53 protein-coding genes (2 of these 53 only partly in view) are annotated in these 57671 nt (G+C 61.8%); 27 read left to right on the plus strand and 26 right to left on the minus strand.

From position 1 onward, the window contains the following. Together F8O05_RS05845 and F8O05_RS05850 are read right to left on the minus strand one after the other, a co-directional pair. Window positions 1-339 carry the start of an amidohydrolase gene (locus F8O05_RS05845; protein ID WP_158051829.1) on the minus strand. The gene continues 1296 nt to the left of window position 1, outside the view, so 339 of the gene's 1635 nt are visible here — the first part of the coding sequence; the start codon lies at window positions 337-339; its stop codon lies off the left edge, out of view. Window positions 340-423: 84 nt separating this feature from the next. Then, a complete protein-coding gene (locus tag F8O05_RS05850) occupies window positions 424-1662 on the minus strand; it encodes an MFS transporter (protein ID WP_158051830.1) in 1239 nt (412 codons plus the stop codon). A gap of 449 nt (window positions 1663-2111) precedes the next feature. Here F8O05_RS05850 and F8O05_RS05855 point away from each other — a divergent pair, with 449 nt between their 5' ends. Both F8O05_RS05855 and F8O05_RS05860 read left to right on the plus strand, forming a co-directional pair. Continuing rightward, complete coding sequence (locus F8O05_RS05855; RefSeq protein ID WP_158051831.1) at window positions 2112-2885, plus strand: PIG-L deacetylase family protein; 774 nt, start codon at window positions 2112-2114, stop codon at window positions 2883-2885. A gap of 59 nt (window positions 2886-2944) precedes the next feature. Further along, window positions 2945-3769: an alpha/beta fold hydrolase gene (locus F8O05_RS05860; RefSeq protein WP_158051832.1), complete on the plus strand. Its 825-nt coding sequence runs from the start codon at window positions 2945-2947 to the stop codon at window positions 3767-3769. A 37-nt stretch (window positions 3770-3806) separates the two neighbouring features. Here the strand turns inward: F8O05_RS05860 and F8O05_RS05865 are convergent, their stop codons facing one another. From F8O05_RS05865 to F8O05_RS05875, 3 genes are read right to left on the minus strand one after another with little or no spacing between them, the layout of a single operon-like run. Further along, window positions 3807-4814, minus strand: coding sequence for a phosphatidate cytidylyltransferase (locus F8O05_RS05865; protein ID WP_158051833.1), 1008 nt, complete (start codon window positions 4812-4814; stop codon window positions 3807-3809). Beyond that, window positions 4814-5482 carry a lysophospholipid acyltransferase family protein gene (locus F8O05_RS05870; protein WP_158051834.1) on the minus strand — a complete coding sequence of 223 codons (669 nt, stop codon included), beginning with the start codon at window positions 5480-5482 and terminating at the stop codon, window positions 4814-4816. The genes F8O05_RS05865 and F8O05_RS05870 overlap by 1 nt, the downstream gene beginning before the upstream one ends. Further along, window positions 5479-6426: a CDP-alcohol phosphatidyltransferase family protein gene (locus tag F8O05_RS05875; RefSeq protein WP_158051835.1), complete on the minus strand. Its 948-nt coding sequence runs from the start codon at window positions 6424-6426 to the stop codon at window positions 5479-5481. The genes F8O05_RS05870 and F8O05_RS05875 overlap by 4 nt, the downstream gene beginning before the upstream one ends. 188 nt (window positions 6427-6614) lie before the next feature. Here F8O05_RS05875 and F8O05_RS05880 point away from each other — a divergent pair, with 188 nt between their 5' ends. Both F8O05_RS05880 and F8O05_RS05885 read left to right on the plus strand, forming a co-directional pair. Then, window positions 6615-7103: a hypothetical protein gene (locus F8O05_RS05880; protein ID WP_158051836.1), complete on the plus strand. Its 489-nt coding sequence runs from the start codon at window positions 6615-6617 to the stop codon at window positions 7101-7103. Window positions 7104-7192: 89 nt separating this feature from the next. Then, the gene (locus F8O05_RS05885; RefSeq protein ID WP_158051837.1) at window positions 7193-8551 is read left to right on the plus strand and encodes a hemolysin family protein; all 1359 of its coding nucleotides are present in this window, start codon (window positions 7193-7195) and stop codon (window positions 8549-8551) included. A 93-nt stretch (window positions 8552-8644) separates the two neighbouring features. Here F8O05_RS05885 and F8O05_RS05890 read toward each other — a convergent pair whose 3' ends face one another. Both F8O05_RS05890 and F8O05_RS05895 read right to left on the minus strand, forming a co-directional pair. After that, window positions 8645-9604 (minus strand): diaminopimelate dehydrogenase, encoded by a 960-nt coding sequence (locus F8O05_RS05890; protein WP_158051838.1) that lies wholly within the window; start codon window positions 9602-9604, stop codon window positions 8645-8647. Between the two features lie 81 nt (window positions 9605-9685). Continuing rightward, window positions 9686-10675: a DUF808 domain-containing protein gene (locus tag F8O05_RS05895; RefSeq protein WP_158051839.1), complete on the minus strand. Its 990-nt coding sequence runs from the start codon at window positions 10673-10675 to the stop codon at window positions 9686-9688. A 142-nt stretch (window positions 10676-10817) separates the two neighbouring features. Here F8O05_RS05895 and tpx point away from each other — a divergent pair, with 142 nt between their 5' ends. Together tpx and F8O05_RS05905 are read left to right on the plus strand one after the other, a co-directional pair. After that, complete coding sequence (gene tpx, locus F8O05_RS05900; RefSeq protein ID WP_158051840.1) at window positions 10818-11318, plus strand: thiol peroxidase; 501 nt, start codon at window positions 10818-10820, stop codon at window positions 11316-11318. Between the two features lie 44 nt (window positions 11319-11362). Next, window positions 11363-11581 carry a dodecin gene (locus tag F8O05_RS05905; RefSeq protein WP_158051841.1) on the plus strand — a complete coding sequence of 73 codons (219 nt, stop codon included), beginning with the start codon at window positions 11363-11365 and terminating at the stop codon, window positions 11579-11581. Window positions 11582-11687: 106 nt separating this feature from the next. On the opposite strand, the gene F8O05_RS05910 is transcribed toward F8O05_RS05905, so the two are convergent. Next, the gene (locus tag F8O05_RS05910; RefSeq protein ID WP_225735769.1) at window positions 11688-12596 is read right to left on the minus strand and encodes a patatin-like phospholipase family protein; all 909 of its coding nucleotides are present in this window, start codon (window positions 12594-12596) and stop codon (window positions 11688-11690) included. A gap of 84 nt (window positions 12597-12680) precedes the next feature. Between F8O05_RS05910 and F8O05_RS05915 the strand changes: the two genes are divergently transcribed. The 5 genes from F8O05_RS05915 (at window position 12681) to malQ (ending at window position 17979) form a co-directional block, all read left to right on the plus strand. Next, window positions 12681-13196 carry a hypothetical protein gene (locus F8O05_RS05915; protein WP_158051843.1) on the plus strand — a complete coding sequence of 172 codons (516 nt, stop codon included), beginning with the start codon at window positions 12681-12683 and terminating at the stop codon, window positions 13194-13196. 59 nt (window positions 13197-13255) lie between these two features. Continuing rightward, window positions 13256-13804, plus strand: coding sequence for a hypothetical protein (locus tag F8O05_RS05920; protein ID WP_158051844.1), 549 nt, complete (start codon window positions 13256-13258; stop codon window positions 13802-13804). Window positions 13805-13953: 149 nt separating this feature from the next. Further along, entirely contained in the window at window positions 13954-15222 is a 1269-nt protein-coding gene (locus F8O05_RS05925; RefSeq protein ID WP_158052085.1) for an MFS transporter, read from the plus strand. A gap of 70 nt (window positions 15223-15292) precedes the next feature. Beyond that, the gene (locus F8O05_RS05930) at window positions 15293-15781 is read left to right on the plus strand and encodes a QcrA and Rieske domain-containing protein (RefSeq protein WP_158051845.1); all 489 of its coding nucleotides are present in this window, start codon (window positions 15293-15295) and stop codon (window positions 15779-15781) included. 32 nt (window positions 15782-15813) lie between these two features. Further along, a complete protein-coding gene (malQ, locus tag F8O05_RS05935; RefSeq protein WP_158051846.1) occupies window positions 15814-17979 on the plus strand; it encodes a 4-alpha-glucanotransferase in 2166 nt (721 codons plus the stop codon). A gap of 58 nt (window positions 17980-18037) precedes the next feature. Here the strand turns inward: malQ and F8O05_RS05940 are convergent, their stop codons facing one another. Then, entirely contained in the window at window positions 18038-18883 is an 846-nt protein-coding gene (locus F8O05_RS05940) for a CPBP family intramembrane glutamic endopeptidase (RefSeq protein WP_225735770.1), read from the minus strand. 67 nt (window positions 18884-18950) lie between these two features. Here F8O05_RS05940 and typA point away from each other — a divergent pair, with 67 nt between their 5' ends. The 4 genes from typA to F8O05_RS05960 all read left to right on the plus strand — a co-directional run bounded on the left by typA (window position 18951) and on the right by F8O05_RS05960 (window position 23269). Further along, entirely contained in the window at window positions 18951-20867 is a 1917-nt protein-coding gene (gene typA, locus F8O05_RS05945) for a translational GTPase TypA (RefSeq protein WP_158051847.1), read from the plus strand. Between the two features lie 33 nt (window positions 20868-20900). Continuing rightward, the gene (locus F8O05_RS05950; RefSeq protein ID WP_158051848.1) at window positions 20901-21362 is read left to right on the plus strand and encodes a DUF1129 domain-containing protein; all 462 of its coding nucleotides are present in this window, start codon (window positions 20901-20903) and stop codon (window positions 21360-21362) included. A gap of 109 nt (window positions 21363-21471) precedes the next feature. Beyond that, a complete protein-coding gene (fdxA, locus tag F8O05_RS05955; protein WP_158051849.1) occupies window positions 21472-21795 on the plus strand; it encodes a ferredoxin in 324 nt (107 codons plus the stop codon). A 136-nt stretch (window positions 21796-21931) separates the two neighbouring features. Further along, a complete protein-coding gene (locus F8O05_RS05960; protein ID WP_225735771.1) occupies window positions 21932-23269 on the plus strand; it encodes a citrate synthase in 1338 nt (445 codons plus the stop codon). A gap of 96 nt (window positions 23270-23365) precedes the next feature. On the opposite strand, the gene narI is transcribed toward F8O05_RS05960, so the two are convergent. Genes narI through F8O05_RS05985 form a run of 5 tightly spaced genes read right to left on the minus strand, consistent with a single transcriptional unit; the run spans window position 23366 to window position 31553 of the window. Continuing rightward, window positions 23366-24091: a respiratory nitrate reductase subunit gamma gene (gene narI, locus F8O05_RS05965; protein ID WP_158051850.1), complete on the minus strand. Its 726-nt coding sequence runs from the start codon at window positions 24089-24091 to the stop codon at window positions 23366-23368. Next, window positions 24088-24927 carry a nitrate reductase molybdenum cofactor assembly chaperone gene (narJ, locus tag F8O05_RS05970; protein ID WP_225735772.1) on the minus strand — a complete coding sequence of 280 codons (840 nt, stop codon included), beginning with the start codon at window positions 24925-24927 and terminating at the stop codon, window positions 24088-24090. Before narJ ends, narI begins: the two co-directional genes overlap by 4 nt. 1 nt (window position 24928) lies before the next feature. Further along, window positions 24929-26557, minus strand: a complete 1629-nt coding sequence (gene narH / locus F8O05_RS05975; RefSeq protein WP_158051851.1) for a nitrate reductase subunit beta — start codon at window positions 26555-26557, stop codon at window positions 24929-24931. 20 nt (window positions 26558-26577) lie between these two features. After that, a complete protein-coding gene (locus tag F8O05_RS05980) occupies window positions 26578-30312 on the minus strand; it encodes a nitrate reductase subunit alpha (RefSeq protein WP_158051852.1) in 3735 nt (1244 codons plus the stop codon). 41 nt (window positions 30313-30353) lie between these two features. Next, window positions 30354-31553, minus strand: coding sequence for an MFS transporter (locus F8O05_RS05985; RefSeq protein WP_225735773.1), 1200 nt, complete (start codon window positions 31551-31553; stop codon window positions 30354-30356). 203 nt (window positions 31554-31756) lie between these two features. Between F8O05_RS05985 and mobA the strand changes: the two genes are divergently transcribed. Next, window positions 31757-32371: a molybdenum cofactor guanylyltransferase gene (gene mobA, locus F8O05_RS05990; RefSeq protein ID WP_158051854.1), complete on the plus strand. Its 615-nt coding sequence runs from the start codon at window positions 31757-31759 to the stop codon at window positions 32369-32371. A gap of 38 nt (window positions 32372-32409) precedes the next feature. On the opposite strand, the gene F8O05_RS05995 is transcribed toward mobA, so the two are convergent. Next, the gene (locus F8O05_RS05995; RefSeq protein WP_158051855.1) at window positions 32410-32928 is read right to left on the minus strand and encodes a MogA/MoaB family molybdenum cofactor biosynthesis protein; all 519 of its coding nucleotides are present in this window, start codon (window positions 32926-32928) and stop codon (window positions 32410-32412) included. Window positions 32929-32985: 57 nt separating this feature from the next. Then, window positions 32986-33930: a DapH/DapD/GlmU-related protein gene (locus F8O05_RS06000; RefSeq protein WP_158051856.1), complete on the minus strand. Its 945-nt coding sequence runs from the start codon at window positions 33928-33930 to the stop codon at window positions 32986-32988. A gap of 68 nt (window positions 33931-33998) precedes the next feature. Between F8O05_RS06000 and F8O05_RS06005 the strand changes: the two genes are divergently transcribed. Further along, a complete protein-coding gene (locus tag F8O05_RS06005; protein ID WP_158051857.1) occupies window positions 33999-35288 on the plus strand; it encodes a glycosyltransferase family protein in 1290 nt (429 codons plus the stop codon). A 49-nt stretch (window positions 35289-35337) separates the two neighbouring features. Beyond that, window positions 35338-37164, plus strand: a complete 1827-nt coding sequence (locus tag F8O05_RS06010) for an AMP-binding protein (RefSeq protein ID WP_158051858.1) — start codon at window positions 35338-35340, stop codon at window positions 37162-37164. An 84-nt stretch (window positions 37165-37248) separates the two neighbouring features. Here F8O05_RS06010 and F8O05_RS06015 read toward each other — a convergent pair whose 3' ends face one another. Further along, window positions 37249-37845: a superoxide dismutase gene (locus tag F8O05_RS06015; protein ID WP_158051859.1), complete on the minus strand. Its 597-nt coding sequence runs from the start codon at window positions 37843-37845 to the stop codon at window positions 37249-37251. Window positions 37846-38031: 186 nt separating this feature from the next. On the opposite strand from F8O05_RS06015, the gene F8O05_RS06020 reads away from it, so the two are divergent. Beyond that, window positions 38032-38202, plus strand: coding sequence for a DUF3117 domain-containing protein (locus tag F8O05_RS06020; RefSeq protein ID WP_084147346.1), 171 nt, complete (start codon window positions 38032-38034; stop codon window positions 38200-38202). Between the two features lie 70 nt (window positions 38203-38272). Here F8O05_RS06020 and F8O05_RS06025 read toward each other — a convergent pair whose 3' ends face one another. Further along, window positions 38273-38905: an O-methyltransferase gene (locus F8O05_RS06025; protein ID WP_158051860.1), complete on the minus strand. Its 633-nt coding sequence runs from the start codon at window positions 38903-38905 to the stop codon at window positions 38273-38275. 22 nt (window positions 38906-38927) lie between these two features. Here F8O05_RS06025 and F8O05_RS06030 point away from each other — a divergent pair, with 22 nt between their 5' ends. Beyond that, entirely contained in the window at window positions 38928-39383 is a 456-nt protein-coding gene (locus F8O05_RS06030) for a twin-arginine translocase TatA/TatE family subunit (RefSeq protein WP_225735774.1), read from the plus strand. Window positions 39384-39408: 25 nt separating this feature from the next. Here F8O05_RS06030 and F8O05_RS06035 read toward each other — a convergent pair whose 3' ends face one another. Genes F8O05_RS06035 through F8O05_RS06045 form a run of 3 tightly spaced genes read right to left on the minus strand, consistent with a single transcriptional unit; the run spans window position 39409 to window position 42458 of the window. Next, window positions 39409-40545, minus strand: coding sequence for a P-loop NTPase (locus F8O05_RS06035; RefSeq protein WP_158051862.1), 1137 nt, complete (start codon window positions 40543-40545; stop codon window positions 39409-39411). Then, the gene (locus tag F8O05_RS06040) at window positions 40517-41149 is read right to left on the minus strand and encodes a DUF1003 domain-containing protein (RefSeq protein WP_404811360.1); all 633 of its coding nucleotides are present in this window, start codon (window positions 41147-41149) and stop codon (window positions 40517-40519) included. The genes F8O05_RS06035 and F8O05_RS06040 overlap by 29 nt, the downstream gene beginning before the upstream one ends. Before the next feature lies 1 nt (window position 41150). Beyond that, the gene (locus F8O05_RS06045; protein ID WP_158051864.1) at window positions 41151-42458 is read right to left on the minus strand and encodes a magnesium transporter MgtE N-terminal domain-containing protein; all 1308 of its coding nucleotides are present in this window, start codon (window positions 42456-42458) and stop codon (window positions 41151-41153) included. Window positions 42459-42515: 57 nt separating this feature from the next. On the opposite strand from F8O05_RS06045, the gene F8O05_RS06050 reads away from it, so the two are divergent. The 3 genes from F8O05_RS06050 to F8O05_RS06060 all read left to right on the plus strand — a co-directional run bounded on the left by F8O05_RS06050 (window position 42516) and on the right by F8O05_RS06060 (window position 44696). Then, complete coding sequence (locus F8O05_RS06050) at window positions 42516-43241, plus strand: general stress protein (RefSeq protein ID WP_158051865.1); 726 nt, start codon at window positions 42516-42518, stop codon at window positions 43239-43241. A 91-nt stretch (window positions 43242-43332) separates the two neighbouring features. Next, window positions 43333-43659 carry a PadR family transcriptional regulator gene (locus F8O05_RS06055; RefSeq protein WP_158051866.1) on the plus strand — a complete coding sequence of 109 codons (327 nt, stop codon included), beginning with the start codon at window positions 43333-43335 and terminating at the stop codon, window positions 43657-43659. A 32-nt stretch (window positions 43660-43691) separates the two neighbouring features. Beyond that, a complete protein-coding gene (locus F8O05_RS06060; RefSeq protein ID WP_158051867.1) occupies window positions 43692-44696 on the plus strand; it encodes a permease prefix domain 1-containing protein in 1005 nt (334 codons plus the stop codon). Here the strand turns inward: F8O05_RS06060 and F8O05_RS06065 are convergent. Both F8O05_RS06065 and F8O05_RS06070 read right to left on the minus strand, forming a co-directional pair. Beyond that, window positions 44693-46054 (minus strand): aminopeptidase P family protein, encoded by a 1362-nt coding sequence (locus tag F8O05_RS06065; protein WP_158051868.1) that lies wholly within the window; start codon window positions 46052-46054, stop codon window positions 44693-44695. The genes F8O05_RS06060 and F8O05_RS06065 overlap by 4 nt on opposite strands. A gap of 66 nt (window positions 46055-46120) precedes the next feature. Then, window positions 46121-47161 (minus strand): endonuclease/exonuclease/phosphatase family protein, encoded by a 1041-nt coding sequence (locus tag F8O05_RS06070; protein ID WP_158051869.1) that lies wholly within the window; start codon window positions 47159-47161, stop codon window positions 46121-46123. A 93-nt stretch (window positions 47162-47254) separates the two neighbouring features. Between F8O05_RS06070 and F8O05_RS06075 the strand changes: the two genes are divergently transcribed. Beyond that, on the plus strand, window positions 47255-48124 hold the full coding sequence (locus F8O05_RS06075; RefSeq protein ID WP_158051870.1) for a PHP domain-containing protein: 870 nt from the start codon (window positions 47255-47257) through the stop codon (window positions 48122-48124). Here F8O05_RS06075 and F8O05_RS06080 read toward each other — a convergent pair whose 3' ends face one another. Next, window positions 48125-49597: a DEAD/DEAH box helicase gene (locus F8O05_RS06080; RefSeq protein ID WP_158051871.1), complete on the minus strand. Its 1473-nt coding sequence runs from the start codon at window positions 49595-49597 to the stop codon at window positions 48125-48127. A 203-nt stretch (window positions 49598-49800) separates the two neighbouring features. Between F8O05_RS06080 and F8O05_RS06085 the strand changes: the two genes are divergently transcribed. Further along, the gene (locus F8O05_RS06085) at window positions 49801-50427 is read left to right on the plus strand and encodes a hypothetical protein (protein WP_158051872.1); all 627 of its coding nucleotides are present in this window, start codon (window positions 49801-49803) and stop codon (window positions 50425-50427) included. A gap of 6 nt (window positions 50428-50433) precedes the next feature. Here the strand turns inward: F8O05_RS06085 and F8O05_RS06090 are convergent, their stop codons facing one another. Together F8O05_RS06090 and F8O05_RS06095 are read right to left on the minus strand one after the other, a co-directional pair. Next, complete coding sequence (locus F8O05_RS06090) at window positions 50434-50763, minus strand: hypothetical protein (RefSeq protein WP_158051873.1); 330 nt, start codon at window positions 50761-50763, stop codon at window positions 50434-50436. 2 nt (window positions 50764-50765) lie between these two features. Beyond that, window positions 50766-50984: a DUF3107 domain-containing protein gene (locus tag F8O05_RS06095; RefSeq protein ID WP_158051874.1), complete on the minus strand. Its 219-nt coding sequence runs from the start codon at window positions 50982-50984 to the stop codon at window positions 50766-50768. A gap of 104 nt (window positions 50985-51088) precedes the next feature. On the opposite strand from F8O05_RS06095, the gene F8O05_RS06100 reads away from it, so the two are divergent. Both F8O05_RS06100 and F8O05_RS06105 read left to right on the plus strand, forming a co-directional pair. Then, window positions 51089-54448 (plus strand): PD-(D/E)XK nuclease family protein, encoded by a 3360-nt coding sequence (locus tag F8O05_RS06100; RefSeq protein WP_158051875.1) that lies wholly within the window; start codon window positions 51089-51091, stop codon window positions 54446-54448. Further along, window positions 54445-57671, plus strand: partial view of an ATP-dependent helicase gene (locus F8O05_RS06105; RefSeq protein ID WP_158051876.1) — the 5' portion only. Its footprint extends 124 nt past the window's final position; 3227 of the gene's 3351 nt are visible here — the first part of the coding sequence; its start codon is at window positions 54445-54447; the stop codon falls past the right edge of the window. Before F8O05_RS06100 ends, F8O05_RS06105 begins: the two co-directional genes overlap by 4 nt.

Raw genomic sequence — 57671 nt, forward strand, 5'->3', positions numbered from 1 at the left:
GCCGATGATGCCGCCGATGACCCATTCGCCGGGCTCGAGACGTTTTGTCCAGTCAGCAACCTTGGCGATAATCGTGTCCGCGTCATCGTTTGGATCCAGCGGTAGTTCAAATGCGAGTTGCGTACCCCCGAGGTTGAGGTGCAGGTGACCATCAATGAGCCCAGGCAGCACGATGCCCTCCTTGATTTCGATCACTTCTTGGTGCTCGCCGGCGGTCGCACTCACCTCCTCGAAGGTGCCGGTCGCGAGAATTTTGCCGTCTTCAACGGAAAATGCCTCGGCCCAAGCGTCGTCGGCGGCACCCGTCCAGATTCGGCCTCGGTAAATCGTGATCGACATTGATACTCCCTTGCTTCGGAAATGTGTGGTGGTTGAGAAGCACGTACTGCATCGCTGCTGACGGTACTGCGAGTCTCAAGGAAACTAAGCGGATGCGTGGGCTACGGCTGGGTCGGATCCGGCGGCGGTGGGGTCAGGATCGGTAACGGCCGCCGTGGAGGGCTTTGCTGCTCGCGACATGACCACGGCGGAAGCGATCGCAGCAATACCGAGCACGATGATTGCTGTTGTGAGCATCGTGCCAAAGCCACCGGTTGCCTCGATGATCTGTCCGGCGACAAATGGTCCGACAGCGAGACCGCCACCGATCATGAGGTTCGTGGAGTTCATCACCTGGGTGCCGCCGACGCGGGAGACGGTCGAGAGCAGGAAGGGCAGCAGCCAGGACCAAGCCAGCTTGAAGATGAACACCGCAACCACGAACCGGATCAGTCCCGGTCCGCCAAAGAGGAGGAGCATCGCGACACCCATGAGGACATAGCCACCCATGATGAAGAGGTTAGCGCGTGGGGATTCACCGACGATGGTCGCGATCAGCGCGATAATGGCACCGGCGGCAGTTGCGACACCCAGCATGGTGGCAGCGACGCCAATTTCAGTACCGCCGGCGGCACCAATTTCCACCATGAACGTCCAGGCACCGCCGAGCGCGAAGTAGAAGCCGAATACGGCCAGCAGCGCGGCAACCAGAGCAACGATATCTGTGCGGCGCGAAGTAACACTGTTCGCAGTGGTCGATGCTTCCGCCGGTGCCTTTTTGAGTTCGTAGCCCTTGAGGCAGAAAGTCGCGGGCAGGCACAACGCTGCCAGTACCGCCAAGGTGAGGTATACGGCGGCGACACTGCGACCGGCGAAGAGCACGGGGAAGAGCAACAGAATGGCTGCGCCCATGCCGAGCTGTGCGAAGAGGAATACACCGTACGAGCGGGAGGGGTTTGTTGTCTTCGCAGTGATCGACAGGATGATTACCGTGATCGATCCCGCAGCCAGGGCGGTGATGGCACGGAGTCCAAGCAGCGTTTCAAAATTTGGTGCGAGCGCTGAGAGGACATTGCCGACGATAACCACCGCGATGCACCCGACCGAAACCCAACGGATGTTCGTTCGGCGCAGCCATAGATAGGCCGGAATGGTCGCGAGACTGAAACACCCGAGTTCCACAGATGCGATGAGCCCCACACTGCCAGCACTGAGGTTGTAGTCCGCAGCGAGCATCGTGGCAATCACCGGCGCAACGAGGAGTACAGAGTAGAGGACGGCGGAAAAGGCGCCGATAAAAATATTCGCCTTTGCCGAGGCGGATATGGATAGCGTTTCAGGCACGGCTTGAACTCCTTCGTTGTCATTGCCGGATGCGCCTTCCCAAGCGACTCAGTGCGGTCTCAGTCATTGAGAGTGGTCAGCTGATCGCGCAGGGTTGTCATTGCGAAGGCGCGTCGCCCGATTTCAAGGCCGATCGTCGATTGGTTTTATTGCCGGGGCACAAAAAGCGTCACACCAATCGAGTCGGCTAACAATCAAATTTGGTGCGAATCGCTACTTGGTGCGCTTCGTGGCAATGCAAGTGCGCCCACCGTCAAATCAACTCCAATAAAAATAATCGCAGATAAACAAGTATTTTCTCCATGTGTAGAGATGCCTCGGGGTGGTTTTTGATCTCGGTTCGGGATGACAGCGCATACTGGTGGGCACCGGCCACGGCTGCATCAAACGAGAGTGCATGGGCCACGACTGAATAACCACCGGACTCGTCTCGCAGGAAAGGCTGACTCATGAATCTGAAACGTCTCGACCCCAGTGGCTGGCAGCGCGTGCTTGTCGTCGTCGCGCACCCTGACGACGCTGAATACGGGCTCTCTTCGGCGGTGAACTCATGGACGCAACGCGGCATTGAAGTGTCGTATCTCCTTCTCACCAGTGGCGAGGCCGGGATGAAGCGGTCACCGGAAGAGGTCGGTCCGCTCCGTGCGCAGGAACAGCGAAACGCCTGCCGAACGGTTGGGGTAAGTGATCTGACAATCCTTGACCACCCCGATGGCAACCTTGTTTATGGGCTCGACCTTCGTCGCGATATTGCCCGGAAGGTCAGGGAATTTCGGCCGGATGTCGTGATCGGTGGAAACTATGAGGTCGAGGCCGGTTGGGGCCTCGACCAGGCCGACCATCGTGCGGCCGGGCTCGCCACACTCGACGGCGCAAGGGACGCGGGGAATCGCTGGATCTATCGTGATCAGATCGAGCAAGACGGCTTGGAGCCCTGGTCGGTGAGCCTGCTGCTTGTCTCGCATCCGAGCGAACCCACGCACTTTGCTGAAGTGGCTGAGGCAGATGAAGCTGCGGCAGTCGCATCCCTCGAGTGCCACCGCGAGTATCTTGCCGACCTGCCTTGGCATCCGGCGCCGGAGGAATTTATTCCGCCGATGCTGCACGGGATGGGGGAGCGCGCTGGCGTGGGCCGGGCGATGCTGTTTCGGGCTTATGACCTCGCGGGCGTGTTGTCGGATGAGCCAGCAGAGGAGGATGCAGAGGAAGAGGCAGCGGAATAAACCGGACGGCGCGGGGTTGGGTTACCGTGAAGGCACGCTGAAGAAAGGCCCGAATTCTCATGACCGCACTGGACTCCGACGCATTTCACATCGCAACCCACACCATCGGGTCGGGTGACGAGCGGGCGGTGTTTTTTCATGGGCTCATGGGGCGAGGGAAGAATTTCTCCACCGGGGCAAAGGGGCTAAGCGAGTCCCACACGAGTCTCATGGTCGATCTGCCGAATCATGGCGAATCCGATTGGACTGAGCGGTTCGACTATGCCGAGCAGGCAGATTTGCTCGCCAACAAGATCGCCGGTGAATTTGCAGCGGATGCGCCGGTCAACCTGATCGGGCATTCTCTGGGCGGCAAGATGGCCATGACGCTGGCGACCCGTCATCCCGACTTGATTTCGCGGCTCGTCGTGGTCGACATGGGGCCTGGCCCGAGCCCGGCACCGGACCGAAGCAAAGGCACCGACTTCACCCATCTGCTCAGCAGCTTGCAGGCCCTCGACCTCGCGGCCGTGCAGACCCGCGGCGATGCGAACGAGATGCTCGCCGAAGCGATACCCAGCCGGACGGTGCGTGGATTCTTGCTGCAGAACCTCAAACGCGAGAATGGCGCTTTCCGCTGGGAACCGAACATTGATCTACTGCTCGCCTCACTCGAAACCATCGGGGCCCAGCCGGAATACGGTGAGGGCCAGTTCGAGGGGCCGGTGCTGTGGATGGGCGGGGCGCGGTCAGACTATGTGCGAGACGAGCAGCTACCGCTGATGAAGCGACTATTTCCGAGGACAAACCGCATTACGGTCAAGGATGCAGGCCACTGGGTGCACTCAGAACAGCCAGCCGTATTCCTCGACGTGCTCAAGACCTTCCTCGCGCAGCCGAAATAGCGCGGATGGGCGAGCGGCACGCTGTTCAGGCCCAACGTTAGGCGGCGGTAAAGAAGAACCGGACCAGGTGGAAGAACACGGGCGCCGCAAAGCAAAGCGAGTCGATCCGGTCCATGATGCCGCCGTGGCCGGGGATCAATGCGCCGAAGTCCTTCACTCCGCGATCGCGCTTTATCGCGCTCATCACGAGGCCCCCAGCGAATCCGAGCAGGCAAGACACAAATGCCAAAACCGCGGCCTGCCACCACTCGAAAGACGTGATCCACCACAGCCCCGCACCGAGCGCGGTTGAAGTGAGGATGCCGCCGATGAAGCCCTCCACGGTTTTATTCGGGCTCACCTTCGGCGCGATCTTGTGCCGCCCGAGGGTTTTGCCCCAGATGTACTGGAACACGTCACTTCCCTGCACGACGATCAGCAGGAACATCAGCAGGTTCGCCCCGGCAGGGCCGCCGGACCCGATCGCGGAGCCATCCGCCGCGACCTTCCCGAACTCTAGCGCGACCGGTAGTTGCAGAATCGCGGGCGCATAGCTCACGCAGTACACGCACACCATCAGCGCCCACTGCGTCGTCGCGGTTCTTCGCAAGAACCCCTTCGTCTCACCAGCAATCGCGGTGCGCGCGGGCAAAAACAAGAAGGCGTAGACGGGGATGAACACCGCAAAGAAGCCGTACCAGTGCTGCCAAATCGCGAAGTATTGGATTGGCAAGATGATCCAGAACATCCACACGAGCGCGCTGTGGTCGCGCTGGGTGGTTCGCGAAATCGTGATGAATTCCCGCAATGCGAGAAAAGACAGCGCGAAGAAGAACAGAATCGTGACGGTCTCGCCGCAGGCCAGCACCACAAAGAGCATCAGCACCATGGCCCACCAGGCACCGACACGCAGTTTCAGATTCGAAATGAGACTCTCGTGCCGCTCGGCACGCAAGGTGAGCGAGAGAATCCAGGTCACGAGCGTCGCGACAATGAGCACGGCGGCAACCCCGGCGAAGAGCCGGAGGCCTGTCTCGTCGAGGAGTCCAAATCGCCAATCGGACATTAGGCTTCCTCCGCCTCCTTCACCACGGTGCTGATTGCCGCTCGAGCGCGCTCGAGGAACTCCGCACGGCTTTCGCCTTCGGAAATTCGAATCGGGTCGAGAAAAGTCGCGGTCACCAAATGCGGCACCGGCACCACCGCCCCTTTCGGGAGCATCCGCCCCAAATTCGACAGCGCCACGGGCACCACCGCCACCTCCGGCCGCTCCTGCGCGAGCCGATAGAGCCCGGAATGGAACCGTGCCACCTCGCTGCCGTCACCACGGGTGCCCTCAGGAAAAATCAGCAGCGAATCGCCCGCATCGAGGATCGCGAGCATATCGCCGAGCTGATCTTGCGGTCGACTGCTCGAGCGTGCATCCTCGCCGGAACCTCGGCCGCGGTCGACGAGATAGGCATTCAGGATATTGCTTGCCAGCCACCGCTTCAGTCCGGATCCCCAATAATCACCGGCGGCAATCGGGCGCAGCCGGTCGCGGATGCGGTGGGGCACGACCGACCAGATCGTCACGAAATCGAGGTGGCTGGTGTGATTCGCGTAGAGGATCATCTGCGGGGGTAAATCGAGGACGCTGCGCTTCGCGGGCTCGTCACTGATTCCGACAACAGCACGGGCGCCGGTAATGAGTCGTGCGAGGCCCGCAAGTAACTCACGGATGAGCCGGGTCACGAGGTTGTCTCCCTATTTGAACCGGTCACCCCGTTCGCCCCGGGCAGGCCATCCGCACCAGGCAGGCCGTTCGCCCCGGGCACGTCGTTTGCGTCAGGCTTGGCGGTGTCCTGGCGCAGTCGCAGCGCCACCGTGATCTTCCGCAGCCGCACGATCACCGTGATCAGCGCGCCGACACTGATCACAGCCAATGCGATAGTAATCACCGTGCCGCGGGGGAGCGCCAGCGCCGGCTCGGCCATCGCGATGAGACTGGCGGCCGTCAGTATCCACATCCGCGGCGGTTTCGCCATTGGCCCGCCGAAGAAATTTCCCACTCCATTCGCGGCACCGAGCGTCCGCACGTACGCGGTCAGTACCGCGAGCACCGCAGCCAGCCAACCGAGCGTGATGCCCCAGTCGATCCCACCGAACCGCCAAATCCCAATCGCGGCAATTCCGGCGCCCACGAGGAGCAGCACATCCGCGATCCGATCCGGCAGCTCATTGAAGAGGTCGCCGGTAGCCGATTGCATCCCTTTTTCGACCGCAAGCATCCCGTCGAGCATGTTGCACAGCAGTCGCATCGGAATGCACACCGCGGCGATCAGCAGCAGCCACCAGCGTGCTCCGGCAAGGGAGAACCAGGGCGAGAACTGGTCTGGACCTGTGGGGCCATCCGTGATCGCCTGGGCGGTCAGACTAGTTGGGAAAGCGATCCCGCTCAGCGCGAGGGCCACCGCGCCGACGAGCGCGAAGAGCACCGAAATGACCGAAATACTATTCGGTGTGAGCTTCGCCGCGTAGAGCGCATCCGCAGACCGCTTCGCCCAGCCAGTGGATCGCTGCGGGATATTGCGCCGAGTGAGACCCTGTGCCTGTGCCTGACCGGCTGGTTGATCCCGACTCGGCTCGGCAATCGGGCCTGGCTCGGAGCTGTGGCCTGCAGAATTCTCATCGGACATATCCGGGAGTCTATGAGGACCGGGCATTCTGAGGCGTCCACCTAGCCGCTCATCTACGCTTACACCCCATGAAGCATGCGAGGAAGAACGCTCAACTAAAGGCCGCACGAACTGGGGCAGCGCGCGACCGAGTGATCTCCGCTGTCTGGGGCGCGGCAGAAGCAACCTGCTTTTTTATAGTGCCGGATGTGTGGATCACCAGAACAGCGCTGAAATCACCCAGGGCCGGTGTGGCAGCAGCCTTTAGCGCACTGGCCGGTGCGCTTGCTGGTGGCATCGCCACCTACGTCTGGGGTCGGAAGACCGGGCGGGCGGATTCCAAACGCCTGCTTCGCAAGCTCCCGGCAATCTCCGGTCAGATGATCGAAAATGCCGAAGCCGAACTGTCACGGGTGGGTAATCGGGGGATGCTGTGGGGCCCACTTCGCGGGGTTCCCTACAAGATCTACGCGCGGGCCTCGGGGTTACAGAAACGGTCGTTTATGGGATTCCTCGCCTGGTCGGTTCCGGCGCGCATTCCACGATTCTTGCTCGTGGTGCTCGGCACGAGAGGACTGCTGGCAGGTGCGCGGAAGCTACTGCCGAAGGGGAAGACCGAGCAACTTGCGCCGATCATCCACCCCGGATTCTGGATCCTCTTTTACAGCTGGTATCTCCGCGTGGTTGGACGGGAATAGCTTGCCTCGGCTCGGGTGAAGAGCCCAGGCCGCGACCCCGCAGCGCGCGAACGCAGCCTGCCGAGAGTTGCACCTGAAACAATGGCGGTGTGAGCGTCTTCCTGGATCTTTTGCTGGTTCTGCTATTTGTGCTGATCGGTGGGATTTTTGCGGCGACGGAGATGGCACTGGTCTCACTGCGCGAATCGCAGATTCGCAAGTTCGAGCGCGGCGGCAAGTCCGCCCGCACGGTTGCGCGTCTGGCGAAGGACTCCGGGCGCTTTCTCTCCGCGGTGCAGATAGGCGTCACCTTCGCCGGCTTTCTGTCTTCGGCCTTTGGTGCATCCACCATCGCCCCACAGCTCACCCCTGTGCTGGCCGACTGGGGTCTGTCTGAGAGCGCCGCGAACGGGGTCGCCCTGGTCGCGATCACGCTGCTGATTTCGTATTTGAGCTTGGTGCTCGGGGAACTCGTGCCCAAGCGTATTGCGATGCAGAAGGCCGCCGGTGTGAGCCTCGCAGTTGCGCCTTCGCTCAATATTTTCGCCAAGCTCATGACGCCGTTGATTTGGGTGGTGAACTCCTCCTCGAATCTCTTATTGCAACTGTTCGGCTTCGACCCAAACGCCCGTAATGAAGAACTCTCGGATGAGGAAGTGCGCGATATCGTCACCTCGCACGAGGGATTCGCCGATGAGCAACGGAAACTCGTGGCGGATGTCTTCGACGCCAATGAAATGCTGGTGGTCGAGGTGATGCGACATCGCAGTGACATCGTCGCGTTCGAATCCACAAACACGGTCACCGAGGTGGCTGAGGGCGTCGTCAACCAGCCCTATTCTCGCTATCCGGTGTTTGAAACGGATATCGATAACATCATCGGCTTTGTGCACGTCCGCGATATTTTGCAGCATGCGGCTTCGGGGCACGGTGACAATTTGGTCGCTTCGGTGCTTCGGAAGATCGCGTATTTTCCGGCGAGTGTGCGGGTGCCGGATGCGATGCGGCAACTTCGCGCGACCAGCACCCACATCGCGGTGGTCGTGGATGAATACGGCGGCACTGACGGCATCGTCACCCTCGAGGATCTCCTGGAGGAGCTCGTCGGTGAGATTTGGGATGAGTACGACGTTGCCGAACAGCGCAAGAATCTGCGTCTGCACGAGAGCCGTTCCTTCCCCGGCTCCATCAACCTCGAAGACTTCGCCGACGCCACCGGGATTCACCTCAGCGAGGGTCCCTATGAGACTGTCGCCGGGTGGATGCTCGCCCAGCTCGGCCGTATCGCTCGCCCCGGCGATGTGGTGGTGATTCACCCGGATCAGACTGAGGACGGGGAGGACGACCTCAGCCTTAACGGGATTCGCTATCAACTCGAGGTCGCGCAACTGCAAGGCAACCGCATCACCGCGGTGCAGCTGCGGAAAACCGCACCGGCGCAGAACGGCAACACCGTCGAGAACCACTAGCTGGAGGTATTCGCAGCGAGGCCCGCACCTAATATCGGTGCGGGCCTCGCTGCGGGTAGAGCCGTGGGTAACGACCGTGGGTGAAACTCCGGCCTAGAGGTCTTGCGCGATGAGGTCTTCCAGCGACTTCGTGGACAGCAGATACGGCGGTACCTCGAGGACGGTGAATGCGCCGGTCTTGCCCTCCGCCTTGAGGCGTGCCGCAGCGCGACCGTAGGCAACGAGCACGGCTGCGGTGAAGTCCGGATTCGACTCGAGGTCGAGGGCGAATTCCACGGTGCTCTTGGTCTTGCCGAGCGTGCCCGAGGTAATCACTCGGCCACCGTGCGGCAGGCCCTGGTGATCCCGCAGGAACTCTTCTTCCGAAATGAAGTGCACCTCGGTCTGGTAGCCCACGAAGTAGTCGGGCATGTTCACGATGGTGTCGGTGATGCGGTCATGATCCGCCTCGTCGGCGACGATCCAGCACTGGCGCAGGTGCGCATCCTTACCGTCGATGTCCGCACCGTTACCGGCCTTTGCCGCTGCGATCGCATCCTCGCGGGGGATCGTGTACTGCACGCCATACTTGACGCCCTCCACCCCGCGGATGGCGTTCGAGTGACCCTGCGAGAGGCCGCGGCCCCAGAAAGTGTTCTGCTGCGGTTCGGGGAAGACAGCTGCGCCGAGGACGCGGTTGAGCGAGAACAGGCCTGGGTCCCAGCCGGTGGCGATGATCGCGACATTACCCGCTTCGCCAGCTACCGCATTCATCGTCGCGTAGTGGTGGGGGAGCTGTTTGTGGTTGTCGTAGGTGTCAACCGTGGTGAAGTGCTTTGCGAAGTCCGGTGCCTGCTCGGGGATGTCGGTGGCGCTGCCGAGGCAGAGGTAGAGCACGTCGATCTGGTCGGCATAGTCGTTAATCGAGTCGACCGGGTAGACCGGAGTATCGGTGTCGAGTTCGCTGCGTCGCGAGAAGATACCGAACAGCTCGAGATCGGGCTGGGCCTTGATGAGCGTTTCGGCGCTGCGACCGAGGTTGCCGTAGCCGACGATTGCGGTAGTGATTGTCATTGAGTCGAGACCACCTCTAGCTAGTGAATGATGCGACCAGCAAGGCTACCAGCAGTTGTCGTCTGGCCACCAGTAGTAGCGTTAGGGTTTTTGCTGCGACTTTGCTGAGCCCGCGTCATCCTGTGATTCCGCCGCCTTGTCCTTACCATGCCCAAAGGGGAGCCAGTGCAGGATGAGCACGATTACGGATCCGATCACGAAACCTACGACCATCGAGCACAGCGTCTCCACCAGCCAGGCAAGGAAGGCGCCGACCCCGGCAAACGCGGCAACCGGTGCGGCCAGGGAATGGATGAGCTCGTAGGGCAGGTGCCAGCCGAGGGAATCGGCGCCGACCACGATCAGGTGGCCACCGACCCAGAGCATCGCGAATGTGCCGACGAAGGAAATCACGTCCATGACGTGCGGCATTGCGTTGACGAGCCCTTGCCCGAACCGCTTGGCGAACTGCGAGTCGCGCTGCATCAAGCCCAGGCCCACATCGTCAAGTTTCACCAAGAGTGCGACCGCTCCGTAGACCAGCGCGGTGATGCCAATCGCGACCACGATGAGGATGATCACCCGGTTGATGAAGGGCTCATTGATGACCTCATTGAGGGAGATCACCATGATCTCCGCGCTCAGGATGAGGTCGGTGCGGATCGCGCCGCCGGTAATCTGCTTCTCATCCTTGGCGCTGCGCTTGGCGACCGGGGTCTCCTTCTCGGCGTGATGGCCGCGCAGCTTTTCCCACACTTTTTCCGCACCCTCGAAACAGAGGAAGGCACCACCGAGCATCAGGATGGGCTGCAACAGCCAGGGGATGAACGCACTCAGTAGCAGTGCAACCGGCAGAATGATGCAGAGCTTATTGATGATCGAACCGCGCGCGATCTTCCAGATGATTGGCAGCTCGCGGGAGGGGTGGAGGCCATCCACATACTGCGGGGTTACCGCGGCATCGTCGATCACGACGCCCGCGGCCTTGCTCGATGCCTTCGCGGCTGCGGCCGCGACATCGTCAATGGATGCGGCTGCCGCACGCGCGAGTGCGGCAATGTCGTCGAGGAGGGCGACGAGTCCACCGGCCATATAAGTGGTCCTTTCCAGAGATCGGACCAAGAATAGTGGCAATTGGTGACGGCTTTGGTCGGTAGTGGTTTGCACAGTGGAATTGCCGCAGTCCGAAAGCGCGGTTCAGATTCACGCCAGAAATCGGTGCCAGGATGGTCGCATGGCAAACATCACGCAAAATGGTAATCCAGTAACGACTTCCGGTGAACTTCCCGCCGTTGGCAGTATCGCCCCGAATTTCACGACGGTCGACAACTCCCTGGGCGAGGTCAACCTCGAGTCATTCCGCGGCAAGCGCGTCGTGCTGAATATCTTCCCGTCGATTGACACCGGCGTCTGCGCCAACTCGGTGCGACGTTTCAACGAACTTGCTGCTGGGCTGGAGAACACCGTTGTGGTGGGCATTTCCAAGGACCTTCCCTTCGCACTGGGCCGATTCTGCGGCGCTGAGGGCATCGAGAACGTCGTGACGACCTCGGCGTTCCGCTCTTCCTTCGGCGATGACTACGGCGTGATTCAAGAAAACGGCGCCCTTACAGGGCTGCTCGCACGCGCAATCGTCGTGCTCGATGAGGCGGGCAAGGTGCTCTACACCGAGCAGGTGCCCGAGATCGGGCAGGAGCCGGACTACGACGCGGCGCTGGCCGCACTGAACGCGTAGCTGCTACCCAGGTGGTCTGAAGCGTGCGGGCTTAGCTTGAGGCCATGTCAAACCACACGTATCAAATCACTGAAGTAGTCGGATCTTCACCCGAGGGAACCGACGAAGCCATCCGCAACGGTCTGGCTCGGGTAGCGCAAACTGTACGCAATTTGGCGTGGTTCGAAGTGGTCTCCACTCGTGGCGTCGTTGACGAACAGGGCACGGTAGAACACTTCCAAGTCACCTTGCGCGTTGGGTTCCGAGTCGAGGACGCGGACTAACCCGACGATGATGCCAGACCGCACCACAATTATTAACGATGGTTCAGGCCGGGCGAATTCACTTCGCCCGGCCTGAATGTCTTGGGAGACATACCTCCAGCGAGGTTCAGAGCTCCAAGAACTCCTTCCACGCGGGCAACTCGTAGCGCGCCTGTAGAGCACCCAGTTCATAGGACTCGCGAAGTTTGCGGACATCCCGCTCGGAGTTCGAGACACCCATGTTTTCCGGAAGAAACAGGTATGCCTCGCCGCGGCGCTCGAGCTCGAAGAGCTCGGCCCGAGTCTGGTTGTAGCGATGGTGACGATGCATGATGCCGTTGACCACCGCGGGATACTTTCGAAAGATGCGCCGATAGAGCTGGTTCATTGACTGCGGCGGCTTTACGTAGTCTCGACCCCTGGTCATGACGACGAAAAACTTGCGGTAACCGGCTGCACGCGCCGCATCGAGGGCGAAGCCACCGGTCGGGCCCAGTGCTCCGTCCACATAGGTCTTACCTCCGAGCGTCACCGGCGGCATGACTACGGGCAGCGAAGAGGATGCGCGCACTCGCACCATCAGATCGTGGAGTTCGGCCACGTCCTCGCGTCCCCAGTACTGCATCTTGCCGGTTTCCATTTCGAAGGCGCCCACCGCGAACTGGGTTGGGTTTGACTGATAGGTGTCCCAGTCGTAGGGGAGGGCGGCATTCGCGAGCCCCGCTTCCTCGTAGATATAGGGCGCGTTGAACAGCCCTTTACCCGCCATCCAGGTGCGCATATTCCCGAAGTTCGGGTCGGCCGCGAACTCCACGAAGGAGCGATAGGAACGCTGCTTGTCTCGCGAAAGATAATTCGCAGTATTGCTCGCACCGGCGGAGATTCCACCCACCCAGTCAAAGCTGATTCCCTGATCGAGCAGCAGCGACACGACCGCCGAGGTGTAGCTCGCACGCATCCCGCCACCCTCGAAAATGAGCGCGGTATCGGTGACATGGGCGGTGGGGTTAGTGCTGTTACTGTCTCGGGTGGTCACGAAGCCATTGTCGCAGGTGAGCATTGTCGCAAGCGAGTCAAACTCCTTGTAGAAATTCCCCGGCCAAGGAGTATCTTCATACCCATGACTGTCGGCGAACACATCCATGCGCTCGTGGCTGAGTGCCGGGACCGACTGTTGGCAGCTGAAATCCCCACCGAGGCAGTCGGGGCCTATGAGTCATCCCGACGGCGCTTCCTCTTCACTCGGGCAGAGCGGATCGTGCCGTTGACCCGCGCCTGGCGCCTCGGCATCCTGCTGATCGATGAGGAAGGTCAGCTGCGTTCGGCCGGCGCAACCCTGCGTGCGCACCAACCGCCACCCATCCTCGGCTACGCTTCAGAATCCGCCCGCCATCGGGACGAATTACGACACGCGGCCATTCGCGGTGGCTTCGCCGAAGGTGAGACAGTCCACTACGACACCTACATAATTGACTGCGAAGTTGTACGTGCCGAAACTGGCCCTATTTCGTTACGCGATGGACGACCAGTTGTGAGGTGGCATCTCAATACCTCGCTGACCAGCGCAATTCCGCTGGAACAGTACCTCGAAGACCGTCTGGAACTGCTCATCCACCCGCCGCTCGGGGCAACTTAAGCAACACCTAGCGGATTGGGTAATGCGAATCCACGCGAATCGTGCCACCATATATGGCCGTGCCTACTTCGACTGATGTGATTGCTCGCCAGGTTGCGCACCTCATGCGCGCTGGCGAAGAGCCCCGATGGATGCAGCCTGCCCGCTGTATTGAGTCAGAAGTCGACCTTGAAGACGATCGATTTGAAAACGACGAGGAGCCGGAAACGGAAAACCTCGACGCGCAATCGCGCATTGCACTGACCAAACTTGACCCGCAAGACAAAGAATTCGAGCGGATCGTGCAGGAACAGCTCGACGGTGGTTCCTACCTCGGCTGCACCGGCTGCATGGCGGCCGGGCTTCGCAAGGCCCTCGACGTGCCAACCAGCGAAATCCTCGTGACGAACCAGCGACTGCTGGTTGTTGACGTGAACGGCGTAGACAAGATCGAACCCGAATGGTCCGCCGAACGTGGCGATATTGTGCGCATCTGGAAGCGCTCACGGTTCCTCGAGCCGGGCCGTGTGGTGATCGCCTTTAAAGACCACTCGGTTCTCGCACTGCACGTCGGCCTCATTGGCGGCAAGTCTGCTTTCCGGCTCGTCGAGGCACTCGACACCGTGTAGCCGCTTGGCTGCAAGCCTGGGCCGTGTGAGCGGTCCAACCCCAATATTCCTCGAGCAGGTGGAGCAATACGGTGACCGCAGCATCTGAACAGACCCCGGTTCTTTCTCGCGCAGACCGGCTCGACCGGCTGAAGCCCAATAGGCAGCATATGAAGCTGCTGTGGGGTTCGGGCGTGGGGTGGGCGCTGGATGCGATGGATGTGGGGCTCATCTCCTTCGTCATCGCCGCGCTGACTTCGCAACAGTTTGCCACTGCCACCGAGGCCGGATGGATTGTTTCGGTCGGTTTTGTCGGCATGGCAATCGGCGCCTCGCTCGGTGGATTGGTTGCCGATAAGATCGGTCGCCGCCAGGTCTTCGCGCTAACACTGCTCATCTACGGCCTTGCAACCGGTGCCTCGGCACTGTCCGGGACAGTTGCCGTGCTGATTGTCTTCCGCTTCGTGGTCGGCCTCGGACTCGGCGCGGAACTGCCGGTCGCATCCACCCTCGTGAGTGAGTTTGCGCCGCGAAAGATTCGCGGACGGATGGTCGTGTGGCTCGAAGCGTTCTGGGCCGTTGGCTGGATCTGCGCCGCGCTGATCGGAACCTTCGTGGTGCCGGTGAGCGAGGCAGGCTGGCGGTGGGCCCTCGTCATCGGTGCGGTGCCCGCGATTTATGCGCTCGTGATCCGCATGGGTCTGCCAGAATCGGTGCGTTTCCTCGAGTCGAAGGGGAAAGTGGATGAAGCCGAGGCGGTGGTGCGACGCTTCGAGGCTGCCGGGACGGTGGATCTCACGGTCAAGCCGCAGCCCAAAGCCCAGCACTCCGCGGATGCGCCGTCGATTTGGTCTGCACCAATGCACAAGCGCACCATCGGCCTGTGGATCGTCTGGTTCTGCATCAATCTCAGCTACTACGGTGCGTTTACTTGGATTCCGAGCCTCCTGGTCGAAGCTGGCTTCCCGCTCGTGAAATCCTTCCAATTCACGCTCATCATCACCTTGGCGCAGCTTCCCGGCTATGCGGTGGCTGCCTGGTTGATTGAGGTCTGGGGTCGACGGGGGACGCTGGCTGCATTCCTCGCCGGATCGGCAGGAGCCGCGGCGCTCTACGGATACTCGGGCATCGCGGGTGCGGAATGGCTGATTATTGTCGCCGGCTGCCTGCTGTCCTTCTTCAATCTCGGGGCCTGGGGTGCTCTGTATGCCATCGGCCCGGAGCTGTACCCCACCAATATTCGTGGCACGGGTGCCGGAGCGGCAGCGGGCTTTGGTCGCATCGCCTCGATCATCGCGCCCCTGCTTGTGCCGATGCTGCTGGTCGCCGGTGGCGGCACCACGGTGCTCGTCTTCACCGTCTTTGCGATCGCCTTCGCTATTGCCGCCGGGGCCGCGTTCCTGCTGCCAGAGCAAAAGGGCAAGGCGCTCGCAGACTAAACTGGCGAGGACTCGCTCTCGGTGTGCCAAATATCCAGCCGCGAATGCTGAGTCATGAGCACGGAGCGTGATGATGATTGAACGATTGCCCTCGGAGACCTTTCATAGACAGCAAGCGGAAGCCCTAGCGAGCCCTGCTACCGCGCCAACCACCTCGCGTCGCGCGTTCATCCGTAATACCGCACTCGTGGGTGGCGGCACCGCTGCGGCACTGCTGCTGAGCGCCTGCACCGGCGATGGGGAGTCCGCCGAAACCGCGAGCGAACCGAGTGAACCGATCAATTTCCCAGCCGCGGAAGTGCCGGTGGGTGGTGGCGTGGTGCTCACCAAACATGAAGTTGTCGTTACCCAGCCTGAGGCGGGTAACTATCTCGCCTTCAGTGCGATCTGCACGCACAAGGGCTGTGTGCTCACGAGCGTTGAGGAACGCGGCGCCTATTGCGGCTGCCATTCGAGCTACTTTGACATCACCACTGGGATGCCCGTGGCCGGCCCCGCGCAGGCCCCGCTGCCGAGTATTCCGGTGACAGTTTCCGCAGACACACTGATCATCGGCTAATTCCGTTGTCGCATGCGCATAGACTCAACGATGTGAGTGCATTGACTTCGACCCAGGTTCTTGCGGAACTCGCGGAGCGCTACGGCATCTCCTCGAACTACCACGACTGGCTCGGCGAATACGTTGAGGTATCGCCCGAGGTGCTGGTCGCGGTGCTTGCCGCCCTCGATGTGGATGCGGCCACCGAGGAAGCTGCCCAGGCGGCCCTTGATGCGGCCGATGAACGCCCCTGGCGGCAGACCCTGCCGCCGACCACCGTCGCACGGACTGGCGCCGCCACCGAGTTCTTCGTACACGTGCCGGCGGGGGAGCCGGTCACGGTCACCATCCACTTGGAGGACGGGGCGGTGCGGGATGCCCGGCAACTCGAGCACCTCGTCGAACCGCGCGTTATCGACGCGGCGCCAGTGGGTGAGGCAAAGTTCCAGTTGCCGGCGGATTTGCCGTTGGGCTGGCACGAAATTCGCGCCGTGGTGGGGAATACCGCGGAGGCAGCCGCCGACGGTGCCGCTGGCAGCGGTCCGGTCGCAACCGCCACGCTCATCGTCACGCCGGATGCGGCGAGCACGCAGTTGGATGCCCGGGCCTGGGGCATCATGGCGCAGCTATATCAGGCGCGTAGCGCCGAGTCCTGGGGCATTGGAGACCTGCGTGATCTGCGCACGATCGGCCAGTGGGGTGCCGAGCACGGCGCCGACTTCGTGCTGGTGAACCCTTTCCACGCGCCCTCGGTGACCACCCCGATTGAGCCCTCGCCCTATCTGCCGACCAGTCGTCGCTTCAGCGACCCGAGCCTGCTGCGTATTGAGGACCTCGCGGAAGTACTGGAACTCCACGAAGCCGAAGCACAGCGGCTGCTTGAACTCGCTTCCTACGGGCAAGCGGCCAACCGGGTGGATGCGATTGACCGGGATGCGAGCTGGCTTGCGAAGCGCGAGGCACTCGGCATCTGCTTCGAGGCCGCACGGCGTGGTGATCACGACCGATGGCGTGCCTTCGGCAACTACTGCGAAATCGAGGGGCAGAGCCTGATTGACTTCGCCACCTGGTGCGCGCTCTGTGAGCAACTCGGTGGTAATTGGCGTGACTGGCCGGAAGCCTTCCAAGATCCGGGGAACGATGCGGTGGATGAGTTCCGCCAGCAGCACGCCGATCGGATCGAGTTCTATTGCTGGGTGCAGTTCTCGCTACAAGAGCAGAAAGAGCGCACCCAGCAGGCTCTCCGTGAGGCCGGGATGCAGATCGGTGTGATGAACGATCTCGCCGTGGGCGTGCATCCATCTGGTGCCGATGCCTGGTCCCTGAACCACTCGCTGGCCCGGGGCGTCTCGGTGGGGGCACCGCCGGACGCCTATAACCAGATGGGGCAGGACTGGTCACAGCCGCCGCTGCGCCCGGATGCGCTCGAGCGGACCGGCTACGCGCCGCTGCGGGACATGTTGCGAAAGGCCTTCGTCGGCGCGGGTGCACTTCGAATCGACCACATTCTGGGGATGTTCCGACAATGGTGGGTCCCCGCGGGGATGCCCGCGTCGCAGGGGACCTTCGTGACCTTCGATCACGAAGCGATGATCGGGGTGCTGCTGCTGGAAGCCGAGCGCGCCGGTGCGCTCGTAATCGGCGAAGACCTCGGCACGGTGTCAAAACTCACCCGCGAAGTGATGGCCGATCGGCACGTATACGGCACGCAGATCATGTGGTTCGAGCGTGAAGACGACGGCACACCGAAACGCCCCGAGCACTATCGACAGGAATGCCTCGCCTCGGTGACCACGCACGATCTGCCGCCGACCGCGGGCTATCTCGAACTCGCCCACGTGGATCTGCGCGAGCGGCTTGGTGTGCTCACCCGTCCCGCTGAGGATGAGCGGGCCGATGAGCGTGCGACTATCGCGGCGTACACCGATATTCTTCGCGAAGAGGGTCTGATCGGTGCGGATGCCCCGACTACCGAAGAACTCGTCCTGGCGCTGCACCGGCACATGGCCCGCAGCAACTCACAGCTCTTTCAAGTCGCCCTCGCTGACCTCGCGGGTGACCGGCGCCCAATCAACCAGCCGGGAACCTATCGGGAGTACCCGAACTGGACGCTGCCACTCACCGGCCCGGATGGGCAGCTCAGGCTCCTGGATGAGGTGTTGGCGGACGAGTTTGCTGGGCAGCTTGCCGAAGCCGCGGTTCGCCCGCAGGCTGAGTAGTAGTTCCTCACGCTAGGCAGGAGACCCGCGGGTGGGTAGTAGACCCGCAATCTGAGCGTTAGAACAGTCCCGGCCACAGGCTGGCTGCCAGCGGATAGCCGAGGAATGACACCAAGTCGAGTAGGAAGTGCGCAATCACCAGCGGTAGCACGCGTGGGCGCCTGCCATCCTTCCGCTTGCGCGTGAAGACATAGGCAAACAGGATGCCCATGACGACATTGCCGAGCGCCATCGGTACGCCCTGGTAGAGGTGATAAGAGCCGCGCACGAGTGCCGACGTGAGGATTACGCCCCAGCGTTGCCAGCCGAGGGTGTGCAATCGGGTGGCGAGATACCCCACGACCACCACCTCTTCGATCAGGGCGGCACGCAGGGCCGCGAGCACCAGCAGCCCCACGGTCCACCAGGCCATGCTCGTGTCGCCCGCCACCACTTGCACGGTGAGCCCCAGAGCGCGGGAGGCGGCATAGAGCGCGAGCCCCGGCAGGCCGATTGCGGCGGCGAGGAGCAGGCCTCCGCCGAGATCCCGAAGCGGGCCGAGGCGACGGCCTGGCTGGCGTGCATCCAACCCGAGGCGGCGAAAGCCGGACTCGTTGCGCGACCACAGCAACCAGATCACCAACGCCACCGGCACCATCGCCGTGCCGAAGCTAATGAGCCGATACAGCACATCGAAGAGCGGAAACTCGGATGCGCTGGGGTTCAGCGTGGAACTCGTCTCACCAATTGGCGTGGGCTGGGCCGCAATTTCGATGAGATTCACAATCGCTGTCAGCGAGGAGGGCAGCAGGGAAAGCCCAAGCACCAGCCAGATTTCCCAGCGCAGCCGCACTCGGGTGAGGTGAATGCGGCGGGAAGGTTTCGTGAATTGCGGGGTGGCCGGAGCCGGAATTGTTGGGGACACGCGCCAATTCTGCCCTAAGCGCGTAGACTGGAGCGTCCGACATTTCTACAAGAAAGTCACTCCGCGTATGACCAACCCCTCGCTCGCCCGTCGCTCCGACCTTCGCAACGTCGCAATTGTTGCGCACGTGGACCACGGCAAGACCACGCTCGTGGACGCCATGCTGAAGCAGACTGGCACCTTCGGCGACCACTCCGCCCACGCCGATGAAGAGCGAGTCATGGACTCGAACGACCTCGAGCGTGAGAAGGGCATCACGATCCTCGCCAAGAACACGGCGATCCGTTACGACGGGGAACACGCGACCGACGGTCCCGTGACGATCAACGTGATCGACACCCCGGGCCACGCCGACTTTGGTGGCGAGGTGGAGCGCGCACTGTCGATGGTGGACGGTGTCGTGCTGCTGGTCGACTCTTCGGAAGGTCCGCTCCCGCAGACCCGCTTCGTGCTGCGCAAGGCGCTCGAAGCGCTGATGCCGGTGGTGCTGCTCGTGAATAAGACCGACCGTCCCGACGCTCGTATTGAGGAAGTCGTGGGGGAGGCGCAGGACCTGCTGCTCGGCCTCGCCGGCGACCTCGCTGACGACGTACCCGATCTCGATATCGATGCGCTCCTCGACCTGCCGGTGCTCTATGCATCCGGTCGTGCGGGAGCCGCCTCCACGAACCAGCCCGAGAATGGCTCCCTCCCGGACAACGACAACCTTGAGCCGCTGTTCAAGGCGATCCTTGACCACATTCCGGCACCGACCTACGACCCCGAGGCACCGCTACAGGCGCACGTGACTAACCTCGACTCGTCACCGTTCCTGGGCCGACTCGCGCTGCTGCGCATCCACAACGGCACGCTCAAAAAGGGTGAGACCGTCGCGTGGGTGCACGATGGAGAAACCACCAACCTGCGCATCACCGAGCTGCTGGAGACCAAGGGCCTCGAGCGCGTGCAGACTGACTCTGCCCGTCCCGGTGACATCGTCGCCATCGCGGGTATCGAAGACATCACGATCGGCGACACGATTGCCGACCCGAACGATGTGCGTCCGCTGCCGACAATCACGATCGACGAGCCGGCGATTTCGATGACCATTGGTCCGAACACCTCGCCGCTGGTCGGCAAGATCAAGGGGCACAAGCTCACCGCCCGGATGGTGAAAGAGCGCCTTGACCGCGAGCTGATCGGTAACGTCTCGCTCCGCGTGAATGACATTGGTCGCCCCGACGCTTGGGAAGTGCAGGGTCGTGGCGAGCTGCAGCTCTCGGTACTGATCGAGAACATGCGTCGCGAAGGTTTCGAGGTCACCGCGGGTAAGCCCCAGGTGGTCACGAAGCTCGTGGACGGCAAGAAGCAGGAACCCTACGAGAACACCACAATTGATGTTCCGGAAGAGTTCCTCGGTGCGATCACCCAGCTGATGGCAGCTCGCAAGGGTCGTCTCAACGGTATGGAAAACCACGGTTCGGGCTGGGTGCGCATGGAATACACCGTGCCCTCGCGCGGCCTCATCGGCTTCCGCAGCGAGTTCATGACGCTCACCCGCGGTACCGGTATCGTCAACTCGCTCTCTGCTGGATACGAGCCCTGGGCCGGGCAGATCACTACTCGCACCAACGGCTCCATCGTGGCCGACCGTGCGGGCAGTGTCACCCCGTTTGCCATGATCGGTCTGCAGGAGCGCATGTCGTTCTTCGTCTCGCCCGGTGATGAGGTGTACGAAGGCATGGTCATTGGTGAGAACACCCGTGCCGACGACATGGATGTGAACGTCACCAAGGAAAAGAAGCTCACCAATATGCGTGCCGCTTCCTCGGATGAATTCGAGAAGCTCACGCCGCCGCGGCAGCTCACGCTCGAAGAGGCCCTCGAATTCGCTCGCGATGACGAGTGCGTGGAAGTGACTCCCGAGATCGTGCGCATCCGCAAGATCGAACTCAACGCGACCATCCGCGGTCGCGAGGCTTCGCGCCGCAAGCGCGAAGGCTAAATCCGCTCTAGGCAAGCACAGCAAAGGAATAGCTTGGGTCGCAGAGTCGAATCCGTCCTCACCTTTCTCGCCTATCTCGTTTTCGGGGTCTTGGCGGGGATGGTGGGGACGTTCGCGCATCGAGGCAGAATCGGACTCTTCGACACCGCCTGGTGGATCGGGCTGCCAATCGCCCTGCTTGCCCTGGGGTGTGTGGCATTCGGGATGCGCTTCTACCTGGAGGAACGGACGCCGGGTCTTGCTTTCGCGATTGGCGTCTGTGCGACCGTAGCGATGTACACCACCGGCGGCGCGGGCGCCTCGGTGGTGATTCCAGCCTCGGCAAATGGTTTTGGCATCAGCGAAATGTGGCTCTACGGCTCGGCAATTATGGTGTTCCTGCCGGTCATCTGGCCGCGAATCCGGCAACCGGAACGAACCTCGACAAATGCTTCGGACCGCGATCTTGCGGCGGTGGAGACCCCGCAATCCGAGCAAACGCATAAACCGGACTAGACTGGAACAAGCGTGTGGGTGGCCGTCGCGCGACCCCCGCAAGAGAGAGATTTTCGATATCTGGGTTTGAGTCAGAGCCTGGGTTTGAGTCAGAGGGAGTTGTTCGATCGTGACGTATGTGATCGCGCTACCTTGCGTTGACGTAAAAGACCGCGCATGTGTGGATGAGTGTCCAGTGGACTGCATTTATGAGGGCGATCGGATGCTCTACATCCACCCCGATGAATGCGTAGACTGCGGCGCTTGCGAACCGGTGTGCCCGGTGGAAGCGATCTATTACGAAGACGACGTTCCCGATGAGTGGAGCGATTATTACCAGGCCAATGTCGATTTCTTCGAGGAAATCGGCTCGCCGGGTGGGGCCGCAAAGGTCGGCCCCTACGACTTCGATCACCCGCTCGTTGCTGCCTTGCCACCGCAGGCCGAAGACTAGGGTTGTATTTATCGGCAATACGCCAGTCGAATTTGTTGTTGCTGTCGTGAACAAGCATCGCGACGGTTTAGGCTAGACGTCGGTGTCGCCATCACGAATGCGCGGCGCAACTGACAAAAGCGTTCCAGGAGGTTCCGTGAGCGAGCAGCTCGACCAAACGAATGACGCGCCACAGGTCGCATCCCTGACCTTCCCCGGCGGCACTGCCGAGTTCCCGATACTCCAGTCAACGGAAGGGCGTGGTTCGATCGACCTCTCCACGTTCACGAAGCAGACTGGCTATACCGGGCTTGACTACGGCTTCGTCAACACCGCTTCGACCCGCTCGGAGATTACCTACATCGACGGCGATGAGGGAATTCTTCGGTACCGGGGTTACCCAATTGAACAACTGGCAGAAAAGTCGACCTTCCTTGAGGTTGCGTACCTGCTGATCAACGGTGAACTGCCGAACGAATCGGAGTACGGACAGTTCACCAACGATATTCGCCGTCACACGCTCCTGCGCGAGGGCCTCAAGCCCCTCTTCCAGGCGCTGCCCGACTCGGCACACCCGATGTCGGTACTCTCCAGCGCTGTCGCGGCGCTGGCCACCTACTATGAGGACAGCCTCGACGTACACGACCCCGAGGCCGTCGAAATCAACACGATTCGACTGCTCGCGAAGCTGCCGGTGCTGGCCGCGTACGCGCACAAGAAGTCCATTGGCCAGGCCTTCATGTACCCGGACAATAGCCTCGGGTTCGTCGACAACTTCCTGATGCTCAACTTCGCCACCTACGCCGAAGAATACGAGCCGAACCCCGTGCTCTCGCGCGCACTCGAGCGTCTGCTCATCCTGCACGCCGATCACGAACAGAACGCCTCGACCTCGACCGTACGTCTGGTTGGCTCGACCGAAGCAAATATCTATGCTTCGGTGTCGGCCGGTATCTCGGCGCTCTACGGCCCGCTGCACGGTGGCGCAAACGAGGCCGTCCTCAACATGCTCTCGGAGATCAAGGAATCCGGTGAGGGCGTGGGCCGCTTCGTGGAGCGCGTGAAGAACAAGGAAGACGGTGTGAAGCTGATGGGCTTCGGTCACCGCGTGTACAAGAGCTACGACCCGCGCGCCAAGCTCGTCAAGGAATCGGCCGACGAGGTGCTCGCCTCGCTCGGCGTGCACGACCCGCTGCTTGAGATCGCTATGGAGCTCGAACAGCACGCTCTCAACGACTCCTACTTCCAGGATCGTCGCCTCTACCCGAACGTGGACTTCTACACGGGCATCATCTACAAGGCGATGGGCTTCCCCACGCGGATGTTCACGCCGCTGTTTGCGATCGGTCGCCTGCCGGGTTGGCTGGCGCAGTGGCGCGAGCAGAACCAGGACTCGAAGTCGAAGATCGGTCGCCCGCAGCAGCTGTACCTCGGTGCCACCGAGCGCGACTACCCCGCAGGCCGCGACTTCAGCAGCCAGGCGGTCGTCGAGTAAGCACTGTGAGTCGGTGCTGTTGCCTAAGCACTGCCACTAAAAAATGCCCGGTCACCTGACCGGGCATTTTTCATGTCCCCGGGATGCGCATCCGGGCTAAAAATCCACCTTCTCCCAACCGCGACGCTCCGGCTGGCGCTTCGCATCCTTGGAGCGGTACACGATATACGGCCGGGTGAGGTAGCCCAGCGGCACCGTAAAGACGTGTACGAGCCGGGTAAAGGGCCAGATCGCAAAGAGCAGAATTGCCGACATTACGTGCACCTGGAAGCCCAGTGGGGCAGACGCCATGAGCCCAATATCCGGCTGGAAGGTCCAGAACTGGCGGAACCACACCGAGACTCCCTCGCGATAGTCATAGTGGCCGATGAGCGAGTCGAAGATGGTTGAGTAGACGCCCGCGAGGATGGTCACCGCGAGCATCAGGTACATCAGCTTGTCCATCTTCGTGGTGGCCCCGAATACGCGGTTATTCGTGCGCCGTCGGTAAATGAGCAGCACCAACCCACCCACGGTGGCGGCCGCCGCTCCGAGCCCGATCGTGACCGCCATCAGGTGATAGACCTCATTGGTGATGCCCACGGCGGCGGTCCATGACTTTGGGATGCCGAGCCCCACCACGTGGCCGAGGAAAACGAAGATGATGCCGTAGTGGAAGAGCGGTGAGCCGATGCGCAGCAGCTTTGATTCGTACATTTGGCTCGACCGCGTGGTCCAACCGAAACCGTCATAGCGATAGCGCCACACGTGCCCGAGGATGAAGCTCACCAGGGCCATATACGGGATGATGACCCACAGGATCAGGGCGAGGGTGTCATTCATGGCTGCAGGCCTTTCACATCATTGAGTGGGATGAATGCCGAAGTCGACCCCGCACCGGTCCCGGCAGTAGTTCCAACGGTGCTTCCAAGCCCGGCGCCGGGCGGGGGAATTCGATAGGGGCTCATATCTGCCGGTGGCATATCGAGGGAGCCGTCATCGCCATAGCCGGCGAGCCCCACGAGCTCCTCCTCGGGCCCCTCGGCGGCGAGCCGCTGCACTTCGGAGATGTCATTGGAATCCAGCGCCGGCAGGGTGACACACAGCGCGGTGAGTGCGCCAGCCCAGCGGGAACCGGTTTCGAGCAGGTGAATGCGCAGCAGTTCAATCCCGGCGCGGTTTTTCAGCAGGATGGCGAGGGCCGCGTGCAGGTCGTGCGCGGCACCGAATTCGAGGACGTAAGAGAGGTGGTCCGGAAGTTCCGCGTCGGAAACTTCGAGCCCCGCGGCTTGGTATGCCTCTTTGATTTCGAGTAGCGCCATCCCGCGCTTGCGGGTATCGCCGTTCATGAAATAGGTGAGGTACAGGCAGCCGCGGCGGCGCGTGTCGAAGGTCTCGACGTACTCGGATCGCACCTGAAACTGATCCTCTTCCGAGAGCGCGCGGATGACCTCGAGCAGCGGCCCCGAGACCGCGACCGGGAGCTCGGAGACGAGGCCGCGCATCCGCTCGAGGCGCTCGTAGAGCGCGTCTTCCGGGTAGCCGATGAGCCAGGATGCGGCGAGCCAGACCGCGCGCACCTCGGGTTCGGTCAGCGGCACCGCCGTGTCCAAACGACCGGAGGCAGCCTGTTCGGCGCGTTCGCGCCATTTCTTGAGGAACTTCAGCGGGACGAGCACGTTAGGCCTCCCTCGGTCGGTTCTCACCGCGGTGGGTTGGGAAGAGCCCCTTGGGCATGCCCACGCCGTCCCAGTTGAGGAGGTTCACCCGGCCCGCCATGCTCGACTTTTTGGAGCCACTACCGGTTTCACGCACCCCGGTTTCGCTCGGCAGATCCCACATATCCCCCATGCCGGGTCCGCCGTCACCATTGAGCGGGCAGTCGGTGTTGATGCCTTCAAGGTTGTGGGCGGTCTCCGAGTGGCCCGCAGGGATGACATAGCGTTCGTTGTACTTCGCGATGGCGAGCAGCCGGTACATTTCCTCCATCGTGTCGGGTTCCATGCCCACCGAGTAGGGAATCATGGGGTCGCCCTCGCCGCCGAGGTTGATATCGCGCATATAGGAGCGCATGGCGGCCATGCGCCGCAGCACGTCGGCGACGATATCCACGTCGCCTGCGGTGAAGAGGTTTGCGAGGTATTCGATGGGGATGCGCAGGTCTTCGATTGCGGCGAAGAGGTTCACCGCGTTCTCGGCGTCATAGCCGGCATCCTTGACCACATCCACCACCGGGGACAGGGGCGGGATGTACCAGACCATCGGCATGGTGCGGTATTCGGGGTGGAGCGGCAGCGCCACCTCGTAGTCCTTGATCAGCTTGTAGATCGGGGATTCTTGGGCGCCGGTGATCCAGTCGTAGGGGATGCCGTTTCGTTCGGCGGCGTTCATTACCTCGGGGTCAAAGGGGTCGAGGATGAGGTCCCGCTGGGCAGCGTAGAGGTCGCGTTCGTTGGGTGTGGATGCGGCCTCGGTCACCCGATCGGCGTCGTAGAGGATGAGCCCGATATAGCGGAGCCTGCCCACGCAGGTTTCGGCGCAGACCGTGGGCTCACCGTTTTCGATGCGGGGATAGCAGAAGGTGCACTTCTCGGCTTTACCGGTGCGGTGATTGAAGTAGATCTTCTTATAGGGGCAGCCGGTGACGCACATGCGCCAGCCGCGGCAGGTGTCCTGATCGACAAGCACGATGCCGTCTTCCTCGCGCTTGTAGATCGCGCCCGAGGGGCAGGATGCGGCGCAGGAGGGGTTGAGGCAGTGCTCGCAGATTCGGGGGAGATAGAACATGTAGGTCTGCTCGAATTCGAGCTTGACCTTGTCTTCGAGGCCTTTGAGCATCGGGTCTTTGTCGGCCACCGCGTAGGTGCCGCCGAGGTCGTCGTCCCAGTTGCCGGACCATTTAATCGACATCCGCTTACCGGTGAGCAGTGAGCGTGGGGGTGCCGTGGGGATGTGCTTTTGCTCGGGTGCGTTGAGGAGGTTCTCGTATTCGTAGCTCCAGGGCTCGTAGTAGTCATCGAGTTCGGGCAGCTTCGGGTTCGAGAAGATCTGTGCGAGCTTCTTCCACTTGCCGCCGGCCTTGAGTTTGAGTCGGCCAGATCGACTCAGTGCCCAGCCGCCCTGCCATTTTTCTTGGTCTTCGTAGCCGCGGGGGTAGCCCTGGCCGGGTCGGGTTTCGACGTTATTGAACCAGACCTGCTCGGTGCCTTTGCGGTTGGTCCACGCCTGCTTGCAGGTGACCGAACACGTGTGACAGCCGATGCACTTGTCTAGGTTCATCACCATTGCCATTTGTGCCATGACGCGCATGATTCTGCTCCTCGACCCAGTTAGTATTCGACGTCTTGATTGCTGCGCTTGCGGATCACGGTGACCTCATCGCGCTGGTTGCCGGTTGGCCCGTAATAGTTGAAGCCGTAGGACAGTTGCGCGTAGCCACCGACCAGGTGGGTGGGTTTGATCATGATTCGCGTGAGCGAGTTGTGGATGCCACCGCGTTGCCCGGTGGTTTCGGAGATGGGTACGTTCACGGTGCGCTCCTGCGCGTGGTGCATGAACGCGGTGCCCTTGGGCATGCGGTGGGAGACGATCGCGCGGGCTGCGACGGCGCCGTTGCGGTTGACCGCTTCGATCCAGTCGTTGTCCTTGATGCCGACCGCTTCGGCGTCTTCCACGCTCATCCAGATGGTTTGACCACCGCGGCCAAGGCTCATCATGAAGAAGTTTTCTTGGTACATCGAGTGGATGGCCCACTTATTGTGCGGGGTGAGATAGCGCACCGAGATGGAGTGTCCGTCGGTGTCACCAATCTCGCGTTCGCCGAACAGGGCGTTCATATCCAGCGGTGGCCGGAAGGTGGGTAAGGCATCGCCCATTTCTTGGAACCAGTCGTGGTCGACGTAGAACTGATATCGTCCGGTGAGGGTGTGCCAGGGCTTGAGCCGTTCGACATTGATGGTGAACGGTGAGTAGCGGCGACCGCCGGATTCGGAACCGGACCATTCCGGGGAGGTGATTACCGGTACCGGGGCGGCCTTCGCATCCTCGAAGGAGACCTGCTTGCCCTCGTGCTCGGCCGAGAGATCGTGCAGTTGCTGGCCGGTGCGTTTTTCGAGGTGGCGGAAGCCCTCGGTGGCCATCAGCCCGTTTGTGGTGCCGGAGAGCCCCAGGATGTAGTCGGCGGCGTGACGGTCCTCGTCGAGTCGTGGCTGGCCCTTGCCGACCCCGCGCTTGACGACGCCATTGAGCCTTCGCAGCCGCTCGACGTGGTGGTCCACGTCGTAGGTGATGCCGCGGGTGGTCATGCCCTTGGATTCGAGCAGTGGGCCGATTGAGGTGTATTTCTCGTAGATTGCCGTGTAGTCGCGTTCCACCTCGATGAGGGAGGGGAGGGTGACCCCGGGGATCGGTTCGCATTCACCGAATTTCCAGTCCTTGACCCGGCCGTGTGGCGTGTTCACCTCATCCGGGGTGTCGTGCTGCAGCGGGAAGGCGACGATGTCCTTGCGGGTGCCGAGGTGCGTGCGCGAAAGCTCGGAGAACTTTTTCGCAATCGTCGCCCAGGTTTGCCAGTCGGTGCGGGACTGCCAGGGTGTGGAGATCGCCGGGGTAAAGACGTTCACGAAGGGATGCATGTCGGTGGTCGACAGATCGTGTTTCTCGTACCAGGTGGCGGCCGGCAAAATCACGTCGCTGTGGAGCGTCGTGGTGGTCATGCGGAAGTCGAGGGTCAGGAGCAGATCGATCTTGCCGATCGGGGCCTCCTCGCGCCATTTCACGTCCCGCGGGCGGGCATACTCGGGGGTCTCTTCGGCAGAGACGGTGTTGTCCACTCCGAGCAGGTGCTTGAGGAAGTACTGGTCCCCCTTAGCGGAGGAACCGAGGGTGTTTGCCCGCCACATGGACCAGATCCGCGGATAGTTGTTTTCGGCATCCGGGTCTTCTACGGCGAAGTTGATGCTGCCATCCTTGAGCGACTCGACGAGGTAGTCCACGCTCGATTTCCCGGCCGCGGCGGCCGCATCCGTAACGTCGAGCGGGTTCTTGTCGAAGGACGGATAGAAGGGCTGCCAGCCGAGGCGTGTGGCCTGCGCCACCGCATCCGCCGTGGCCATCCCCGCGAACTTTCCCTTCCCGGCGCGGGCCGCGAGCTTATCGGCGCCGAACTGGTCATAGCGCCACTGTTTGGTGTGCATGTACCAGTACGTGGTTTGGGTCATTTGTCGCGGGGGCCTTGACCAGTCGAGGGCGTTGGCCATGTTGATCCAGCCCGTGAAGGGGCGAATCTTCTCCTGCCCGACGTAGTGCGCCCAACCGCCCCCGTTCACGCCCTGCGTGCCGCAGAGCGTGGTGAGGGTGAGGAAGGTGCGGTAGGTCTGGTCGGAGTGGAACCAGTGGTTCGTACCGGCGCCCATCAGAATCATCGAGCGGCCGTGTGAGTCGCGGGCATTTTCGGCGAACTCGCGCCCGATGCGGGCTGCGGCGACGCCGGGAACCCCGGTGATCCGCTCCTGCCAGGCGGGGGTATTGGGGCTCGAGGCGTCGTCATAGCCGGTTGGCCAGTGCCCCGGCAGCCCGGGGCGGCCCACGCCGTATTCGGCGAGCAGCAGGTCGTAGACGGTGGTCACGAGTCGGTCGCCGAGGCGCCGGGCGGGCACACCCCGGGTAATCGTGTCGATCTCACCCTGGGCCGCGGTATCGAAGCGTGGCAGCTCGATCTCGACCCGAGCATCCGCCCCGTCATAGAGGCTCAACTGCGGCTGGATCTCACCGAGGTCGAGGTGCCAATCACCTTCGCCATCCGCGGCGTAGCGGTGCCCGAGCGTGCCCTTGGGGACAGTGGGGCGGTCCGTAGCGGCATCCCAGACGGCGGGTTTGTAGTCGGCGTGCTCGGTGGCAGCCTCGGGGGTGTGGGCTTCGCCGAGGTCGGATGCGACCACGAACTTCCCCGGGGCATAGCTGCCGTTTGGCTGCGGGTCGAGTTCGACGATGAAGGGCAGGTCAGTGTAGCGCTTGACGTAGTTGTCAAAGTATTCGGTGGTTTTATCCACGAAGAATTCTTTGAGGATGACGTGGCCCATTGCCATCGCGAGCGCGCCATCGGTGCCGGTTGCGGGTGCGAGCCATTCATCGGCGAACTTCACGTTCTCGGCGTAGTCGGGTGCGATGGAGATCACCTTCTGGCCGCGATAGCGTGCCTCGGCCATCCAGTGCGCGTCGGGGGTGCGGGTGAGTGGCACGTTCGAGCCCCACATCATCAGATAGCTGGAGTTCCACCAGTCGCCGGACTCCGGCACATCGGTTTGGTCACCGAAGACCTGCGGGGAGGCGGGCGGCAGGTCGGCGTACCAGTCGTAGAAGGAGAGCATCGAGCCACCGATGAGCTGGTGGAAGCGCGCCCCTGAAGAGAAGGAGACCGGGCTCATGGCCGGGATGGGGGAGAACCCGGTGGCGCGGTCGGGGCCGTACTCCTTGACCGTATAGACGTAAGCCGCTGCGACAATTTCGACCGCCTCATCCCAGGTCGCTCGCACGAGCCCGCCCTTGCCACGCACCGACTTATAGCGCTTGGCTTTCACCGGGTCTTCGACGATCGACTGCCAGGCGAGTACCGGGTCGCCACCGTGCTGGCGCTTTGCCTCGCGGAAGAGCTGCATGAGCGCCCCGCGCACATAGGGGTAGCGCACGCGCGTGGGTGAGTAGGTGTACCAGGAAAAGGAAGCCCCACGAGGGCAGCCGCGAGGTTCATATTCGGGCATATCGGGGCCGGCGCTCGGGTAGTCGGTGGCCTGCGATTCCCAAGTGATGAGACCGTCCTTGACGTAGACGTGCCAGGAGCAGGAGCCGGTGCAGTTCACCCCGTGCGTGGAGCGCACCACTTTGTCGTGCGCCCAGCGATTGCGATAGAAGGAATCGCCCTGTCGGCCGCCACGAAGGTGGATCTCGCGGTTGTCATCGGTGATGTTTTTTCGCGAGCCAAAAAACTTGCGCACCCCGACCAGGCCGTCCATGAGTGGGTTATCAATTCCGGGCGACTCGGGTCGGCCGGTTTCCTTCAGCGTCATGGTGAGACCTCTCAACTCTGGGAATGGATGCGGTGAAAACGTTAGGAGTGGACCGGCAGGCTTGCGGCCTTCGCGCGGCGCTGTCCGGCGCCGATCCACAGGGTGATGAGCAGTGCGATGAGGGTGAAGACCGCAAGGAGCAGGATGCCGAGGCTGTAGTTCTGGAAGGACTTCCAGAGCACCCCGAGCAGCAGCGGCGGCACGAAACCGCCGAGGCCACCGGCAGCGCCCACAAAGCCAGTGATGGACCCCACTTTGCTGGGGTCGCTCACCTGGGCGATCAGCGCGAAGGTGGCACCGGAACCGAGCCCGAGGCCGATGGACATCGCGATGAACGCCACGGTGCCAAGCGGCATCAGGTGCGGGTCGAATGCCAGGGTGAGCGCACAAATGATCACGAGTGAATAGGCAATCACCAGGGTGCGAATCGCGCCGATGCGGTCGGCGAGGATGCCACCCACTGGGCGCATGACCACTGCGGCAATGACGAAACCAGCCGTGCGCAGGGATGCATCTGCCGTCTCAAGTCCGTAAGCCTGGTGCAGGATCGTCGGAAGATACACCGAAAATGCCACATAGCCGCCAAAGGACAGCGCGTAGAGATAGCAGGCCTGCCAGGTCAGCAAAATCTTCGAGGTATCGGACAGCTGTGCGCCCAGACTGCGTTTCGACGGGCTCCAGTTGGGGGAGTCCTTCATCAGGAACCAGGCGGCAATCGCGTACACCACCAGCACACCCGCGACCAGAAGGAAGGGTAAGCGGTGATCAATGTTGTAGAGCGGCACCGTGGTGAAGGCCGCAATCGCGGTACCGCCCATGCCGACGCCGTAAACGCCAATGGCAGAGCCGCGCTGTTCCTTGGGGAACCAGGAATTCACATAGGGCACGCCGATGGCAAATGAGGTGCCACCAAACCCGAGAAATAGCCCACCCAGCAGCAGTGTCCACAGCTGATACTGCCCAATCAAGCCGATGAACAGCACCGGAATCACGGTGAGCAGCGAAATGAGCGTCATCATTCGCCGTCCGCCGAAGCGGTCCGTGTAGGCACCGGCGAGGATTCGCCCGAGCGAGCCCACCAGCACGGGGATCGCAACCATTAACGAAGAATCCTCGGCGAGCCCTTCACCGACGAAGACCGGACCGAGCGGGCTGATCAGCGACCAGGCCCAAAAATTTACGGCGAAACCGAGCGTAGCCATGATCAGCGCGGTAACTTGCTGTTGCTTCGAAACTGACATTGCTTCAGTTGACCTTCGAGTCCACATGAGTATGACGTCGGCGGTGCCTGTTCGCCGACGAATTGCTCGTCTTACGAAGCAGGTACTGTGAGCAAATTTTTGTTAGGTAATCCTAACTAAAATTACCCTGATCAGAGGGCATTTTTGACCTCTTCAGCATTGCTCAATAGGGTATCAAAGTCCGGGCCAGATAGGCTCACGAAATGAGCTTGCGCGCGATAATTCTCACCGGTGGGCGGTCCACTCGCTTCGGCGGCAAACACAAGCCCACACTCCAAATCGAGGGTGCGTCCGTGCTGCAGCGCATCGTCACCGCGCTGCGCGATCTCGGTACCGCGCTCGGAGAGCCACCCGAGCTCATCATCGCCGGTTCCGCGGCAGGGGTCAGTGAATTGAACATTACGGGTTGCGATGAGGAGCTTCGCGTCGTGCGGGAGGACCCACCCTTCGCCGGTCCGCTGGCCGGTATCGCCGCCGGGGTGGACGCGCTCGAACCCGAAGGGTCGGCCACGGTGGTCATTCTCGCCGGCGACTTTCCCTTCCTCGAGCCGGATGCGCTCGCGCGGCTGGTCGAGGCCAGTCGCGCTCGCGACACGGTCGCGGCCCCGGTGGATGCGGAAGGCTATCCGCAATATCTCCTGTCGGCCTGGCCGGAACGACTCCTGCGGGCGCAACTGGCAGCACTCGACACAGTTGAGAATCAACCCGTGCGGAAGCTCTTTCGCGGCGTGGCGCTCGCGGAAGTGCCGATGTCGGCGCGCACCATCGCCGATATCGATTCGCCCGCGGACCTGCGCCACTGGACGGAGGGACACTAACGGTACTGGACGGAAGGCCAGAGCCGCGCTGGCTGGTGCTATCGAGCACCGTGGCCGTGCACGTCCTCGATTTGTTCCTGGATGTGGGGCAATAAGGGGGTCAGTACCAAGATTCCGTCGCGCACCCCGCCACGAGAACCCGGGAGGTTCACAATGAAGGTCTGCCCGGTGACCCCGGCGAGCCCGCGACTCATCACGGCCGAGGGGGTACTGGTGAGCCCCCGAGCCCAGAGCGCATGCATCACGCCGGGCACCTCAAAGTCGATGAATTCGGCGGTCACCTGTGGGGTTTGGTCATCCGGATTGAGCCCGGTGCCGCCGGTGGTGACGATGAAGCCAGGCGGTGTGTCCCGTAGGAGCGAGGCGATCGCATCCCGTACCGGATCTCCGTCGCCGACGACGATCGGATCGGGACAGGCGTAGCCGAACCCGCGAAACCATTCGACGAGAATCGGGCCCGTCTTATCCTCGGCCTCTCCGGCCGCGGCGCTCGTGGACGCAACGATGACCGCCGCGGAACGATTTTGGCCCAGCTGCTCATTAGCATCCGACTTCATTGCCCATGCTCCTTGTTGGTTCTTGTGACCAATGGTTGTGCCTGTGGCCAGTATGGCCTAGTCGCTGCGGGAAAAGACCTCCACCGCACCGGTGAGCGAGTTGCGGCGGAACAGTAAACTCGGCACCCCGGCGAGTTCCCCCGCCTTGACCGTGCGATCTTCACCGATGATGGTCACCTTGGTGCCCGCGGTTACGTAGAGCCCCGCCTCGACCACGCAGTCATCGCCGAGCGCAAACCCGATGCCGGCGTTGGCGCCGATGAGCGAGCGTTCACCGACGAAGACGCGCTGATCGCTGTCGGTGGCGACCAAGCCCATGATCGAGGCGCCCCCACCAATATCGGTGTGTGCGCCGATGACTACACCCTGCGAGATCCGCCCCTCGATAATGCTCGGGCCGAGTGTGCCGGCATTGAAGTTCACGAAGCCCTCGTGCATCACGATCGTCCCGGGCGACAGGTACGCACCCAGGCGCACGCGACCGCCGTCAGCGATGCGCACCTTCTCGGGGACGAGATAGTCGAGCAGGCGCGGAACCTTATCGATGGCGTAGACCTGGATGCCGCCGCGACGAAGCGCCGGCAGGCGCAGCGAAATCTCTTCCGCATCCATCGGCCCGAGGTCCGTCCAGGCATTTTCGGGCAAATGGGCGAACAGGCCTGTGAGGTTTTGGCCGTGTGGTTTCACGAGCAGGTGAGAGAACAGATGCAGCCGCAAATACGCATCCAGCGTGGATTCAACCGCAGCCGACAGATTGCTCTCGACCACGACCGGGGTGACCCGGACACCGCGGCGCGGGTCGTCGTGGGCTTCGTCCGCGAGCGCCTTGGGTGCGACGAAGCGATCCCGGTCTGCGGGTACACGGCCGAGCTTCGGCTCAGGGAACCAACAGTCAAGTACCTTGCCGGAGTCGGTAATGGTGGCTAGGCCGTCGCCCCAAGCCCACTGTTCGTTCGGCACGGCCGAACGTTCCTGACCCTGCTGGCTGTCATGCGCACTCATGTGCACAACCCTAGCGCTCAGCGCACGTGGAATCAGTCCCGCCCACACTCTTCCGTACACTGGAGCGCATGCCAGCTGTTCGCGCCGAAATTCCGACGCTCCCAACCCGGTATCGGGACCCAGCGATCGACAGCAGCCCGAACCAACTGACTCGCCAACGAAGCAATTCCTGGCCCTCCCGACTGTGGCGGCAGCTGCCAACGTGGGGGCAGTTGGTGACGATCTACGTCTTCACTCGCATCCTCACCACCGCACTGCTGTTGTTCTTTGCGAGTCGCCAAGCTGATACCTGGCAGATTCATGCGCAGCCTGACTACCTCTCCTTCGCCAATATTTGGGATGCGAAGTGGTACGCGTTCATTGCCCACTCCGGCTATCCTTCTGAGCTGCCCTATACCGAAGCCGGTCAAGTCGGCGAGAACGCCTGGGCATTCATGCCGGTATTTCCGCTGCTCGCACGGCTAATCTCGTTTCTTCCCGGCATCAGCTTCTCGATGGCTGCGGTGCTCATTTCACTGATCGCCGGGCTCGGCACGGTATTCGCGCTGCATCGCCTACTGCGCAATTTCGTGAGTGCCAATGTCGCAATGTTTGCGGTGTTCCTGCTTTGTATTGGGCCGATTTCACCGCTATTCCAGGTCGGATACGCAGAAGCACTGCACTTTTGGATGGTCGCGGTGCTGTTAAACCTCATGGTTCAACGCGACTGGTACGCGATGGTGCCGCTCATTGTGATCGCATCCTTCACCAGACCCACTGGCCTGGCGTTGGCGTTCACGCTGCTGCTCTACATTCTGTATCGTTACTGGAACCGCTTTGTCGCGCGCCTAGAGCGATTTGATCGGTCTGAACAGCGTCAGCTGTGGAGCGTCGCGGTATTTTCCGGGGTGATGGGGCTCGCCTGGCTGGTTATCGCGGGGATCGTCACCGGCCAGTGGGATGCGTACCTGGAGACCGAATTTGCCTGGCGCCGCGGCTATACGTCGGGGGAGCACACCCCACCGTTCACAGCCTGGTTCTGGGCAGGAGACTATTGGTTCGGCCAGCCGCAAGGCACCATTGTGGTGCTCGCGGTGCTCATCCTTTTCGCCTGCTGGTTTGCGGCGCCGGTGATGCGCCGCTTCGGTATTGAGATCCGGCTGTGGGCGATCGCGTACACCTCCTATATCTTTGCCGTGTTTTACCCGCAGTCATCCTTCTTCCGCATCCTCTTCCCCTTATTCCCAGCCGCAGCCCCACTCGCGCTGCCGCAGTCACCGGTGTATCGCGTCTTGGTCTCCGCAGCCGCCTTCCTCGCGCAGGTGGCCTGGCTGTACTGGATGTGGTTCGTGATCGGCGGCGATTGGAGTCCGCCCTAAACCAAACTCTTGCCGTCACGAATCGAGACTTCAGTGGTTGAATTGCCGCATGACCGGTGCAACGACCAAAAATCAAATCCCCGCGGCCAGTGACACGGCGGTATTCAAGGCCGCACGCGATCAACTCCTTTCCCGACAGGGGAACGCGGACCGAGCTCGGGAAGAGTTCCAGTGGCCAGCCGTGAGCGAAGAGTTCAATTGGGCCCACGACTGGTTCGATGTGATTGCTGCGGGCAATGAACGCACCGCGCTGTGGATCGTGGAGGACGATGAAACCGACGCGATGTACAGCTTCGAAACCCTGCGGACACGCTCCAATCAGGTGGCGCACTGGCTGCAAGAACTGGGCGTTGCTAAGGGCGAAGCGGTCATGCTGATGCTTGCCAACCGTGTGGAGCTGTGGGAAGCGATGCTCGGCATCATGAAGGCCGGCGCGGTAATGCTGCCCACGGCCATCGTGCTCGGCCCGGAAGAGCTCGAAGACCGGATCAATCGCGCGGGGGTGCGCTGGATCATTACCGATGAGGCGGACGCCGAGAAATTTGACGGATTCTCGGGCGACTTCAACGTCATTACTGTCAGCGGCGCTCGCGGCGCCGAACGCGTGGCGATTGGCCTCAAGCACGAAACAATGGACCTCAACCGCACGCGCATCCCCTTTGCAAATGCCTTTGCGACAGCCTCGGGCGAGCCCCGCTCTGATGGACCGATCGAACGCTGCGCCGGTGGCGGGCAGCCCGCGCTGATTTACTTCACCTCGGGAACCACCTCGAAACCGAAAATGGTGCAGCACTCGCACGTGTCGTATCCGGTGGGGCACCTGACCACGATGTTCTGGCTCGGTGTGCAACCGGAGGATACCCACATGGTGATCACTTCACCCGGTTGGGCCAAGCATGCCTGGAGCGCGTTCTTTGCCCCCTGGCACGTCGGCGCGACCATCTTCGTGTACAACTACCTCAAATTCGATGCCGCGAAGCTCATCAAACAACTCGATCGGGCCGAAGTCAACACCTTCTGCGCACCACCCACCGTGTGGCGCATGCTGATTCAGCACGGTGACACCGAGAAACCGGTGGGTCTTCGCGAAGCGCTTTCGGCGGGAGAACCCCTCAACCCCGAGGTGATTGGCCGAATTCGCGATTGGTGGGGTCTAGAAATCCGTGATGGTTACGGCCAGACCGAGACCACCGCAACCCTCGCGAACGCACCCGGCGAATCGGTGCAGCCGGGCTCGATGGGTAGACCGCTACCGGGGGTAAATATCTGCCTGGTGGATCAGCGCACCGGGGAGCGCATCCCGAACGATCGGGAACGTGCCGAGGGTGAACTGTGTATCGATCTGGAAGCAGGCCATGCCCTGAACATTATGAAGGGCTACTACCGCGACGAAAAAGCGACCGCGAAGCGCCGTGAGGGCGGCGTGTTCCACACCGGCGATGTGGCGCAGCGTGACCCCTCGGGACGCTATACCTTCGTGGGTCGCACCGACGATATTTTCAAATCGAGCGACTACAAGGTCTCACCCTTCGAAGTGGAATCGGCGCTGATCGAACACCCCGCCGTGGTGGAAGCCGCGGTGGTGGGCGCACCCGACGAGACTCGACTCAATATTACGAAGGCATACATCGCGCTTGCCGAGGGCTGGGAGCCTACCGAAGAGACCGCGTTTGCGGTGCTGCTGCACGCGCGCAAGTCACTGCCGCCGTACATGCGGGTGCGCCGCATCGAGTTCTATGACCTGCCGAAAACGGTCTCCGGCAAGATTCGTCGAGTGGAGCTGCGCGACCGCGAGCAGCAGTTTGCGCGCCGCAATGAGCGCATCCCGAACGAGTGGCGGGAAGAGGACTTCCCGGCACTGAAATCCCGGGTCTAGCGGCGGCACGCTGATCGAAAAGCCGGTGGCCGCATCCCAAACTTCGGGATGCGGCCACCGGTAGCTCACGCCTGAGTGCGAAAACTAGGCCTTCGCTGCGTCGATGCGCTCCGCGACGTTCGCCCAGTTGACGATGTTCCAGAACGCCTTGACGTAGTCAGCCTTGACGTTGACGTAGTCGAGGTAGAAGGCGTGCTCCCACATGTCGAGCATCAACAGCGGGGTAACGCCGAAGGGAACGTTGCCCTGCTGGTCGTAGAGCTGGAAGGTCGAAACGTTGCCGGTCGCGTTGTCGCGGCCGAGCACAGCCCAACCCGAACCCTGGATGCCGAGGGCAGCAGCGGAGAACTGTGCCTTGAAGTTGTCGAGGCCACCGAACTCGTTCTCGAGCAGGTCCTTCGCCGAACCGGCGGGCTCTGCGTAGTCGGGGGTGAGGTTGGTCCAGAAGATTGAGTGGTTGTTCACGCCACCAACGTTGAAGGCGAGGTCCTTCGCAAGCTTGTTGATGTTCGCGAAGTCTCCCTTGTCGCGAGCCTCAGCCAGCTGCTCAAGCGCGGTGTTGGCGCCCTTCACGTAGGTCGCGTGGTGCTTCGAGTGGTGAAGCTCCATGATCTTGGCCGAAATGTTGGGCTCAAGTGCCGAGTAGTCGTAGGGAAGGTCGGGGAGTGTGAACTCTGCCATGGGATTCCTTTCGTGAAGATTCCAGATGCGAGATTGACGATACCCGCACCACTGAAAGGTAACCCACAAGTGTGCCTGCCTATTCCAATCGGATCATTCGATAGGCGGGTATTACCCGCTATTACGGGCAACCCGTGTGAGAAGTGAGATAATAGGGAGGTTCGCACTACACAGGAGGCAGAGTACATGGCTGCAATGAAGCCCCGCACCGGCGATGGCCCTATGGAGGCCGTTCGCGAGGGCCGTCTCATCATCGTTCGAGTTCCGCTTGAAGGTGGAGGTCGACTGGTCGTATCGGTCAACGACGACGAGGCGAAGGAGCTTGCAGACGCGCTCAACGGCGCAATCAGCAAGTAGGAACTGCTTCAATTCCGCTGCGGGTGCCCCTCACGGGGAACCCGCAGTGTTTGTTTTCCGCAACGCTCCACTAGGACGCCAGCGACGTTACCTGCAGTAGTCCACCATCGATCGGCAGCACCGCGCAGGCAAGATCCGGCTGTCGCTGAAATTCGCGGATCACCAGTCGCAGCGAGGTGGTAATCGGATCCCGTCGCGCGGGGTCGGCCACGCGGCCGTAGTTGAGCGCATTGAGCACGAGAATTGTGCCACCAGGACGGACCACGCGCAGCCCGTGTTGCAGGTGTACGGCAACATGCTGCAGCGGCCCGGTAATGAGCACGAGATCGTAGGTGTCCTCACTCATACGCGGGAGCACCCGGTGCGGGTCCCCGGTGATGCAGCGAATCGCCGAGGAAGGATGCGCAGCCTCCAACAGTGCCCGGCGGGTTTGTGCGAGGTGTTCAGGTTCACTATCAATGCAGGTGATCGTTGCTCGCGGTGAGCCGCGATGCAACCAGGTGGTGGTGAGCCCGCCGGTGGAACCGATCTCAATAATTTTTTGGGCGCAGGTGGATGCAGCCACAAACGCCAAGTGCGATCCGAGCGCTCGTGAGATGGTCGGTAATCCAAGTTCGAGTGCGTATCGACGAGCGGCTTGCTGCGGTGCGAGCTCGACGATTTGCTCGTCGATAAAGCGCATGCTCAAGTCGAATTCGGACATCTGCCCAGGTTACCCTGGAGTGATGGGCGGTCTCACCTTCGAAAAGATCCTAGTGATAGGGATCATTGCCGTCTTCATTTTCGGGCCAGACCGGCTACCGACCCTTGCCGCACAGCTTGCACAGCTCATTAAGCGTGTTCGTGGTTGGACTGAAGACGCCAAATCTCGGGTGTCTGAAGAGCTCGGTGATGATTTCTCCGAGGAAGATTGGCGCAAACTCGATCCGCGCCAGTATGACCCGCGCCGGATCATCCGTGACGCTTGGAATGAGGCGGACCCCAACGCGACAAGCGCTGCGAATACTTCGGCAAAATCCATTGCGGGTGTGGGCGCGGGTGCGGTGGCGGGCGGCACCGCGCTGAGTGCAACTTCGGGAAGCACGGTTTCGGGAAGCTCCGCACCGGCGTGGGCCACAAAGCAGGTCGACACCAGCGCATTCACACCCGGTCACGCGCCCTTCGATGCCGAGGCCACGTAGCGCGCCGATCTCATAGCCCGCCGGTCTACTCGTTCGGCGAGAGACCAAGCGAGCGGCCCGCGAGGCCTCGGGGGCGCTGATAGAGACCCCGCGCGGCCTCCCGCAGGGCGATTGCCGCGGGATCTTCTGGATGCGCCAGCACCACGGGTGTCCCCGCATCCCCATCGGCACGCAGCGGCATGGAAAGCGGTACTTTCGCCAGTAGCGGCACCGCAAAGCGCCGCGCCACTTCTTCGCCGCCACCCGCCCCGAAAAACGCGAATTCGGTGCCATCGGGGCCGATCGCCGGTGACATGGTTTCAATCACCCCGACAACCCGCTGGCCGGTCTTTTGCGCGACCGCACCCGAACGCCAGGCCACATCTGCTGCCGCGGGCTGCGGGGTAGTCACCACCACGACTTCACTGTGGGGCAATAGCTGCCCGAGCGAGAGCGCCACATCGCCCGTGCCGGGCGGCAGATCGAGCAGCAGCACATCGAGATCGCCGAAGAAGACATCCTTCAAGAACTGTTCCAGGGTGCGGTGCAGCATCGGCCCGCGCCACGCAACCACCTCATCGGGCGATTGGAGGAACATCCCGATCGACACAGCTTTGACCTCGTGAGCCACCGGTGGCAGCATGAGTTCCCCCACCTGGGTGGGCTGTGTTCCCGGGGCCATACCGAGCAGCCCCGGAATCGAGAACCCAAACACATCCGCGTCGATGACGCCAACATCGAGCCCATCGGCGGCCATGGCTGCAGCGAGGTTCGCGGTGACCGTGGATTTTCCGACCCCGCCTTTGCCGCTGGTGACAGCAATCACCCGGGTTAGCGAATTCTTGCCGAAGGGATGCTCCTTGGGCCGCGAACCACGTAGCCGCTCGGTCAACGCCCGACGCTTTTCGCGCGACATGACCCCCACGATCACCTCGAAGGGATCCTCGCCGATGGCTCGTTGGATCGCGGCCCGGGTGTCATTCTCGATGTCATCCGCGCGCGGACAACTCGCGATCGTGAGATTGATTTCGACCTGCACCGGCGCATCCTGCGGGATTGAAATATCGCCGACCATATCGAGCTCGGTAATTGGACGCCGCAGCTCCGGGTCGATGACGGTAGCGAGTTCTTCACGGATGCGCTGGATGCGCGGGTCAGGCACGGTGATCTTTAGTCTCCTCATCATGGTTGGGCTGCGACCGGGGCGGTTGCTGTGCGTCGGTTTGCGTGAGCGATTCGCGCTCGGCGACTTCTTCGAGGAGCGCCCGCAGCTCGGCCCGGATGAAGTCCTGTGAGGCCATATCGTTCATCCGCATTCGCAGCGCGACCACCTCGCGGGTGAGGTATTCGAGGTCGGCGGTATTGCGTTCGGCACGCTGTCGATCCTGCTCGATCTGCACGCGGTCTCGGTCATCCTGACGGTTTTGTGCGAGTAAGAGCATGGGGGCGGCGTACGAGGCCTGCAGCGAAAGTGCGAGCGTCAGCGCGATGAACCCGAGGTCGGCGGAGTCAAAGCGCCAGGCTTCCGGTGCCATGGAGTTCCACATGATCCAGCCCGCCACAAAGAGCGTGAGGATGATCAGGAACGCTGGCGTTCCGGTACCTCGGGCAAGGGTCTCCATGATGCGGCCGAGCACATCATGATCTTCACGTTCTTCTTCACGCTGCTCGTTCTTGCGAGTGCTGCGGAGCCGTTTGGCCTCACGGCGTTCGTCTCGAGAACGCCGAGAACGAAGCTTGCGCGTCTCGGATTTTGGCACACTCAGGACGTCATCGTTTTCATTGATTTCAGCCAAGAGCACCTCCCGAGTCGATCGTGGGTAGCTGAATGAGGCCGGTCTCCGGGTAACGTTCGGTGGGCACCGAGCGCCAGTCATCCGGCAGGATGTGGTCGAGCACGTCGTCCACGGTAATCACGCCGACGAGTCGTTCCTCATCGTCGACCACCGGCAAAATCACCAGGTCATAGCGGGCAAGCGAACGGACCACATCCACATCCATCGTGGTGGTGTGCGCGGGCTCGATGCGTTTATCAAGAATCGACCCCACTCGTTCATGCGGCGGGTAGCGCAACAGCCGCTGGAAGTGCACGAGCCCGAGGTAGCGGCCCGTGGGCACCTCATACGGTGACGCGGTAACAAATACGGCCGTCGCCAGGGCAGGAGCAATTTCGGTGCGGCGAATCAGCACCAGTGCTTCGGCCACCGTAGCATCGGGGGAGACAACGATTGGGTCGGTGGTCATGAGGCCACCGGCAGTATTCGGTTCGAACTCGAGAAGCATCCGCACGTCTTCGGCCTCTTCGGGCTCCATCAGTGCAAGCAGCGCTTCGGTGGTTTTGGCATCGAGACGGCCCACCAGGTCTGCCGCGTCATCGGGCTGCATATGGTCAAGCACGCCCGCGGCTCGGTTCTCATCGAGGTGCTGAATGATGACCACTTGGTCATCCTCATACATCTCCTCGAGGACGTCCGCGAGCCGCGCATCCGGGAGCTCTTCCACGATGCCGAGCCGACGATCCTCCGGCAGCTCGAGGAGTGCATCCGCGAGGTCACTCGGGCCCATTTCAGAGTGGGCCGTGAGGAACTGGGTGGCTGGAGTATCACCCTCAGGGTCGAGGTCGAGGTCGATTTCATCCCAAGTGACGTACTGCGTGGGGGCCTTACCGAACAGGCTCAGGGAGGTGCGGGGGAGTCGGACGTACAGCTGGCCCACTGACCAGTCGCCAGCGTCATCCTCGATGATGGAGATGTCCTCGATGACACCGCGGACACCCGTGTCGCGCAGTGTGCCGGAGCGGTCAAGCAACTCGGAGAAGACACGCACCTCCTCACCACGCTGCTCGAAAGGACGCTGCTCATTCTCTTCCCAGCGCACGATCAACTGAGAGGAGCCGATTGAGGTGACTTCCTTCATCGACACAAATACGAGTTTGCGGGTTGCGCCGAGCAGCTCAACCAAGATTCCGTTGACGCGCGGCGAGTGAGCGGAGCGGTAATTCACAATGAGATCGCGAAGTTTGCCTACGCGATCACCGTCCGGATCGTAGACGGGCGTGTTCGCGAGTCGGGCGACGAAGACTTTTGAGGCGCTCACCCGACCATCCTACGTGCGGCCCAGCAAACTCCCTTGGTGGGTCGGGATAATACCGATATGAGTTCACCGAGAAATCTTGGCCAAACCTCGCTGCCTACAATTCCCACGGGCGACGTGGTTGCGTCCTATCCAACCTACGATGCTGCCCGTCACGCGGTGGACGTGCTGGTGCGTGAAGAGGGCCTGCCGGTGTCTTCGATTTCGGTGGTGGGCAATGACCTGAAATCGGTGGAACGCATCACCGGCCGCATGAACTACACCCGGGCTGCGCTCAACGGCCTTGGAAACGGCGTGATGATCGCCATCTTCATGTCACTGATGTGGCTGATTTTCTTCCCCACCACGGACATGCTTGCGATCGTTGGAGTCTTCGTAATCTCGATCGCCTTCGGTGTGATTTGGGGGATTTTGGCCTATGCGCTTTCACCGCAAAAGCGCGAATTTACCTCGATAATGCAGGTCACCGCCTCCCGGTTCGACCTCGTGGTGCCGCACAATATGAGTGCGAAGGTGCGCGACACACTGCAGCGAGGTGGCTCGTGGTCCCAGCCGATGGATGCGCAGCCTGGGCAGCAGCCGGGCCAGTACACGCAACCTGGGCAACCGACGCAACCTCCCCAGCCGACGCAGTTTGGGCAGCCGGCTCAGCCTGGCCATCCGACGCAACCCATGCAGCCGGCCCAACCCGCCCAGCCACCCCGAACCTACGGTGAAATGCAGGATGAACTGCGTCGCCGAGAACGCGAACAGCAGTCGTCTACGGGCGGTTCGACCGAGGTATAGGGCACTCACCAAGGGAACACTCAGGCCAACTACTTGATCTGACGTAGTACGTTACGTAGAGTAATTACTACGTCAGGCAAAGGAGTTGGTCATGATTAGTGCGGAAGTCATCCGTGGCTACGTGGACCTGCTTGTACTTGAAGCTTTGCTTGACGAGCCCTCGTACGGCTACGCGATCTCAAAACGAATTGAACAGATCGCCGAGGGGCAGTACGAGTTGAAGGAGACCACGTTGTACTCCGCGCTGCGGCGACTCGAAAAACAGGGGGCAATCGCCTCGTTTAAGGGCTCGCAGTCGCAGGGGAGGGCTCGCACTTACTATGAGCTCACCCCGCAGGGGCACACGCACTACCGTGACCGCTGCACCGAGTGGCAGGAAACGGTGGACCTGGTCAGGCGATTTGTCCGGCTGCCCTAACGGCACAAGTCCAACTCAAGGAGTGAGTTCCCATGGACGCCATCACGAGCTATATCGACCACATGTTCCGCAGTCTGCCGCGGACCGAGGAGGTGGGTAGAGCGCAGCGAGAATTGCAGCAGATGTGCGAGGACCGCTATCAGGAGCTTCGAGGCGAGGGCGCCAGCGAGAATGAGGCTGTGGGTCGAGTGATCACGCAGTTCGGCAATCTGGACGAGCTCGCCGACGACCTCGGCATTCGCCGCGAGGTGGATGGCGTCACGACCGACGACGATGCCATCGATCTCTCACGGGAGGAAGCGGAAAAGTTCCTCCGGGTTCGCAAACGCGGCTCCCGGTTCATTGCAATTGGCATCGTGGTTATTCTGTTCGGCGCCTCGCAAATGATTTGGTTCAACGCTTCGTCCGGTGACGCCGACGTCAATCCGCTTTCGGTGGTGTTCTTCTTTATTTGCGTCGCGATTGCCGTTGGTTTCTTCATTACCGGTGGCATGACGCTCAGCCGCTACGAGCGGTTCGAGAAGCACACGGTAAGGCTCGACGCCACCAGCATGCGGCACTATCAGGACCTGCGAGAGTCCGAACATGGGCGCTATATCGCCTCGATCGTGACCGGTGTGATCACCATTATTCTTGGTTTCGGGTTTGGTGCCGTCAGCGGCATCCTGATAGAGCAGTGGAGTGGCGGCTCGGATCTCGAATGGCTGGCGGGCTTTATGCCGCTGATCATTAGCTTCGGCGTGGCGGTGCTTATTCTGGGTGGGATGCGCCGCGGCTCGCTCGACCGGCTCACCTCAGAGGGTGACTACGATCCCGAAAAGCGCAAGGAAAACGACCTGATCGGTCGGATCGCTGGCCCATATTGGATGCTCGCACTGGTCATCTTCCTCGCCTGGAGCTTCATCGGTGACGCTTGGGAGCGCAGCTGGATGGTCTGGCCGATCGCCGGTGTGCTCTTCGGCCTCATCGCGGTCACCATGGACTCATGGCTCGGTGACCGCGACAAGAACCGACAGCGGGGTCGCTCGCAGCGCTAGGACTGGACCCGGCGCATCCACGCCTCAACCTCATCCGCGGTGCGGGGAATCTCAATCGAGAGGTTCTCCGCACCGTGTTCGGTGACGAGAATGTCGTCCTCGATGCGCACGCCAATGCCGCGATATTCCTCGGGGACCGTGAGGTCATCGGGCTGGAAGTAGAGCCCGGGCTCGATGGTGAAGACCATGCCGGCTTGGACAGTGCCGTCAAGATACATCTCGCGTCGCGCCTGCGCGCAGTCGTGCACGTCGAGCCCGAGGTGGTGGCTCGTACCGTGGACCATATAGCGGCGGTGCGGCTGATTACCCGGCTGCAGTGCCTCCTCGAGAGACATCGGCAGCAGCCCCCATGCGTCCAAGCTCTCGGCAATTGAGCGCAGCGCGGTGTCGTGCACATCGCGGAACGTGATGCCGGGCTTCACGATTGCGAACGCGGTGTCGGCAGCCTTGCGGACCGCCTCATAGACCCGGCGCTGCACGTCACTAAAGGTGCCGTTGATCGGCATCGTGCGGGTGATATCTGCGGTATAGAGCGAATCCACCTCGACGCCGGCATCGACCAGGATGAGATCCCCGGGCCTCACCGGGCCGTCGTTATCGACCCAGTGCAGGATGCACGCATGGGCTCCCGAGGCGGCGATGGTGTCATAGCCCACGGCGTTGCCATCTAGGCGCGCACGAAAGTGGAAAGCACCCTCGACGATGCGCTCACCGCGCGGGTGAGCCGAGGCCCGGTCGAGTTCGCTGATGATGTCGTCGAAGCCGCGAGCAGTGGCGGCCACGGCATCTCGTAACTGCTGGATTTCCCACTCGTCCTTCACCAGGCGCATTTCGCTGAGCTCCTGCGCGAGTTGTGGGGTGTCAAGCTCGAGGTCGCCCCGGCGGTGTTCGAAGTCATCGATGTGTTTGGTGGCGATCGCCAGCTGCGTGCTCACCTGTTCGAGCGAGGGGCGTGGACCCGTCCAGAATTCACCAATGGCAGAGTTCGCATAGAACTCATCCGTGTCACGACCTGCACCTTCACGGAAATACAGCGTGGCCTCGTGACCGTCTTCGATCGGTTCAAGCACGAGCTTTGCGCCCGGTACCGTATCCGAGCCCCAACCGGTGAGGTAGGTAAAGGATGTGTGGGCACGATAGGGATAGTCAACGTCATTCGAACGCGGCTTGGGAGCTCCGGCGGCAATCACAATCCGCTCGCCGAGGTGCGCTGCCGAAAGGCGCGCGCGGCGGGCCGCAGCGAACTTCGCGACCTCCGCTTCCGAGGCAGCAACCTCGTCGCGCGGGGCCCATCCCTGCGTGATGAAATCGCGGAAGGTATCCGAGGCGGGCGTGGTTGATCGGTTGCTGTCACTCATCCGGCCATTGTCTCAGAGACGGCCGCAGGACAGTTGAGTGGCGTACAGCGTTCGGAGATCGAATCCCTAAGAAGTCGGGGTGAGTTCGGCAAACACCGGACGGTGGTCGGACCCCGATCGGTCTTCACGCTGAATGACCTCGAATCCGGTGGTCTCCCACTGCGAGGTCGACATCACGTGGTCGATCGCGGGGACAAGCAGCGGCGGCCTGCCGCTCGTCCAGGTGCCCACCTGTGCGCTGCCAAGATCCTGCGCCGCATCCGTGCAGGAACCGAATACTGCGCCGTCGACCTCGCTATTTTCGAGCCCCGCGAGGTGATCGAGGGTGGCGTTAAGGTCACCGGCCATGATGGTGTTGCCATCGCAAATGGTGGCGAGCCAATCCAGGTCACTGCGCCACTGCTCCATGTATTCCCGGGTCGGGGCGATGGGATGCGCGGCAACGAAGCGAGGGCCCTCACCGTCCACCGGTTCGGCAATCACCGTCGCCAGTGCCGAAGTGTCGCCAAGCGACGTATTGAGTTGGTATTCGCCAAGCTCTGCCGAGATCAGCAGCGTGGTTTCGGCTGCCCGGTAGCCGGGGGCGCCGGTATTGGAGAGCACCCACATGGGCTTACCGGCCTCCGACATCAGCCCGGCAATTTCGATGCCCATGTCCTCCGTCGTCTCGGGAAGCATCACCACATCGGCGTCATAGTCGATGGCGAGTTGCGCAATCGTCGGGGAACCGGGCTCATTGCCCAGGGTGTTCCAGGAGAGCACGCGAATTGCCTCCGCGGCACCGGTCGCAGGTGTCGACTCGGTAATGCCGCGACTCAAGTAGTTCACGCCGCCGCCCACGAGCAGCATGCTCAGTGCGATGGCCGTGACGGCAAGGAGCGCACGAATCCGCCGCGAGATGAGCAAGAGCAAGAGCACCACTAACAGTGCCGCCGCAATGCAGATCAGCATCACCAGGCGGAAAGAAATCGCCTGGCTAATGAGGAATTCACGTTGCAATCCGAACCATTGCGGCCAGATAAATGCGGCACCAGCAATGAACACGATAATGCCGAAGATGGTGCCGAAAACGGCCCAAGCGGGGGAAATCTTCTTGCGAGTAGGCATGACCGACCTACTGTAACGGTCGTGCTTGGCAATCTTCGCAGACTCACTGGCGCGTGTTCGGGGTCGGTGACTTGCGGCCTAGGATGCTGAGGTATGACTGGTTTTGACGCGCACCTACCGATTGATCTGCACACGCATTCGAATGTGTCAGACGGTACGGAGCGCCCCGCCGCGGTGATACGTGCGGCGGCGGATGCGGGGCTGGGCACGATCGCGCTCACCGACCACGACACCTGGGAGGGCTGGGATGAAGCGAGCGCGGCTGCGCGCCAACTCGGGATTTCGTTCATCCCGGGCGTGGAGTTCTCCACTCAGGTGGAATACGCATCCGTGCACGTGCTCGGATACCTCGTGGATCGAAACCATGAGGAGCTCTTCGTCACCATGAAGGAGGTTCGTGACAGTCGCCTCACCCGTGCCGAACGGATGGTGGAGCGAATCGGCATGGACTTCCCGATTACCTGGCAAGACGTCCTCGGCGAATCAGAGGCGGGTGCCACGATCGGGCGTCCGCACATTGCCGATGCGCTCGTGCGGCGCGGTATCGTCGCCGATCGCAATGAGGCCTTTGCCGGAATCTTGAATTGGCGGGGTGGATATTACCAACCTCACCACGCACCCCATCCGGTGGCGGCCATCAGGCTGATCAAAGCCGCTGGGGGAGTTGCTGTGCTGGCGCATCCCGGCAGCCGCGGCCGAGGCGGATTGCGCGACGGGAATCTGCCTCGCCTGGTGGAGGTGGGGCTCGACGGGGTGGAGATCTTCCATCGCGAAAATGACGCGGAGAACCGCGCCTTGCTGCACAACTACGCGAATCAGTGGGATCTGATCATCACCGGGTCAAGCGACTATCACGGTGACGGAAAAGACAACCGGCTCGGTGAAAACACCACCGAGCCGGAACAACTGCAGCGAATTATTGATCGGGCCAGCGGCACCGATCCCTATCTCGCTCGCAGCTAGTTACTCATCTGCGGACGGCTGCGACTCCGCGGCCGTAGAAGCGGTGTTTCGGCGACGACGGCGACGGCGACGCGGCTTGCGCTCGCCCTGACCGGCATCCGACTCACTCCGGTTTGCAGAGGTGTCTGCGGACTCAGCCTGCTCGGCTGAATGCTCGGCAGCAGCCTGCGACCCCTCGGCCGCGGAACCACTGCGACGGCGACGCCGCGAACGGGTGCGACTACTCGAGCGCTGAGGCGAACCTTCCCCCGATTCCTTGGGCGGTGCATCCTTACCCCGGGTGGTCGCGCCGGGAAGGCGGCCCTTGGTTCCTTCGGGAATATTGAGGTCCGCGAACAGGTGTGGGGAAGATGAGTAGGTTTCTACCGGCTCGCTGGCAGGAAGCTCGAGAGCTTTTGCGATGAGCGTCCAGCGGTGCTGGTCTTCCCAGTCCATAAAGGTCACCGCGATTCCGGTGCGGCCCGCACGGCCCGTGCGGCCGACACGGTGCAAGTACGTCTTTTCGTCCTCCGGAATGGAGTGGTTAATGACGTGTGAGACATCGTCAACGTCGATACCGCGGGCGGCCACATCCGTGGCGATCAGCACATCCTTCTTCCCGTCACGGAATTGGCTCATCGAGCGCTCACGCTGGGTCTGATCCATGTCACCGTGAACGGCAGCGGCTTTGAAACCGCGGTCCTTGAGTTCTTCGAGCAGCTTCGCCGCGGTGCGCTTGGTGCGGGTGAAGATGACCACCTTTTCGCGCCCGGCTGCCTGCAGGATGCGCGCGATCATTTCGTCTTTGTCGAGCGGGTGGGCGCGGTAGACGAGGTGCTTGATATTGGACTGCAGCACGCCCTCGTTCGGGTCGGTGATGCGGATGTGCACCGGGGTCGACATGAAGCGGCGCGCAAGATTGAGGATCGGGCCGGGCATGGTGGCCGAGAACAGCATCGTGTGGCGGACGGCGGGAACCGCTTGGAAGATCCGCTCAATATCGGGCAAGAAACCGAGATCGAGCATCCGGTCGGCCTCGTCGAGGACGATTTCTTTGACGTCCTTGAGCGAGAGGATGCGCTGATTCATGAGATCGAGCAGCCGGCCAGGGGTACCGACGATGACCTGCGCGCCATCCTTGATCTGCGCGACCTGCTCCTCATAGGCCTTGCCACCGTAAATCGGCACCACGGTGGTGCCGCGGTGTGATGCGGCGAGCTTGAGGTCCTCGTGGACCTGCGAGGCGAGTTCACGCGTCGGTGTGACGACGAGCGCCTTGACTCCCGGTTCGGGGTTAGCCCCGAGCCGCTGCAGCAAGGGCAGACCAAAACCGAGGGTCTTGCCGGTACCGGTCTTTGCCTGACCGATGATGTCCTGCCCGCGCAGTGCGAGCGGGATCGTCTCCGCCTGAATTGGGAATGCTTCGGTGATGCCGTGTTCGGCGAGCACCTCCACAATGTCGGAATCGATTCCGAGTTCGGAGAAAGTAACCAAAAAAATACGCCCTAACAATTTCGGGAATGCCAAAGGAATTGGCAATGGAAATGACGCCCGTTGTACGTGGGCGATCGAATGCCATCTGCGGCAATAACTCTTTAGCGTACCGTGTCGACGCTTTCAGACCCAGCGCGCGCCTTATGAATACATCCGTCGCGGTAGTCGACTTGGCGTGTCTGGGAACTGCGTAGGATGGCTCTGTGACCCGCGAAACAGAGATCTTTGCTGCCCTCGTCCCCGCACCGGACTCGCTTCGTGTGCTTGCCACACGTGCGCTGGTGAGTATTGAGCGGGAGCTGAATGCTTTGCGTGGCGAATACGCCTCACTTTCGGTGGCTCTTGAGGTCGCCAAAGCCGCGGACCTCTTTACCGCACTGGCGGATCGTGCGCGCGCTGCCGTGGGCACAGAGCCCCACGCGCAATCCGATGCGCTGCTCACCGATCTGTGGCAGGACACTCGCGGTCGCAATCACTTTGAGCAGCTGTTTTCGGTGCACCTCAACGCCGGATTCATTGAGGATGCACTGGGTCACTGGGGTGCCGAAGGTCTTGAAGACCTCCTCGGCTGGCAGGAAGCCCACGAGGTTCTCGTGGGGGTCTTTAAGAAGCTCTTTGAACTTGATAACCGACTCGATGATCGCCTCGCGATGTGGGGCCGAAGGATTGCCGGTATCTCGGTGCTGTGGTCGCGTCGAATTGTTGGCGTTGAAGCAGGACAAAGCCCCGACGAGGTGATCGAAGGTGCCGATCAACTCGTCGAGGCTATGGTCACTGAGTTATTTGCCCAGCACTCGCGCCGGATGAACGCACTCGCGCTGGCTGCCTAGGCCCAGCTATTGCAGGACCGAGCGACCCGCGTGGCTGAGTCGGTCGAGCAACTCATCATCGCTCGCCTTGCGCTGTTTCGGCAGCGTGAGCGCGAGGCTCAGCGAAACAGCCGCCACAATCACCACGAGTAGTACCCAGATGAGGCCGCGGTCATAAGCGAGCCAGGTGAAGGCGGGTAGCTTGAGCAGCCAGGTCGCGATCACCCAGTATGCGAGTCCACTCGCCGTGCCTATGGCCGGAATCAGCGCTTTGCCCATCGTCTCTCGCGGCTTGGCGAGTGCGGATGCCGCAAGCGCGATGGCAAGGCTGTAGATGCCTGCGAAGAGCAGTTCCATCGTTAGGCGACGAATCCGATGCGGCGCTGCGACTCTTCACCGATTTCGACGAAGGTGATCTTCGCAGCGTTGACGAGAAATACGCGTTCACGTTCGTCCACGAACCGAGCCACACCCGACTCGAGTGATTCCGTGACGATTTTTTCGATTTCGGCAGCCGACTGATTAGTTTCAAAATTAATCTCGCGGGCCGAGTTTTCAACGCCAATACGAATTTCCACAGGCGTACCTTTCACTAGGTCTTGGGTGGTCGGTCACCAGACTACCGAGAGATGTACGAGAGTGATTTGAGAATCATGTCGCTGGCTACAGTTACATTTGGGCCATGAGCGAACAGCGCACGATCGAAGGTCATATGAGGCTCGATGAAACCCAGGTCAGGGTGATTAAGGGCGACCCTAAAGAGTCCCTCGCGGTGATTGGTGCGCCCGGCTCGGGGCGGACGAGCACGCTGGTTGAACTCGTCGCAGCTCGGGTTGCGGCGGGGGTCCCGCCCGAAGAGATCATTGCGATTGCGGCCAACCGGAAGCTGGCCGCGAGCCTGCGTGATCAGCTTGAAAAGCGCATCCGCGTAGCCGCCACGGGAGGCACCCTGGGGCGCACCGCGGCCTCGCTGGCGATTGAGATCATCGCCGAAGATCGTGCGCGAAATGGTGAACCTGCCCCGAAGCTGCTCACGGGTTCGCAGCAGGATGACATCCTCGCCGACCTCATCGCGGGCCTGCTCGACCCGGATGCTCCTGGCGCTGCTTTCCGTGCCGCGGCGGGATGGCCGGAGTGGTTCAAAGCAGAGACTTTGGAACTGCGCGGGTTTCGTGATGAAATGCGCGCCTTACTCACGGCGATGGTCGAAGAGGGCATTTCGCCGACCCAGCTGCAATCGCTCGCGTTCGATCCGAATGCCGAACCCGCCGCGGGCACTCGCCACCGGGCGCTATGGCACGGGGCCGGCATGCTCGCGCAGCAGTACTTCGATGTGCTCGATCAGGCCTTTGAAGGCGCCTTCGATTCGGCGCAAGCCCTGAACGAAGCAGCCCAACTGCTGGAAGAGCGCCTGGGATACGGGCTGGAACGGCGGGTCTTCGACCGGGTGCAACTGGTAGTGGTGGATGACTCGCAAGAACTCACCGAACCCGCTCGGCGACTGATTCGCGCCTTTGAGCGCGGTGGTGCGCAAGTGGTGACACTCGGCGATCCCGATATCGCCACCGGTGCGTTTCACGGCGGCCGAGCGCAGCTCGCGGTTGGGTGGCGCGATGAGGGAGAACCCGCACCGGTGCGTGTCGAACTCGGCGCGGTGCATCGTCACGGGCCTACGCTTCGGGCGCTCGTGCAGCGCGCTTGTGCCGGGTTGGGCGCCGCCTTGGCGGGGCCTCAGCGCCAGACTCCTTCGGTCGGTATCGATGCTGGCGGTGAGGAGGTAGTGGGCGAGGAAACAATCCCGATTGCGGCACAGTCGATTCAGCCCAGTGAGATTGAAGAGCTTGGCGTGATCACCGGGTATTTGCGGCGACTCCACCTCCTAGAAGGTGTTCCGTGGGATGAGATGGCGGTGATTACTCGTAGCGGTTCGCGGTTACCGACCCTGGCGCGCAGCTTCGACCGAGCGCGCATTCCCACGACCACCTCAACCCCGCTGCCTGCTGCCGACGATGCGACGGTGCGCGCAATTATTATGCTGGGCGAGGCGGCAGTCCTCGGCGAGATCAGCGTGCAGCAGCTGCAGACCGTCTTGAGGTCGCCACTATTTGGTCTCGACCCATTGGAACTGCGGCGGATGCGGCGGGCGCATTACCTGGCGGATCTTGAGCGAGGTGCCCGTTCGGGCGCCCAGGTACTCATCGACACGGTGAACGCGCAACTGCGCGGGGAAGCGGATGAAGTCGGTGAAGCGACACTAACGCAGTTGGCTGCCGGTCCGGGCTGGCAGGGTGCGAAGGCCCTGCGCGGTATCGCGGAGGTATTGGCGCGCATGATCGCTCGGCTGCGAGCCGCGGACCCGATCGACACAGTGCTCTTTGAAGCATGGCGCGATGACAAACGGGCGGCGCAATGGCAAGAGATTGCGCTCGGTACGGACTCTGCGGCGATCACGATGAACCGTCGGCTTGACGCATTGACCGTACTCTTTGACCGGGCCAAGCGGTTTGTCGAACGCGAGCCGCACGCGTCCTTGGCTGCGTTCCTCACCGAATGGCAGCGTGATTCCGTGGTGGACGACTCCCTCGCGGGCCCCTCGGGCCGCCGTGCAGTCGAACTCACCACCCCTGCGGGTGCCGTGGGCAGGCAGTGGCGAGTTGTCGTCCTTGCCGGAGTCAATGAGGGGATTTGGCCCAACCTCAAGGTGCGTGACTCCCTACTCGGTGCCGGGCGGCTGGGGGAGGCTCGAGGACAAGCGCCCGTTGGCATCATTGACCGCCGCGCTGAAGTACTGGCTGACGAAACTCGGATGCTCGTAGCTTCACTCTCCCGCGCGAGCGAACGGGTCCTCGTGACCGCGATTGCCGGTGAGGACACTCAGCCGTCAAGATTCCTGCACACCCTCGCGTTGCCGGAGCTGCCAGCAACCTTCAACCTCGGCAATATCGATCAGTTCGGTAGTAGCGATCAGTTCAGTTATGACCAACTCACCCTTGAGGGGCTGGTCGCAGTGCTTCGGCGCGAGCTTGCTGCTGACAACACGCGTGCAGGCAGCGTTGGTGTCGACAGCGAAGTTGCCGGCGGTGACGCCGGTAACGCGAGCGAAACCGAGTATGCCCTGGCGCGACTGGCAAAAGCGGGGATTACCGGGGCGCATCCGAACAGCTGGTACGGAATTCGCGGCCGCTCCACCGAAGCTCCCCTTGCCGAGGTTCATGACGGGGAACTGCAATTGCGGCTCTATCCCTCGGGAATCGACAGTTTCTTTGAGTGCGGCGTGAATTGGTTCGTCGACCAGTATTCGGGCAGCGCCCCGAGTGACGCCATGACGATCGGAAACATCCTGCACCTCGCGGCAGAATGCGAAGCGGAATTTGCCGACCGAACCGCAATGATGGATTTTGCGGAAGCGAAGCTACGCGAGATGAACTTTGATGCGGATTGGATTGAAGAGATTCAGGCCAATATGGTGCGGGACGCAGCCGAATCACTCTGGACGTATTTGCGCCGCGAGGGGTCCGAGGTGATCGCGAACGAGCACGCCTTCCGCTTCATTCTTGAGCGGGAACTCGACAACGGTGTGACCGCGAACGTATCGGTCTCGGGTCGAATCGACCGGATGGAAGCCACAGAAGCTGGCTTGCGGATCATCGATGTGAAAACAGGGACGAACAAACCCACCAAGGATGACCTCTTCGAGAATCGTCAGCTGCGTGCCTATCAACTCGCGCACCGCCACGAAGTATTGCCCGCTGCCGCCCAAGAGCTTGCGGTAGAAACCGCAGCCCTACTCTTTCCACGGATTCCAGCGAAGCGCGATGGCACACTGTGGTCACTCGCACAACAAACCGCGTTCAACAATGAAGACCTTGACCTCGTGGAAGACAACTTCATTGAGGCAGCTCTCGGCGAAGCCGGATTCCCCATGGCGGGGCTCGATCCCGACCTCGACGCCGCGCCAATCTTCCTGTCCGATCACGAAAAACACTGCCTGCGAAATAACCGCGGCTGCCACATCCATGCCACACCCGAGGTGACCGAATGACGAAGGTAACGCACGAAGATATCGGCAAGGCACTGTCCACCGACGGAAAATTCTTCCTCCCTACCCCCGAGCAGCAGGACATTATCGAGGCCTCCCTCGACCCCGCACTGGTCGTGGCCGGCGCGGGCAGCGGCAAGACCCAGACCATGATGTTGCGCATCCTCTGGCTGATCGCGAATGAGGGGATCGCGCCGCAACAGATTCTCGGTCTGACGTTCACGAGGAAAGCGGCCGGTGAGCTGCGCGAGCGCATTGAAACGGGCCTGGACGGACTTCGCCGTGCCGGCCTCGTTGTGGCGGATGAATTCGATGTGCCACAGGTATCGACCTATAACTCCTATGCCAACTCGATCTATTCGCAGTATGCGCTCCTCGTGGGCCGCGATCCGGACGCGATTCTGCTCGACGAGCCGGGGGCATTCTCGCTGATGCGCCAAGTGCTGCTCGAGCACGAGGACGCGCAATTGCGGGAGCTCGAGAAACCGTCGATCGGTCACCTGAGCGGTGTTTCGCTCAGCATCGCGCGGGGGATGCGCGAGATGCGTCTCGACGCCGCGACGTTGCAGTCTCGGGTCGACCCGGTGATCGAGCGATTTGAATTGCTGCCGGGGCGCGCCACCATTGCCACGAATGAAATTGTGGCTCGGCTGCGGAAGCTCAAACTCTTTGCGGGCATCGCAGACCGCTACGAGGCGCGTAAGCGCGAGGTAGGCGTGGTGGAATTCAGCGACCAGGTTGCCACCGCGGCGGAGATTCTTGAATTGGATCCCTCGATCGCGGGGGAACTGCGAGAGCAAGCGCAGGTGGTGATCTTCGACGAGTATCAAGACACCTCCGTCGGGCAAATTCGACTGCTCGCCAACCTCTTCAAAGGCCACAATGTGATGGCGGTGGGGGATCCAAAACAGTCCATCTACGGTTGGCGCGGCGCGAGTGCCGCGAATATGAAGCGATTTGCCGATGACTTTTGCGGCGCTCGGGCCGGCCAACGCTTCGAACTGTCGGTGTCTTGGCGCAATGACCAGAGCATCCTGGAAGCGGCGAACCACGTCGCGGGAAAACTTCCGGAAGCACGCGGCGCGAAGGAACTTGGTCCGCGGAAGGGCGCCGGTCAGGGCACGGTCGAGCACGCCTACGATCTCACTGACGGAGACGAGGCCGATCGAATCGCGCAGTGGTTTAAGCGGCTGCTCGTCGAAGACCCCGAAGGTAAAAAGCGCACAGCGGCCGTGCTCGTTCGGGCCCGTTCACACATGGGTCTTATCGCGAAGGCACTGGCCGAAGCCGATGTTCCGCACCAGGTGTTGGGCCTCGGCGGGCTCTTCAGCACCCCCGAAATTGTGGACCTCAATTCGATCCTGCGAGCCGCCGCCGATGAGCACGCCGGCAGCGAACTCATTCGCATCCTCGTCGGGGCCCAGTTTGAAGTGGGCCTGGCCGATATCGTCGCGCTGCACGGAATCGCCCGCGCCCAGTCCGGACGGGACAGTGACGGCAAGAGACTCTCCGAGTCGCGGGTCCAAGCGGAACGCCGCGATGCGAAAACCGAAGATCGAGGCGTGAGCCTCGTGGACGCACTCGATGCGCTGCGCGGCTCAAAACCGGGGTACTACCGTGACTGGGGAATCAGCGAGGTGGGGGAAGTTCGCCTGCGAGAGGCGGCAGAGCTCCTGCACGAGATACGAATGCGATTGACCCTGCCACTGGTAGAACTGGTGGACTTCACGATTCGGCGCTCCCGCCTGGATATCGAAACCATCGCTAATCCCAGTCTCGCGGTTGGCCGGGCAAACCTCGAAGCGTATCTGGATGCCGTGGCCGCATATACGGCGGCGAACCCAGCCGCCGACGTACACGAATTTCTCGACTGGGTTGAGCGTGCCGAGCAAGACGATAAGCACACTGAGGTCACGGAAGTTACCGAGAAGCAGGGTGTCGTGCAATTGACCACGATGCACTCCGCGAAGGGCCTCGAATGGGACTACGTTGCCATCGCACAACTCAGCGACAAGATCCTGCCCGACGCCAAAGGCAGCAGTACCTGGATTCCCTCCGATGAGCTGCCCTACGAACTTCGCGATGACCATCGCGATCTGCCGCAGTTTGACTGGGAGCATGCAGAATCGCTCGATGACATTAAACTCGAGCTCAAGGAAGACAAGACTCGTGTGTTGCCGCCGCCGATTGGCGAACGGCCGTCATTCACCGCGCAGAAGCTCCAGCACCAATTGGATGAGGACCGCAGACTCGCCTACGTAGCCGTTACCCGTGCCCGCACCAAACTCCTCTTGACCGGATCGCGGTGGCGCGGACGCAATTCCCGGCCCTTTGTTCCTTCCGTGTTCTTCCACGAGATGGTGGGAGACATTACCCTCGAATGTCTTCCAGGGAGTGAACTTTATGCCCAGATCGATGACGCCCCGGTGGTCTTTCGAATCGATCAGGACGCCGAGGACCTCAAAGCGATCAACGCGGCACTCGCCGTGAACCCGAATGATGGTGGCAGCTATCAAGTCTGGCCACGCCCACCGATGTCGTCATCGCGACTGCAGCGACTTCGTGGCGCCGGCGACCGGATTGCAGCGCTACTTCAGGCCGAAGATACCGATTCACACGCCTACGACCGGCTGATCGACCTCTTGCTTGCCGAACGGGCACAGGCGAATGAACATGCCGGATTGCAACTACCACAACGATTCGGGGCTTCGCTTCTGCACGACCTGCTTGAGGACCCGGTCGCGATTGCCCGCCAGCGACGTCGACCGATGCCGCAAGAGCCCTTCCGTGCCACCCTCCTCGGCAATCTCTTTCATAGCTGGGTTGAGTCGCTGTATACCGACGTGGGCGGTGGCGGAACAATGCTCGAGGGCGCCGATATGGATGATGAGGACCGTGCCGACGGGGGACTGCTCGCTGCTGGCGAGGCCGACCGGGCCCGCCTCGAGGAATTCAAGCAGACCTTCCTCGCAAGTCGATTTGCCATGGACGGCAAGCGCCCCAGCGCCGTGGAACTCGCCATAAACAGCCCGCTTGGCGAACATACGATCATCGGCAAGATCGATGCGGTCTACGTGGACGAAGACACCGGCGACGTCGAAATCGTGGACTGGAAAACCGGCCGCGCACCCCGAACCGCGCAGGAACGAGAGGGTCGTGAACTGCAGCTGATGTGCTACGCGCACGCCTATTCGGCCGGATTCAATGTGCCACTCGAACGCATCCG

Origin of the sequence: Gulosibacter chungangensis (assembly GCF_008831155.1) — a bacterium.
Taxonomy (GTDB): domain Bacteria; phylum Actinomycetota; class Actinomycetes; order Actinomycetales; family Microbacteriaceae; genus Gulosibacter; species Gulosibacter chungangensis.

What these genes read in the sequence shown, in the direction of transcription:
- F8O05_RS06000 (WP_158051856.1), bottom strand. Translation starts at nt 33,930, where the DNA reads ATGAGTGCGCATGACAGCCAGCAGGGTCAGGAACGTTCGGCCGTGCCG.
- F8O05_RS05890 (WP_158051838.1), bottom strand. Translation starts at nt 9,604, where the DNA reads ATGACAATCACTACCGCAATCGTCGGCTACGGCAACCTCGGTCGCAGC.
- F8O05_RS05865 (WP_158051833.1), bottom strand. Translation starts at nt 4,814, where the DNA reads ATGTCCGATTGGCGATTTGGACTCCTCGACGAGACAGGCCTCCGGCTC.
- F8O05_RS06055 (WP_158051866.1), top strand. Translation starts at nt 43,333, where the DNA reads ATGATTAGTGCGGAAGTCATCCGTGGCTACGTGGACCTGCTTGTACTT.
- F8O05_RS05895 (WP_158051839.1), bottom strand. Translation starts at nt 10,675, where the DNA reads ATGGCCGGTGGACTCGTCGCCCTCCTCGACGACATTGCCGCACTCGCG.
- F8O05_RS05985 (WP_225735773.1), bottom strand. Translation starts at nt 31,553, where the DNA reads ATGTCAGTTTCGAAGCAACAGCAAGTTACCGCGCTGATCATGGCTACG.
- F8O05_RS06075 (WP_158051870.1), top strand. Translation starts at nt 47,255, where the DNA reads ATGACTGGTTTTGACGCGCACCTACCGATTGATCTGCACACGCATTCG.
- F8O05_RS06070 (WP_158051869.1), bottom strand. Translation starts at nt 47,161, where the DNA reads ATGCCTACTCGCAAGAAGATTTCCCCCGCTTGGGCCGTTTTCGGCACC.
- F8O05_RS05930 (WP_158051845.1), top strand. Translation starts at nt 15,293, where the DNA reads ATGATGATTGAACGATTGCCCTCGGAGACCTTTCATAGACAGCAAGCG.
- F8O05_RS05980 (WP_158051852.1), bottom strand. Translation starts at nt 30,312, where the DNA reads ATGACGCTGAAGGAAACCGGCCGACCCGAGTCGCCCGGAATTGATAAC.
- F8O05_RS06065 (WP_158051868.1), bottom strand. Translation starts at nt 46,054, where the DNA reads ATGAGTGACAGCAACCGATCAACCACGCCCGCCTCGGATACCTTCCGC.
- tpx (WP_158051840.1), top strand. Translation starts at nt 10,818, where the DNA reads ATGGCAAACATCACGCAAAATGGTAATCCAGTAACGACTTCCGGTGAA.
- narI (WP_158051850.1), bottom strand. Translation starts at nt 24,091, where the DNA reads ATGAATGACACCCTCGCCCTGATCCTGTGGGTCATCATCCCGTATATG.
- F8O05_RS06015 (WP_158051859.1), bottom strand. Translation starts at nt 37,845, where the DNA reads ATGGCAGAGTTCACACTCCCCGACCTTCCCTACGACTACTCGGCACTT.
- mobA (WP_158051854.1), top strand. Translation starts at nt 31,757, where the DNA reads ATGAGCTTGCGCGCGATAATTCTCACCGGTGGGCGGTCCACTCGCTTC.
- F8O05_RS05915 (WP_158051843.1), top strand. Translation starts at nt 12,681, where the DNA reads ATGACTGTCGGCGAACACATCCATGCGCTCGTGGCTGAGTGCCGGGAC.
- F8O05_RS06050 (WP_158051865.1), top strand. Translation starts at nt 42,516, where the DNA reads ATGAGTTCACCGAGAAATCTTGGCCAAACCTCGCTGCCTACAATTCCC.
- F8O05_RS06025 (WP_158051860.1), bottom strand. Translation starts at nt 38,905, where the DNA reads ATGTCCGAATTCGACTTGAGCATGCGCTTTATCGACGAGCAAATCGTC.
- F8O05_RS05905 (WP_158051841.1), top strand. Translation starts at nt 11,363, where the DNA reads ATGTCAAACCACACGTATCAAATCACTGAAGTAGTCGGATCTTCACCC.
- F8O05_RS05860 (WP_158051832.1), top strand. Translation starts at nt 2,945, where the DNA reads ATGACCGCACTGGACTCCGACGCATTTCACATCGCAACCCACACCATC.
- F8O05_RS05855 (WP_158051831.1), top strand. Translation starts at nt 2,112, where the DNA reads ATGAATCTGAAACGTCTCGACCCCAGTGGCTGGCAGCGCGTGCTTGTC.
- F8O05_RS06005 (WP_158051857.1), top strand. Translation starts at nt 33,999, where the DNA reads ATGCCAGCTGTTCGCGCCGAAATTCCGACGCTCCCAACCCGGTATCGG.
- F8O05_RS05995 (WP_158051855.1), bottom strand. Translation starts at nt 32,928, where the DNA reads ATGAAGTCGGATGCTAATGAGCAGCTGGGCCAAAATCGTTCCGCGGCG.
- F8O05_RS06060 (WP_158051867.1), top strand. Translation starts at nt 43,692, where the DNA reads ATGGACGCCATCACGAGCTATATCGACCACATGTTCCGCAGTCTGCCG.
- F8O05_RS06100 (WP_158051875.1), top strand. Translation starts at nt 51,089, where the DNA reads ATGAGCGAACAGCGCACGATCGAAGGTCATATGAGGCTCGATGAAACC.
- narH (WP_158051851.1), bottom strand. Translation starts at nt 26,557, where the DNA reads ATGCGCGTCATGGCACAAATGGCAATGGTGATGAACCTAGACAAGTGC.
- F8O05_RS06035 (WP_158051862.1), bottom strand. Translation starts at nt 40,545, where the DNA reads ATGAGGAGACTAAAGATCACCGTGCCTGACCCGCGCATCCAGCGCATC.
- F8O05_RS05925 (WP_158052085.1), top strand. Translation starts at nt 13,954, where the DNA reads ATGAAGCTGCTGTGGGGTTCGGGCGTGGGGTGGGCGCTGGATGCGATG.
- F8O05_RS06030 (WP_225735774.1), top strand. Translation starts at nt 38,928, where the DNA reads ATGGGCGGTCTCACCTTCGAAAAGATCCTAGTGATAGGGATCATTGCC.
- F8O05_RS06090 (WP_158051873.1), bottom strand. Translation starts at nt 50,763, where the DNA reads ATGGAACTGCTCTTCGCAGGCATCTACAGCCTTGCCATCGCGCTTGCG.
- typA (WP_158051847.1), top strand. Translation starts at nt 18,951, where the DNA reads ATGACCAACCCCTCGCTCGCCCGTCGCTCCGACCTTCGCAACGTCGCA.
- F8O05_RS05875 (WP_158051835.1), bottom strand. Translation starts at nt 6,426, where the DNA reads ATGTCCGATGAGAATTCTGCAGGCCACAGCTCCGAGCCAGGCCCGATT.
- F8O05_RS06020 (WP_084147346.1), top strand. Translation starts at nt 38,032, where the DNA reads ATGGCTGCAATGAAGCCCCGCACCGGCGATGGCCCTATGGAGGCCGTT.
- F8O05_RS06010 (WP_158051858.1), top strand. Translation starts at nt 35,338, where the DNA reads ATGACCGGTGCAACGACCAAAAATCAAATCCCCGCGGCCAGTGACACG.